The 56,233-nt window shown below is 57.9% G+C and carries 52 protein-coding genes and 4 tRNA genes (2 of these 56 only partly in view); 27 read left to right on the forward strand and 29 right to left on the reverse strand.

Features of this window, described 5'->3' with window-relative positions:
- The 3 genes from MO767_RS15980 to MO767_RS15990 form a co-directional block, all read left to right on the forward strand.
- On the forward strand, positions 1-940 hold the 3' portion of the coding sequence (locus MO767_RS15980; RefSeq protein ID WP_282481288.1) for an ABC transporter ATP-binding protein. It extends 878 nt beyond the left edge of the window; only the last 940 of its 1,818 coding nucleotides appear in the window; its start codon lies off the left edge, out of view; the stop codon is at positions 938-940.
- Between the two features lie 396 nt (positions 941-1,336).
- Positions 1,337-3,796, forward strand: coding sequence for an EAL domain-containing protein (locus MO767_RS15985; protein WP_282481289.1), 2,460 nt, complete (start codon positions 1,337-1,339; stop codon positions 3,794-3,796).
- A 45-nt stretch (positions 3,797-3,841) separates the two neighbouring features.
- Positions 3,842-4,636, forward strand: a complete 795-nt coding sequence (locus MO767_RS15990) for an iron-containing redox enzyme family protein (protein ID WP_282481290.1) — start codon at positions 3,842-3,844, stop codon at positions 4,634-4,636.
- Between the two features lie 85 nt (positions 4,637-4,721).
- Here MO767_RS15990 and sugE read toward each other — a convergent pair whose 3' ends face one another.
- The 3 genes from sugE to rdgC all read right to left on the reverse strand — a co-directional run bounded on the left by sugE (position 4,722) and on the right by rdgC (position 7,114).
- The gene (sugE, locus tag MO767_RS15995) at positions 4,722-5,036 is read right to left on the reverse strand and encodes a quaternary ammonium compound efflux SMR transporter SugE (protein WP_008151200.1); all 315 of its coding nucleotides are present in this window, start codon (positions 5,034-5,036) and stop codon (positions 4,722-4,724) included.
- 119 nt (positions 5,037-5,155) lie between these two features.
- Entirely contained in the window at positions 5,156-6,121 is a 966-nt protein-coding gene (locus tag MO767_RS16000) for a bile acid:sodium symporter family protein (protein WP_282481291.1), read from the reverse strand.
- A 72-nt stretch (positions 6,122-6,193) separates the two neighbouring features.
- Positions 6,194-7,114, reverse strand: coding sequence for a recombination-associated protein RdgC (gene rdgC, locus MO767_RS16005; protein ID WP_282481292.1), 921 nt, complete (start codon positions 7,112-7,114; stop codon positions 6,194-6,196).
- A gap of 160 nt (positions 7,115-7,274) precedes the next feature.
- On the opposite strand from rdgC, the gene MO767_RS16010 reads away from it, so the two are divergent.
- From MO767_RS16010 to MO767_RS16030, 5 genes are all read left to right on the forward strand, one after another.
- Positions 7,275-7,350 (forward strand) — tRNA-Val (locus tag MO767_RS16010).
- A gap of 18 nt (positions 7,351-7,368) precedes the next feature.
- Positions 7,369-7,445 (forward strand) — tRNA-Asp (locus tag MO767_RS16015).
- Positions 7,446-7,644: 199 nt separating this feature from the next.
- Positions 7,645-7,720: transfer RNA gene (locus MO767_RS16020), tRNA-Val, on the forward strand.
- An 18-nt stretch (positions 7,721-7,738) separates the two neighbouring features.
- Positions 7,739-7,815 (forward strand) — tRNA-Asp (locus MO767_RS16025).
- A gap of 141 nt (positions 7,816-7,956) precedes the next feature.
- Positions 7,957-9,399, forward strand: coding sequence for a DUF4329 domain-containing protein (locus MO767_RS16030; protein WP_282481293.1), 1,443 nt, complete (start codon positions 7,957-7,959; stop codon positions 9,397-9,399).
- On the opposite strand, the gene MO767_RS16035 is transcribed toward MO767_RS16030, so the two are convergent.
- Positions 9,400-10,530 (reverse strand): catalase family protein, encoded by a 1,131-nt coding sequence (locus MO767_RS16035; RefSeq protein WP_282481294.1) that lies wholly within the window; start codon positions 10,528-10,530, stop codon positions 9,400-9,402.
- A complete protein-coding gene (locus tag MO767_RS16040) occupies positions 10,527-12,335 on the reverse strand; it encodes a di-heme-cytochrome C peroxidase (RefSeq protein WP_282481295.1) in 1,809 nt (602 codons plus the stop codon). Before MO767_RS16040 ends, MO767_RS16035 begins: the two co-directional genes overlap by 4 nt.
- Positions 12,336-12,603: 268 nt before the next feature.
- On the opposite strand from MO767_RS16040, the gene MO767_RS16045 reads away from it, so the two are divergent.
- The 5 genes from MO767_RS16045 to MO767_RS16065 all read left to right on the forward strand — a co-directional run bounded on the left by MO767_RS16045 (position 12,604) and on the right by MO767_RS16065 (position 15,312).
- On the forward strand, positions 12,604-13,320 hold the full coding sequence (locus tag MO767_RS16045) for an FKBP-type peptidyl-prolyl cis-trans isomerase (protein ID WP_282481296.1): 717 nt from the start codon (positions 12,604-12,606) through the stop codon (positions 13,318-13,320).
- A 292-nt stretch (positions 13,321-13,612) separates the two neighbouring features.
- On the forward strand, positions 13,613-14,068 hold the full coding sequence (locus MO767_RS16050) for a YkvA family protein (protein ID WP_282481297.1): 456 nt from the start codon (positions 13,613-13,615) through the stop codon (positions 14,066-14,068).
- A 114-nt stretch (positions 14,069-14,182) separates the two neighbouring features.
- Positions 14,183-14,524 (forward strand): helix-turn-helix transcriptional regulator, encoded by a 342-nt coding sequence (locus MO767_RS16055; protein ID WP_024164567.1) that lies wholly within the window; start codon positions 14,183-14,185, stop codon positions 14,522-14,524.
- Entirely contained in the window at positions 14,521-14,892 is a 372-nt protein-coding gene (locus MO767_RS16060) for a hypothetical protein (protein WP_046049139.1), read from the forward strand. The genes MO767_RS16055 and MO767_RS16060 overlap by 4 nt, the downstream gene beginning before the upstream one ends.
- The gene (locus tag MO767_RS16065) at positions 14,893-15,312 is read left to right on the forward strand and encodes a sel1 repeat family protein (protein ID WP_282481298.1); all 420 of its coding nucleotides are present in this window, start codon (positions 14,893-14,895) and stop codon (positions 15,310-15,312) included.
- 48 nt (positions 15,313-15,360) lie between these two features.
- Here the strand turns inward: MO767_RS16065 and MO767_RS16070 are convergent, their stop codons facing one another.
- The gene (locus MO767_RS16070; protein ID WP_282481299.1) at positions 15,361-17,151 is read right to left on the reverse strand and encodes a bifunctional diguanylate cyclase/phosphodiesterase; all 1,791 of its coding nucleotides are present in this window, start codon (positions 17,149-17,151) and stop codon (positions 15,361-15,363) included.
- 149 nt (positions 17,152-17,300) lie between these two features.
- Positions 17,301-19,382 carry a carboxy terminal-processing peptidase gene (locus MO767_RS16075; RefSeq protein ID WP_282481300.1) on the reverse strand — a complete coding sequence of 694 codons (2,082 nt, stop codon included), beginning with the start codon at positions 19,380-19,382 and terminating at the stop codon, positions 17,301-17,303.
- 139 nt (positions 19,383-19,521) lie between these two features.
- On the opposite strand from MO767_RS16075, the gene MO767_RS16080 reads away from it, so the two are divergent.
- Positions 19,522-20,484, forward strand: a complete 963-nt coding sequence (locus MO767_RS16080) for a zinc-binding dehydrogenase (RefSeq protein WP_282481301.1) — start codon at positions 19,522-19,524, stop codon at positions 20,482-20,484.
- A 49-nt stretch (positions 20,485-20,533) separates the two neighbouring features.
- Here MO767_RS16080 and MO767_RS16085 read toward each other — a convergent pair whose 3' ends face one another.
- The 6 genes from MO767_RS16085 to MO767_RS16110 form a co-directional block, all read right to left on the reverse strand.
- Positions 20,534-21,187, reverse strand: a complete 654-nt coding sequence (locus MO767_RS16085; RefSeq protein WP_123368980.1) for an HAD family hydrolase — start codon at positions 21,185-21,187, stop codon at positions 20,534-20,536.
- A gap of 34 nt (positions 21,188-21,221) precedes the next feature.
- Positions 21,222-22,211: an ABC transporter ATP-binding protein gene (locus MO767_RS16090; protein ID WP_282481302.1), complete on the reverse strand. Its 990-nt coding sequence runs from the start codon at positions 22,209-22,211 to the stop codon at positions 21,222-21,224.
- On the reverse strand, positions 22,208-23,008 hold the full coding sequence (locus MO767_RS16095; protein ID WP_282481303.1) for an ABC transporter permease: 801 nt from the start codon (positions 23,006-23,008) through the stop codon (positions 22,208-22,210). The genes MO767_RS16090 and MO767_RS16095 overlap by 4 nt, the downstream gene beginning before the upstream one ends.
- On the reverse strand, positions 22,995-23,831 hold the full coding sequence (locus tag MO767_RS16100) for an ABC transporter permease subunit (protein ID WP_282481304.1): 837 nt from the start codon (positions 23,829-23,831) through the stop codon (positions 22,995-22,997). The genes MO767_RS16095 and MO767_RS16100 overlap by 14 nt, the downstream gene beginning before the upstream one ends.
- A 5-nt stretch (positions 23,832-23,836) precedes the next feature.
- The gene (locus MO767_RS16105) at positions 23,837-24,643 is read right to left on the reverse strand and encodes an alkaline phosphatase family protein (RefSeq protein ID WP_282481305.1); all 807 of its coding nucleotides are present in this window, start codon (positions 24,641-24,643) and stop codon (positions 23,837-23,839) included.
- 185 nt (positions 24,644-24,828) lie between these two features.
- On the reverse strand, positions 24,829-25,896 hold the full coding sequence (locus MO767_RS16110) for an ABC transporter substrate-binding protein (protein WP_282481306.1): 1,068 nt from the start codon (positions 25,894-25,896) through the stop codon (positions 24,829-24,831).
- Between the two features lie 348 nt (positions 25,897-26,244).
- Between MO767_RS16110 and MO767_RS16115 the strand changes: the two genes are divergently transcribed.
- Entirely contained in the window at positions 26,245-26,958 is a 714-nt protein-coding gene (locus MO767_RS16115; protein WP_008145862.1) for a UTRA domain-containing protein, read from the forward strand.
- A 32-nt stretch (positions 26,959-26,990) separates the two neighbouring features.
- Here the strand turns inward: MO767_RS16115 and MO767_RS16120 are convergent, their stop codons facing one another.
- Positions 26,991-27,758 (reverse strand): class III extradiol ring-cleavage dioxygenase, encoded by a 768-nt coding sequence (locus MO767_RS16120; protein WP_282481307.1) that lies wholly within the window; start codon positions 27,756-27,758, stop codon positions 26,991-26,993.
- 103 nt (positions 27,759-27,861) lie between these two features.
- Here MO767_RS16120 and MO767_RS16125 point away from each other — a divergent pair, with 103 nt between their 5' ends.
- Positions 27,862-28,515: a thiopurine S-methyltransferase gene (locus MO767_RS16125; RefSeq protein WP_282481308.1), complete on the forward strand. Its 654-nt coding sequence runs from the start codon at positions 27,862-27,864 to the stop codon at positions 28,513-28,515.
- A gap of 66 nt (positions 28,516-28,581) precedes the next feature.
- Here the strand turns inward: MO767_RS16125 and htpX are convergent, their stop codons facing one another.
- A complete protein-coding gene (htpX, locus tag MO767_RS16130; RefSeq protein WP_282481309.1) occupies positions 28,582-29,469 on the reverse strand; it encodes a protease HtpX in 888 nt (295 codons plus the stop codon).
- Between the two features lie 316 nt (positions 29,470-29,785).
- Positions 29,786-30,997 carry a pyridoxal phosphate-dependent aminotransferase gene (locus tag MO767_RS16135; protein WP_008145866.1) on the reverse strand — a complete coding sequence of 404 codons (1,212 nt, stop codon included), beginning with the start codon at positions 30,995-30,997 and terminating at the stop codon, positions 29,786-29,788.
- 226 nt (positions 30,998-31,223) lie between these two features.
- Here MO767_RS16135 and msrB point away from each other — a divergent pair, with 226 nt between their 5' ends.
- The 3 genes from msrB (at position 31,224) to MO767_RS16150 (ending at position 32,666) form a co-directional block, all read left to right on the forward strand.
- Entirely contained in the window at positions 31,224-31,619 is a 396-nt protein-coding gene (msrB, locus tag MO767_RS16140; protein WP_282481310.1) for a peptide-methionine (R)-S-oxide reductase MsrB, read from the forward strand.
- A gap of 103 nt (positions 31,620-31,722) precedes the next feature.
- Positions 31,723-32,208 carry a glutathione peroxidase gene (locus MO767_RS16145; RefSeq protein WP_008002671.1) on the forward strand — a complete coding sequence of 162 codons (486 nt, stop codon included), beginning with the start codon at positions 31,723-31,725 and terminating at the stop codon, positions 32,206-32,208.
- On the forward strand, positions 32,205-32,666 hold the full coding sequence (locus tag MO767_RS16150; protein WP_282481311.1) for a MarR family transcriptional regulator: 462 nt from the start codon (positions 32,205-32,207) through the stop codon (positions 32,664-32,666). The genes MO767_RS16145 and MO767_RS16150 overlap by 4 nt, the downstream gene beginning before the upstream one ends.
- Here the strand turns inward: MO767_RS16150 and MO767_RS16155 are convergent.
- A complete protein-coding gene (locus MO767_RS16155; protein WP_282481312.1) occupies positions 32,650-34,971 on the reverse strand; it encodes a response regulator in 2,322 nt (773 codons plus the stop codon). The two genes, MO767_RS16150 and MO767_RS16155, sit on opposite strands and share 17 nt — an antisense overlap.
- A gap of 166 nt (positions 34,972-35,137) precedes the next feature.
- Between MO767_RS16155 and MO767_RS16160 the strand changes: the two genes are divergently transcribed.
- Both MO767_RS16160 and MO767_RS16165 read left to right on the forward strand, forming a co-directional pair.
- Positions 35,138-36,028, forward strand: a complete 891-nt coding sequence (locus MO767_RS16160) for an ATP-binding protein (protein WP_282481313.1) — start codon at positions 35,138-35,140, stop codon at positions 36,026-36,028.
- Complete coding sequence (locus tag MO767_RS16165; protein WP_282481314.1) at positions 36,025-36,507, forward strand: GAF domain-containing protein; 483 nt, start codon at positions 36,025-36,027, stop codon at positions 36,505-36,507. Before MO767_RS16160 ends, MO767_RS16165 begins: the two co-directional genes overlap by 4 nt.
- Here MO767_RS16165 and MO767_RS16170 read toward each other — a convergent pair whose 3' ends face one another.
- The 9 genes from MO767_RS16170 to MO767_RS16210 all read right to left on the reverse strand — a co-directional run bounded on the left by MO767_RS16170 (position 36,508) and on the right by MO767_RS16210 (position 48,349).
- Positions 36,508-39,456, reverse strand: coding sequence for an HD domain-containing phosphohydrolase (locus MO767_RS16170; RefSeq protein WP_282481315.1), 2,949 nt, complete (start codon positions 39,454-39,456; stop codon positions 36,508-36,510).
- A gap of 49 nt (positions 39,457-39,505) precedes the next feature.
- Entirely contained in the window at positions 39,506-43,150 is a 3,645-nt protein-coding gene (locus MO767_RS16175; RefSeq protein WP_282481316.1) for a transporter substrate-binding domain-containing protein, read from the reverse strand.
- 8 nt (positions 43,151-43,158) lie between these two features.
- Positions 43,159-43,785, reverse strand: a complete 627-nt coding sequence (locus MO767_RS16180) for a response regulator transcription factor (protein ID WP_046049241.1) — start codon at positions 43,783-43,785, stop codon at positions 43,159-43,161.
- Between the two features lie 261 nt (positions 43,786-44,046).
- Positions 44,047-44,439: a response regulator gene (locus tag MO767_RS16185; protein ID WP_282481317.1), complete on the reverse strand. Its 393-nt coding sequence runs from the start codon at positions 44,437-44,439 to the stop codon at positions 44,047-44,049.
- A gap of 181 nt (positions 44,440-44,620) precedes the next feature.
- Positions 44,621-45,949 carry a deoxyguanosinetriphosphate triphosphohydrolase gene (locus MO767_RS16190; protein ID WP_282481318.1) on the reverse strand — a complete coding sequence of 443 codons (1,329 nt, stop codon included), beginning with the start codon at positions 45,947-45,949 and terminating at the stop codon, positions 44,621-44,623.
- Positions 45,950-46,018: 69 nt separating this feature from the next.
- Complete coding sequence (locus tag MO767_RS16195) at positions 46,019-47,182, reverse strand: EAL domain-containing protein (RefSeq protein WP_282481319.1); 1,164 nt, start codon at positions 47,180-47,182, stop codon at positions 46,019-46,021.
- Between the two features lie 123 nt (positions 47,183-47,305).
- Entirely contained in the window at positions 47,306-47,647 is a 342-nt protein-coding gene (locus MO767_RS16200) for a hypothetical protein (protein WP_282481320.1), read from the reverse strand.
- Positions 47,644-48,033 (reverse strand): phage holin family protein, encoded by a 390-nt coding sequence (locus MO767_RS16205; RefSeq protein WP_282481321.1) that lies wholly within the window; start codon positions 48,031-48,033, stop codon positions 47,644-47,646. Before MO767_RS16205 ends, MO767_RS16200 begins: the two co-directional genes overlap by 4 nt.
- Position 48,034: 1 nt before the next feature.
- Positions 48,035-48,349, reverse strand: coding sequence for a YqjD family protein (locus MO767_RS16210; RefSeq protein WP_017340000.1), 315 nt, complete (start codon positions 48,347-48,349; stop codon positions 48,035-48,037).
- 306 nt (positions 48,350-48,655) lie between these two features.
- Here MO767_RS16210 and MO767_RS16215 point away from each other — a divergent pair, with 306 nt between their 5' ends.
- Entirely contained in the window at positions 48,656-49,864 is a 1,209-nt protein-coding gene (locus MO767_RS16215; RefSeq protein WP_282481322.1) for an ammonium transporter, read from the forward strand.
- Here the strand turns inward: MO767_RS16215 and MO767_RS16220 are convergent.
- Entirely contained in the window at positions 49,861-51,573 is a 1,713-nt protein-coding gene (locus MO767_RS16220; RefSeq protein ID WP_282481323.1) for a monovalent cation:proton antiporter-2 (CPA2) family protein, read from the reverse strand. The genes MO767_RS16215 and MO767_RS16220 overlap by 4 nt on opposite strands.
- A gap of 204 nt (positions 51,574-51,777) precedes the next feature.
- On the opposite strand from MO767_RS16220, the gene MO767_RS16225 reads away from it, so the two are divergent.
- The 3 genes from MO767_RS16225 to MO767_RS16235 all read left to right on the forward strand — a co-directional run bounded on the left by MO767_RS16225 (position 51,778) and on the right by MO767_RS16235 (position 53,460).
- Complete coding sequence (locus tag MO767_RS16225) at positions 51,778-52,014, forward strand: glutaredoxin family protein (protein ID WP_282481324.1); 237 nt, start codon at positions 51,778-51,780, stop codon at positions 52,012-52,014.
- A 166-nt stretch (positions 52,015-52,180) separates the two neighbouring features.
- A complete protein-coding gene (locus MO767_RS16230; protein WP_282481325.1) occupies positions 52,181-52,498 on the forward strand; it encodes a transcriptional regulator in 318 nt (105 codons plus the stop codon).
- A gap of 71 nt (positions 52,499-52,569) precedes the next feature.
- On the forward strand, positions 52,570-53,460 hold the full coding sequence (locus tag MO767_RS16235) for a pseudouridine synthase (protein WP_282481326.1): 891 nt from the start codon (positions 52,570-52,572) through the stop codon (positions 53,458-53,460).
- 88 nt (positions 53,461-53,548) lie between these two features.
- Here MO767_RS16235 and MO767_RS16240 read toward each other — a convergent pair whose 3' ends face one another.
- Both MO767_RS16240 and mobA read right to left on the reverse strand, forming a co-directional pair.
- On the reverse strand, positions 53,549-53,770 hold the full coding sequence (locus MO767_RS16240) for a YgdI/YgdR family lipoprotein (RefSeq protein WP_033059146.1): 222 nt from the start codon (positions 53,768-53,770) through the stop codon (positions 53,549-53,551).
- Between the two features lie 76 nt (positions 53,771-53,846).
- A complete protein-coding gene (mobA, locus tag MO767_RS16245; protein ID WP_282481327.1) occupies positions 53,847-54,449 on the reverse strand; it encodes a molybdenum cofactor guanylyltransferase MobA in 603 nt (200 codons plus the stop codon).
- An 81-nt stretch (positions 54,450-54,530) separates the two neighbouring features.
- On the opposite strand from mobA, the gene moaB reads away from it, so the two are divergent.
- Both moaB and glp read left to right on the forward strand, forming a co-directional pair.
- Entirely contained in the window at positions 54,531-55,070 is a 540-nt protein-coding gene (moaB, locus tag MO767_RS16250; protein WP_282481328.1) for a molybdenum cofactor biosynthesis protein B, read from the forward strand.
- Positions 55,054-56,233, forward strand: partial view of a gephyrin-like molybdotransferase Glp gene (gene glp / locus MO767_RS16255; protein ID WP_282481329.1) — the 5' portion only. Its footprint extends 47 nt past the window's final position; the window shows 1,180 of its 1,227 coding nt (coding positions 1-1,180); its start codon is at positions 55,054-55,056; its stop codon lies beyond the right edge, outside the window. Before moaB ends, glp begins: the two co-directional genes overlap by 17 nt.

Raw genomic sequence — 56,233 nt, forward strand, 5'->3', positions numbered from 1 at the left:
GGCGATGCTCACCGTGCTGTTTTCCGACCTGTCCATTGGCCAGATGCTCGCGGTGTTCAGCTACCTGTGGTTCATGATCGGTCCGGTGGAACAGCTGCTGAATCTGCAGTACGCCTATTACGCTGCCGGTGGCGCGTTGTCGCGGATCAATGAGTTGTTGGCCCGGGCCGATGAGCCTGAATACCCGGGCGGTGTCGACCCGTTCAACGGTCGCGAAACCGTGGGCATCGAAGTCCAGGGATTGAGTTTCGGTTACGGCGACGAGCTGGTGTTGAACCAGATGAACCTGTCGATCGCCCCTGGCGAAAAGGTCGCGATTGTCGGCGCCAGCGGTGGCGGCAAAAGTACTCTGGTGCAGTTGCTGCTGGGCCTGTACACGCCGCTCGCCGGGACCATCCGCTTCGGCGGCTCGACCCAGCAAGAGATCGGCCTGGAAACCGTGCGGGAAAATGTCGCCGTGGTCCTGCAACATCCAGCGCTGTTCAACGACACCATTCGCGCCAACCTGACCATGGGCCGCGAACGCAGCGACGAAGCCTGCTGGCAGGCGTTGGAGATTGCTCAGTTGCACCACACGGTTCGTGAATTGCCCAACGGCCTGGACAGCATCGTCGGACGTTCCGGCGTGAGGTTATCCGGCGGGCAGCGTCAACGTCTGGCGATTGCGCGGATGGTCCTGGCCGAGCCCAAGGTGGTGATCCTCGACGAGGCCACCTCGGCACTGGATGCCGCCACCGAATACAACCTGCATCAGGCGCTGGCGCGGTTCTTGAGCAACCGCACCACGCTGATCATTGCGCACCGTTTGTCCGCGGTGAAGCAGGCCGACCGCGTGCTGGTGTTTGATGGCGGGCAGATTGCCGAGGATGGCGACCATCAGCAGTTGATTGCTGATGGTGGTTTGTACGCCAAGCTTTATGGGCATTTGCAGCAGCACTAGCCAATGCGCACAGCCGCTTTTTTCCGACGATGCCCGTTTTAAAGTGAATTGATGCGCCTCAAACTCGGCGCGAATAGCTTGATAACTCTTATCGCTTGCATGAGCGTTTCTTTTGATTGTCGGTTGATCTGCGCATCGCTCAGGGGCGATGGAGTGAGGGTCCGATTACAAGCGATAGAAAGAAGGGTAGGCGGTATGTAGGTAGGTGAGGGAAAGTCTTGCCGTGGAGCTGTTATTTCCTTTGTTTGTCTGCTGCGCTCAAAAAAAAACAGCGACTTATAGACAATTCCCCACAGCGGGAGCGGCTACTCGCTTGCCGGGATCAAGAACGCACCCTAGTCTAGCTGTAGCGATCACGTTGGATGATGATCTGGTAGTGCTAAAACAAGGGACCTCATGAATCAAACGCGGACTCTCGGAACGCCACGGTTGTTGGGCATCGTCTGGCCATTTATTGCCGTCGTGTTATTTCAAGCCTTGCTGGGTGGTGTCAGCCTGTATGTTCTGTCGGCGGTTCGCGGCTACGTTGCCGGTGAAAGCCTGTGGTCCAAAGGCCAAAAAGACGCCATCTATTACCTCAATCTCTACGCCGACAGCCGCGACGAGACAATTTTCCTCAAATACCAGAACGCCATTGCCGTACCTCAGGGAGGCCACGAGTTGCGTGTGGCGCTGGATCATCGGCCACCTAATATCGAAGCGGCGCGGGTGGCGATCCTCAAGGGAGGTAACCACCCGGATGACGTCTCCAGTTTGATCTGGCTTTACCTCAATTTCCGGCACTTCAGTTACCTCGAAAAAGCTATCGACCTTTGGACGGTGGGCGACGCGTACCTGGTGCAACTCGATGACGTTGCGAAGGAAATGCATCAGCACATTCCTGTCAATCAGGCCGCCGAGGCTGACATCAAGCGCTGGAAAGACCAGATATTCGCCATCAACGATGGTGTGACACCGGCGGCGAAAGCTTTCAGCGACGCCTTGGGCGAAGGTTCGCGGATGATCCTGCGGCTGCTGCTGGTGACTAACCTCGCCACCGCCCTGGGCTTGATTGCACTGGCCTTGATGCGCACCCACAAACTGCTCAAGCACCGCAATGCGTTCGCCGAGGCCCTGCAGTTGGAGAAGGATCGGGCGCAGATCACCCTGCAATCGATTGGCGATGGCGTGATCACCACGAATGTCGAAGGCGCGATCGCCTACATGAACCCGGCCGCCGAGGCGCTGACTCACTGGAAGGCTGAACAGGCGACGGGTTTGCCACTGGCGGCGCTGTTCAATCTACTGGACGAGAGCGCTCAGGCCGATGGCTTCACGCTGATCGAGCATATTTTGAGCGGACAGCTCAGTAGTGGCAGCGAACACTCCAAATTGATTCAGCGCCTGGATGGCAGCACGGTTTCGGTCACCCTGGTCGGTGCGCCTATCCGCAATGCCGGCAAGGTCAGCGGCACGGTGCTGGTGCTGCACGATATGACCCAGGAGCGACAGTACATTGCCAATTTATCCTGGCAGGCGACCCACGACGCCTTGACCGGGCTCGCCAACCGCCGCGAGTTCGAATATCGCCTGGAGCAGGCGCTGCACATCCTGGCGCGGCAGTCGGGGCGCCATGCCTTGATGTTCCTCGATCTGGATCAGTTCAAACTCGTCAACGATACCAGCGGCCATGCGGCCGGTGACGAGTTGCTGCGGCATATTTGCGCTCTGTTGCAATCCGGTTTGCGCGAAGGCGATACCCTGGCCCGCCTGGGTGGCGACGAGTTTGGCATCCTGCTGGAGAACTGCGCTCCGGAAGCAGCTGAGAAAATCGCAGAAGGCCTGCGGCAGACCGTGCAGAATCTGCACTTCGTCTGGAAAGGCCGACCGTTCGTGACCACTGTGAGCATCGGGCTGGTTCACGTCACTCAGAATCCGACCACTCTCGAAGCCTCGCTGCGTGCTGCTGATATGGCTTGCTACATGGCAAAGGAGAAAGGCCGAAATCGGGTTCAGGTCTATCACGCCGACGATTCGGAACTGTCCCTGCGCTTCGGTGAGATGGCTTGGGTGCAACGCTTGCACATGGCGCTGGAAGAAGACCGCTTCTGTCTGTACGCCCAGGAAATTGCACCCCTTGGACATATAGAAAAGGGCGGTGGACATATCGAAATTCTGTTGCGCCTGCATGACGAAGCCGGACGCATGATATTGCCCGACAGTTTTATTCCGGCTGCTGAGCGTTATGGTCTGATGACCGCCCTTGACCGCTGGGTCGTGCAGAACGTTTTCAAGATCATTGCCCAATGCATAGCCGAGAAGCACAAAGGACCATTGGCCATGTGTGCGATTAATCTGTCAGGCACAACTATCGGAGATGAGGCGTTTCTGCACTTCCTGCGTGAACAGTTTGTTACTTACTCCATACCGCCTGAAATGATTTGTTTTGAAATCACTGAAACCAGTGCCATTTCCAATCTTGGAAGTGCAATCAGATTTATTAATGAACTCAAAGGCTTAGGTTGCCATTTTTCACTGGATGACTTTTGCGCCGGAATGTCCTCATTCGCATACTTGAAACATTTACCTGTAGACTTCTTGAAGATCGACGGGAGTTTCGTAAAGGATATGCTGGACGACCCGATTAACCGCGCCATGGTCGAAGTGATCAATCACATCGGTCATGTTATGGGTAAGCGTACGATTGCCGAGTTTGTTGAAACACCCCAGATCGAGCAGGCATTGCTGGAGATCGGGGTGGATTACGCTCAAGGGTATGTTATTGAACGCCCGCATTTGTTTACCTGCGACAGTTTACAAAGTCGTCCAGCCAGGCCTCAGCCTTTGTTATTCAAGGCGCCTGGCACGTTCCGTTGAAATCTCTTGCTGATCCTTATAATCACAATCAAAAGGAGCTCGACAGTGATCGACACATTCAACCGAACCGGACCACTCATGGAAGCTGCAAGTTATCCCGCCTGGGCTCAACGCCTGATCCAGGATTGCAGCGAGAGTAAACGCCGGGTTGTCGAACACGAACTGTATCAGCGTCTGCGTGATAACAAACTCAGTGCAAACACCATGCGCCAGTACCTGATTGGTGGCTGGCCGGTAGTCGAACAGTTCGCGTTATATATGGCACAGAACCTGACTAAGACTCGCTTTGCCCGCCATCCAGGTGAAGACATGGCGCGTCGCTGGTTGATGCGTAACATTCGCGTCGAATTGAACCATGCCGATTACTGGGTGCACTGGAGCCGTGCTCACGGTGTCAGCCTGGAAGATCTGCAAGCGCAAAAGGTTGCCCCTGAACTTCACGCCTTGAGCCACTGGTGCTGGCACACCAGTTCTTCGGATTCGCTGATCGTTGCCATTGCCGCCACCAACTACGCCATTGAAGGTGCGACCGGGGAGTGGTCGGCGCTGGTCTGTTCCAGTGGCGTCTACGCGGCATCATTTCCCGAGGAAGATCGCAAGCGGGCCATGAAGTGGTTAAAAATGCATGCCCAGTACGACGATGCCCATCCGTGGGAAGCCCTGGAAATCATCTGCACGCTGGCGGGTATGAACCCAAGTAAATCCCTGCAAGTGGAATTGCGTCAGGCCGTCTGCAAGAGCTACGACTATATGTTCCTGTTCCTGGAGCGTTGCATGCAGCTTGAGCATGCGCAAAAGACTCCTGTGGCGCGTGAACGCATGGAGCTGGCCGAGAGCTGATCGGTTAATACACGCCATTGAAAAAGCCCGCTCCCCCTGTCCATATCAATAGGGGGGCGGGCTTTTTCGTAATGGCAGTAAACAGTCAGGCGCTGATCTTCAGCCCGACCAGCCCGGAAATGATCAACGCCACACTGGCGAGCCTGAACAACGCCATGGATTCACCGAACAGAATGATCCCGGCAATTACCGTCCCGACCGCACCGACACCCGTCCAGATCGCGTAGGCCGTGCCCAGCGGCAATTCCTTCATGGCAAGGCCCAGCAAGCCAAGGCTGATGGCCATGGCGGCAACGGTCAATGCGGTGGGGAGAGGGCGGCTGAAGCCATCGGTGTATTTCAGGCCGACGGCCCAGCCAACTTCGAACAGGCCGGCGAAAAACAGAATGATCCAGGACATGGGGGACCTCCATCGATTGACGGGGTCGTCCCCAGATTAATGACTCGATCGAGCCGCGAGGTCGTCCTCGCGTTTTGCAATAGAGTGCCCATCATTAACCCGGGGATCAAGTTTTCGGATCAGTCGATAGCCTGCAGCGCCGCAGTTTCTCGATCTTCTTTCTCGCTCATCCGGCGGAAATACGTCGAGAGCAGCGCCCCGGAGATGTTGTGCCAGACGCTGAACAACGCACTCGGCACCGCCGCCAGCGGTGAGAAGTGCGCACTGGCCAGGGCCGCACCCAACCCGGAGTTCTGCATGCCGACTTCCAGCGCCAGGGATTTACGCTGGGCCAGTGGCAACTTGAACAGCCTTGCGGTGAAGTAACCCAGCAGATAGCCAAAGCTGTTGTGCAGCATCACCACGGCCATGATCAGCAGGCCGGATTCGGCAATTTTCGCCTGGCTGGCGGCCACCACGGCTGTGACGATAATGACGATGCTCACCACCGAGATCAGCGGCAGCACCTCCACCGCGTGGCGAACCCTATCACCCAGCAGGCGCTGGGCAACCACGCCAAGCACGATCGGCAACAGCACCACTTGCAGGATCGACCAGAACAACTCCATGAACGAAACCGGCAACCAGGCTGAGGCCAGCAACCAGATCAGAGCCGGGGTCAGCAGTGGGGCAAGGAGGGTGGTGACAGCGGCGATGGCCACCGACAGCGCCAGATCGCCGCGGGCCAGCCAGGTCATCACGTTCGACGAGGTGCCGCTAGGGCAGCAGCCGACCAGGATGACGCCGACGGCGATCTCCGGCGGCAAGTGGAAAGCCTGGCAAAGCAACCACGCCACACCGGGCATGATCACGAAATGCGCAACCACGCCCAGGGCCACGCGCCATGGATGGCGAGCGACTTCGGCGAAGTCTTCGAGTTTGAGGGTCAGGCCCATGCCGAACATCACCAGTCCCAGCAGCGGCACGATCGCGCCTTTCAGGCCGGTGAACCAGGTCGGTTGCAGGAACGCCACGACGGCGAAAATCAGTACCCAGTAAGCGAAGGTGTTGCCGACAAAACGACTCAATGCAGCCAGTGCACGCATGGCCTGATCCTTATTGTGAAAACGCCACCGAAGCGGTGGCGTTTGAAGATAACCCGATACCTGTAGAGAGGTTTAGATCCCCTGCGGAGTCTCTTCACCGCCCAACGCTTCAACCAACGCCGGCAGGAAGTCGCCGAAGGTCAACATCATCAGGGTGAAGCTGGCGTCCAGTTGGCCGAGGGCTTCTTCGCCACCGTCCTGTTCCGCCTGGTCTTGCAGCAGGTCTTCGAACTTCAGGCGCTTGACCACCATCTTGTCGTCAAGAACGAAAGACAGCTTGTCTTGCCAGGCCAGCGACAGCTGAGTGACCACTTTGCCGGTGCTCAGGTGCAGCTGGATTTCTTCGCTGGTCAGGTCCTGACGCTTGCAACGCACGATGCCGCCGTCTTCGTGGGTATCACGCAGCTCGCACTCGTCCAGCACGAAGAAATCGTCCGCGGCTTTCTGGGTGGTGACCCATTCAGTCATGGTCGCGGTAGGGGACATCTTCACGGTCAGCGGACGTACCGGCAGCGAGCCGATGACTTCACGCAGGGTGGACAACAGGTCTTCGGCACGTTTCGGGCTGGCCGAGTTGACCAGGATCAGGCCCTGTTTCGGCGCGATAGCAGCGAAAGTCGACGAACGACGAATAAAGGCGCGCGGCAGGAAAGCCTGGATGATTTCATCCTTGATCTGGTCGCGTTCCTTTTTGTAGACCTTGCGCATTTGTTCAGCTTCGATCTCTTCAACCTTTTCCTTTACAGCGTCACGCACGACGCTGCCCGGCAGGATGCGTTCTTCTTTACGCGCGGCGATCAGCAGGAAGTCGCCGCTGATGTGCACCAGAGGAGCATCTTCGCCCTTGCCGAATGGCGCGACGAAACCGTAGGTGGTCAACTCCTGGCTTGCACATGGACGCGCCAGTTTGGTGGCCAGTGCAGTTTCCAGCGCCTCGGCATCAAAAGGCAGATCTTGGGTCAGGCGATAGATAAGCAGGTTTTTGAACCACATGGGGCGAGTCTCTCCTTTATACAAAGGGGGGCATTATTCTCTTCGCGACGCCATAGGCCAACCCTTCTCTAAGCCTTTGGAAGGCCTGCAAAAATTAATTTAAAAAGTGCTTGCCAGAGATGTGGTCGCTCCGTAGAATGCGCGCCACACCGAAAGTGAAGGGTGATTAGCTCAGCTGGGAGAGCGTCTGCCTTACAAGCAGAATGTCGGCGGTTCGATCCCGTCATCACCCACCATTGCTTACAGTGTTACGCGCAGCGGTAGTTCAGTCGGTTAGAATACCGGCCTGTCACGCCGGGGGTCGCGGGTTCGAGTCCCGTCCGCTGCGCCATATTCGGTTATCTGGAACGCTGAACGCCAGGTCACCACGGAAAAGCCCGCTTAACGCGGGTTTTTTTCTGTCCAAAGTTTGTACGTTGTTCCTGCAGGTCGCGTCGTTTATGGGTTTTCAGATTTTTTTGGAAAATTATTCAATTAAATCAACACTTTATGAAAATCTGTGGCACAATGCGCCCCGCAACGAAGGTAAAGGGTGATTAGCTCAGCTGGGAGAGCGTCTGCCTTACAAGCAGAATGTCGGCGGTTCGATCCCGTCATCACCCACCATTACTTTCAACGCTACGCGCAGCGGTAGTTCAGTCGGTTAGAATACCGGCCTGTCACGCCGGGGGTCGCGGGTTCGAGTCCCGTCCGCTGCGCCATATTCGGTAACCTGGAACGCTGAACGTCAGGTCACCACAGAAAGCCCGCTTAATGCGGGCTTTTTGCTGTCTGGGGTTTAGTGATTCTGCGTTGAGTGGATATAACTATGTAGTGCCTGACAGGCACGCAGCTTTCGGACAATGGGCAACGTTCTCCATGACAAACGCCCGTCATGGAGCAAGTTCATTGCCTACCGAGAGCCTGTAATCAAGAAATCCACCTCTCCCGACGTTGTTGTTCTGTCTTCCTCTACCGACTCGATCCTTACGCCGAATCCGGCTTTCGTAACCTGCGATGACGCCGCTGCCTTTTTGCACGAGTCGCTGCAAGGCCAACGAGGCGCCGAGTTCTCCGGGTTTATCCTCAAAAACGAGGAAGGTCACTTCTTTTGCGCCACCGAGGTGATGTACGACGATGAAAGTGCTGATGCACAAAAAGAACCGAACTTTGCGTTAGCCGTATCCGTGAATGTAAACGGTGAGCTGGAGGTTCCGGGCGGATACACCCTCGAAGCGCGCTTGCTTTCCCATGCCGACAATGTCAGAGGTCTGGAGGTAAGCATCGCAGAGTGGAGCCAGCGAAAGCTGTTCTTTTCGTTTTCCGACCTTTTCGAAGTGATGACCCAGCGTCGAAATTTTTCCAGATGTTACGTGTCTGGAAGTGATGGCGGCCTGATCTCTTACACCTCAAAAGACTCAGAGTTCGAGCAGGAGTTGTCACGCCAGCTTGGGAGAAAGCCCGATGGCGGACTTCAATCCTTCGAGAGCTTGTATGAAGGAGGTGCAGTGCCAGGCAGCATTCTGATTTTGTTGGCTGTGGCCGCCGGTGAGGTGGTCACGGTGGTGCCAGGTAATCTTTGGAGGATAAGGGGCAAGCTGAAAGCCAGCTGGAGGAAGGATATATTGCAGCAAAATCCACCGATCGGTCTGATGCCGGTCTGTGGGCCGATCCTCAAGGATGCCAGGGAGGTCGCTCGGTATCTTCATACGAAAATGCAAAAGTTATCGTCCACACAGCAGCAGGTCGGCATCGTTCTCAAGCATAAAACGCAGGAAGTTTTTGTCGTCAACCTCCCTGTTGCAAGCGATTACGCCACGTTCAATCGGGAGGCTCTCTTCCCAAAGGATCACCAAGGTAATCCAATGCTCCCGGAAACATTCCGTGTTCATGGTTTCTACCACTCGATGAATCCGGTCCCGGTAAACCGACTGCCCTCCACAGACGTCGAGCTTTATAAAAACTTTTTCTCTCCAGCGGACATGCGAGTCGGTCTTGGCCGGGTTGCCGTTGCACCTCATCATCGCCTGTTTCTGTGCACGCCCGATGGGGCGGTATTACGTTTTGCCAAGCCGGAGTCCGAGAAAGCAATGGTGTTGAGGGTGAAGCTGGAACTGTATACCGATGGTCAGCAGGACATTGAGCAGAAAATTATGAAGGGTGATATCAGTCCGAGGGCGTTCGTCGATTGGGTGGCGGCGGCCGGGGTCTTGGGGGGCCTTTATACGAGTAAGGTCTGGCCACGGGCTGGGAGGGTTAGCGTTTCCGATACCGTCGTGGCCGTCGATCCGGAGGCGATGCAGTGATTACTCACCATTACGGCTGTGCCGGTAATCGCTCACCGCTTCATACACGGCTTTGCGCAACCGGTTGATACCGCCAATGGGGCGATGAGCCTCGAGGCCAAACCACGGGTTGAACGACTGGTTATCGCATTGCACGTTCAGCGCAGGCGTATCGAAGTCCTGGGCGGGTACTTTGATCCGCGCCACGGTCTCGAACGGAGCTTCGCTTTGCTGCCACTCAATGCTCGTGTCTTCGATCGGCATGTACTTGGCCGGGTCCTGGCGCTGTATCTGCAGGACGAAACAGGCTGGCATCCGGTCGGTTGACAGTTGCTGGTTCAGCGCATTGCGCAGGAAGTTCGGCAACTTCTGGTTTTGCGCGGGCAAGCTGTAGGTCGGGCAGCTTGCCGGATCGGGCATGACACGGAACTTGGCATTGGCTTCGCCGAATTTGTAGGGCGAAACCGAAAAGTAAGTCGTCTGGGTCGGGCTTTCCGGCGCGGGTGAAAGAGTCTCCAGCGCGATAAACAGATGGCGAACCTGCCAGGTCCGCGGGTCCCAGCCCGGAAAGAACGCCATCAGCTTCTTGCCGTCAGCCTGTGCGGCTACATTCTGACGGTACTCGGAGACATCGCTGACGAAGAAATTCGGATGGCTAAACATCACGAAGTCTTGTTCACCACGACTCTGTTGGTCATGCAGCAGTTGTTTACCGGGCACATCGAGCAACTTGATTGCCATGCCCCGTGCATCGCGGATGCTGTCGAACTGTGGGTAGGCATTGCCGTTGGACAGACGCATCGTCGCGTGCCAGGTTTTTCCGGGTTCGCTGAACACTCCCTGACGCAGTTCGCCCGCCAGATCCGGCAGCACCTGAACCTCGGCCTTCACGCAGCCATGGGCCTTGGCATGGGCGTCGCGCAGGTAGCGGGTGCTTTCACGGTGCTGATCGACGATGCGCACGGCCGTCTGGATGATGTCTTGGGTCATCGCTGATTCGCCATCCGGAATCAGTTCTTCAGCCGAAACCGGGCCGCTGTGCTGCCAGGCGAACCACGCCGTAGCCAGCGCCCAGCCGAGCAATCCAAGGCCCAGCAACCACAGCAGGGTTTTGCCGAGAAAGGCGCCAAAACGCATCCAGAGTCTGCTCATGGCAATTGTGCCTCCAGTGGACCGCCCAACACTTTCAGATAATCCAGAAGCGCCCAGCGCTCTTCCGGTTGAAGCAGGCGACCGATGACGCCGTTGCCACGCTTGCCTGCCCGGAACTCATGGCCGCTGTTGTGATTGCCGGTGATGCGCGTGTCGAATAAAAATCCATTGGTGAAGGCTTCGGTGCGATAGCCGAGGTGACTCGGGTCGTACTCGAAAGTGCCTTTGTAGAAGGTGGTTGCGCGTTCATCCTGGGGCGAGAGCAACTGATAAATGCTCGGCACCGAACCGTTATGCAGAAACGGTGCGGTCGCCCAGACTCCCGCTAGTGGTCGCGCCTTGTAGGCGCGCAATTCGCGCACGCCAATCGGCAGGCCGAAGCCATCCATGTCCGGTCGTTCGGCCGTAGGAATGTTTGCTTCACGGTAGGCCCGGTTTCCGACGAAAGCGGTGATGTAGGCCAATCCTTTAGCCGATGAGAGCTTGCTCAAATCCAGCGATTCAGTGGGCGTCGGCTGCAATTGCACATCCAGTTGCGCCAGCTCTGCCGGGTCCCATCGCAAGGCTGTGAGGTCGAAGCGATGGTCGGCGATGTTATTGGCCGCGCCCGGGTCTGTGCCGATGAACTCCACGGGCAGCATTTTCAAATGTTGCACCCAGCGCCCGTCGCTTTGGACCGATCGAGGTACATGGCAGCCGGCGCAGTTCTCGGTGAATAATTCGCGACCTTTTGCGGCCTGGGTTTTATCGATGGCGCCCAGCAGTTCTTCCGGCCAGGCCGGTGGTTTGAGCCGTTGCAGGGTTTGTTCGATCAGGTGCAGGTCGCGCAAGCGGACACTGGACGGATAGCGGGCGTCACCTTTGAGCGGTTGGCCGTTAGCGTCGAAGAAATTCAGCGTGGCGCCCACACCCAGGGCCTCACCGATGTTGCGGGCCATCGGTTGCTGCGCCGAACCGTTCCACTGCACCCAGTCGAAGGTCCACATGTCCCACAGTTGCGGATAGTCGACCGGAGCGTTGGCCACACGGTAGTTGGCGGGGGAAATCGCATCGCCGAAACTGGCGTTGGCAATGCGCCCGAAAGCGTCGGTGCGGCCGGGGCCTTCTTCCGTGGGATAGAGCCCGCGATGGGTGTCGTTCCAGGCCATCTTCAAGAAGGTGTCGAGAGAGACTTTGAAGTCTTTGCGCAGTTGTTGGTGTCGGGCATCGTAGTCCTGGCCTAATACGTTGCGTGCGAAACGTTCGAATTTCCACGGGTTGTAGTAAGTCGACGTCAGACTCGTTACCAACGCTTGTCCGAAACTGCCGCCGCGCAACGTAGGGACGCTGGATGGCAGAACGTGTTGCGCCGAACCGCCATCGATGCGCACGGCCTGGCCGTTAAAGCGCAGTTCGCCGGTGTGGCAGGCGGCGCAGGTAATGTCCAGAAACTCGTCTTGGCTTCCAGCGTTCTGATGACGGGCAAAGCCCACTGGCAGATTGCCGGGGTTGTTCGGCGTCGGTCTCTGGCTGGGGTCGATCAGAAAACCGAAGCGGGCGAGGTATTCGGGAGCGGCGAATCGCTGTTGCGAGAACGGCAATTCGAGGGCCTTGAACCAGTCATAACGCAAGCCTTTGACCTGGGTACCCTGAGGTGTGAAGTAGTAAGTCTCGCGGTCGGCGGCGCTCCATTGCTCCAGGTAATGCACCTGCAGCACGGGTGACCAGGCCGGGAGTTTCGGGTTGGCCACGTAGTAGAGAACCACGGCGAGGCCCAGCCCGAGCAGCACTGCGAGCAGAACCAGCAAACGGAGGAAGAGGCGCAAGATAAACGTCCTTGTCGATTTTGCCCCCCTTATGCCTCAGTCCCTGCGGTGTGGCAAGTAGCCATTATGGTGAATACTGCGGGATTCGATACCCGTCTCTGTGAGCGCAAGATGACAGAAGCTTCATCCTCCCATTCCCGAAATGCGTTAAAACACCTGAACTTATCAGAAGATTCCTGCTCTCATGCCGGTAGCCATTGGTCGTGGCCGCCTGATAAGCTCGCGGCTTTATTCGATTGCCCTTTAGGCGCATGAACAAGGAAATAGCATGAAACAGCATCGGTTGGCGGCGGCGGTGGCCCTGGTTAGCCTGGTACTTGCGGGTTGTGATTCGCAGACCAGCGTAGAGCTGAAAACCCCGGCGCAAAAAGCTTCCTACGGGATTGGCCTGAACATGGGCAAGAGCCTGGCTCAGGAAGGCATGGATGACCTGGACTCCAAAGCCGTAGCACAAGGCATCGAAGATGCCGTCGGCAAGAAAGAACAGAAACTGAAGGACGACGAACTGGTCGAAGCCTTCGCAGCACTGCAAAAGCGTGCTGAAGAACGTATGGCCAAAATGAGCGAAGAGTCGGCATCCGCCGGCAAGAAATTCCTCGAAGACAACGCCAAGAAAGCCGGTGTAACCACCACTGCTTCGGGCCTGCAGTATGAAGTGGTCAAGAAAGCCGATGGCGCACAGCCTAAGCCGTCCGACGTAGTGACCGTTCACTACACCGGCACCCTGACCAACGGCACCGTTTTCGACAGCTCCGTCGAGCGTGGCAGCCCGATCGATCTGCCGGTCAGCGGTGTGATTCCGGGTTGGGTCGAAGGCCTGCAACTGATGCACGTTGGCGAGAAGTACAAACTGTACATCCCTAGCGAACTGGCTTACGGCGCCCAAAGCCCAAGCCCGGCGATTCCAGCCAACTCGGTGCTGGTATTCGACCTGGAACTGCTGGCGATCAAGGATCCAGCAAAACAAGACGCCACTGCCAAGTAACTGGCCTCTGCTCTAAAAACAACGCCTCGCTTATGCGGGGCGTTGTTGCATCTGGCGTTCAGCGAAGGTAAACAAAGCGAACGGATGCTGTAGGCTGGAGTCATAGCCATTGAGGCGCCTGTGCTAGCCGCGCCAGAGCGCCAAGTCAATGAAATCTTGGGTTTTTTTATGTGAGTAAAAAACGCCCGATCTGAGTTGAGCCCTTATGAAACGGGGCTTTCAGCCGTGAAAAGCAGCTCTGTTCACAAGGTTATCCACAATTTGTGTGGATAACATTTCAGTGGGAGGAAAGATGAAAACACCCTGGAGTTTCGCTCGTTTCCTGCCTCTGGCCGGACGCCTGCTCGCGCGTGGACGTTTGCCGACCTTACTCTTCGCGGTGGCCAGCAAAGGTGCCAGCCAAGGTAATCGGCTGGGCAAGCTGAAGGATGATCTACGCCTGTTGCAGGCACTCTGCCTGGCTTATTGGCGCGGTGAGTATCGGGCCATCAGCCCCAAAGCCCTGATATCGGTCGTGGCAGGCCTGATGTACTTCCTCAGTCCGGTGGATGCCATTCCGGATTTCATCCCAGTGTTTGGCATGCTCGACGACATCGCGGTGCTGGCCTGGCTGATGAAAGTCCTCGACGACGAACTCAACGCCTTCCGCGCCTGGCGTAAGCGTCAGTTGCCGGAGAAGCTTGCGGTGGTCGAGCGGCTGCCCGATACCCCTGAGCAACTTCAGCTTCAGGGACCGAAAAAAAACTGAGCTGATTCAGTCTCATCCGCAGATTGATACCCCCCGCGACCTTGGCCGCTGTTAGGATTACACTTCTAGGGAAAAGTGCCGACTCGCTAAGTGTTGTTGTCCTACGGGGTAGTCATGGATATTCAGATAATTACACGCGAAGGCGAGCCCGAATATGCGGTTCTGCCGTGGGCTCAGTATCAGGCTCTATTGAAAGCAGCAGGCATCAATGAACAACCGCCGCGGGTCGCCCCAGAGCGTCAGGCGGCAACACCAGACCAGATTCTTCCGGGTCTGGATCAACTACGCAGTTTGCGCGAAGGGAAGGGCATCGCTATCGAGGCGCTGGCCCGCACGGTAGGCATCAGCCCGTCTTATCTGGCCTTGATCGAAAGTGGCGAGCGTCTACCCGACGCTGCGATTCGCCGCAGCCTGGCCTGGGAATTGACGGTGCCAGGGTGGAGGGATGAATCGTGAGCGTACGCATCAGTCGTCAACATTGGGACGGGTTGCTGGGCGAACTGGATCAGGCGCGCCGCCAGCGACATCTTTTGACCTATCGGGCGCTGCTGGAGCGGTTGCAATTACCTACGCCGGCCATGCTAACCCTCACGGCGGCCCTGGAGCATCTGGCCGCGCTGGACGCCAAAGCCGAGCAGCCGCTGCGCAGCTCGCTGGTGATCAGCCAAGGTGCCAGTCGCCTGCCGCGCACCGGGTTCTTTGAGTGTGTCGAGCGCCTGGGGCGTTTCTCCGGGCCGTCCGATGGGGTGGCCGCAGCGTCCTGGCATGCCTCGGAAGTGGTGCGGGTGTTCGAATACGAGTACCCGGAATCGGCGGAGGCCTGAGTGTTTTTAAAACTCAAGGCGCGGGCCAGCTACTGGCTGGCTCGCCGCTTGTTTCACTGGTCATGGTTTGTGCGCCAACCGCGCGGCTGGAGCTGGCTCGAAGGCCAGTTCGCACGCATGGCGAACCTGGGTGATGTTGGCGCCCAGAGCTTCTATGGTCACATCCTGACCTTTCGCGGCGTGGGCCTTGGGGCTCGTGAGGAAGGTGTTCGATTGCTGCGCCTGGCGGCGTTGGCGGGGGATGGCAAAGCTGCCTATCAAATTGGTGTGATCAGTCTCGCCGGAACGCCGAGCAAGGCGCCGGATCCGGTCGAAGCTGCGCGGTTTTGGGAGATGGCCGCCAAAGCAGGACATCCGTTGGCCGAGCTTAAAGTGAAAGAGTTGGCGTCGCGCGGTTCCGAGGCACCCCCATCAATCTGAGTTGAATGATCGTTCTCACGCAGAGCGTGGGAACGATCAAGATCGTAATCACTGCTGCCCGACAAGCAATTCTTCTTCGGCTTCAGGCACCGCCAAACTATCAATCACATGCACGCTATACCCCGGCACATTCTTCGCGTGATGCTTGGCCTGCGATGCCATCTCCGCCAACTGGCTTGCATCGAGTTGTCCACAGGCCTGTGGATGTAAATGCACCACGCCGATCGACAGTGAAAGCAATGCAAACTCCTGGCGCACACCCTGACGGTTTGGGGCGATGAAGCAGCCGGCTTCCAGGTGTTCGCTGCGATAAAAGCGTCGGCATTGGCTTTGGAAGTCGTCCAGCAACTGGTTCAAGCGTTTGCGCCAGTCTTCCGGGCCGAGTACCAGCAGGAAGTCATCGCCGCCGATATGGCCGACAAAGTCGCGGGAAGGGTCGACGCGATCATTCAGGCATTGCGCCAGGCACAGCAGGACTTCGTCCCCACGGCCGTAGCCGTAGATGTCGTTGAAGGGTTTGAAGCTGTCGATGTCGACGTAGCAGATCACCGACTCCCGTTGCTGTTGCAGCAGCCGTGTCAGGCATTGCTGGATCGGTACGTTGCCCGGCAGCAGGGTCAGCGGGTTGGCGTAACGGGCTTGCTGGATCTTCAGTTCGGTAATCAGTTTGAGTACGTCGATCACTCGGCCCAGCCCCAGGTAACCGCCGTTGAGGGTGATGATGAAGTCTTCTTCGATGCGCTGTCGCGCGCGGCTGGTGATCAGGCGACTCACTTGTTGCAACGACTGGCTCATCTCAACGGCGAGGAAGTCATCGCTCATCAAGCGACTGATCGGCTTGCGGGCGAACAGGTCGGTGGCAAAAGGCTTGAGCAGTGCATCGGAGAGCGAATACCGGTGGACGATGCCGCAGGGCTGACCTTGCCCGTCGAGCACCGCCAGGGAGTTCAGGTTGGCCTGGCGACGAAAGGCTTCCAGGACTGTGGCGGTCGGGGTATCGCGACCCACTGCCGGTTGGTCGTTGAGCAAAGCGCTAAGGTCGCTGACTTCATCATTTAACGCCACCGCTGTGTTTTCCCGTTTGGGCATCAGGGCTCGGGCATCGCGAGGTGGATGTTCCTGGGGGCGGCAGAGCAGATAACCCTGAACCAGATCCACGCCCATCTCGGTCAACACTGCGAGTTCTTCCGATAACTCGATACCTTCTGCGATCACTTGTGCCCGTGAGGCTTTGGCAATTTGCAGGATCGAGCCGACGAATTCGCGCTTGAGGGCATCCTGATGAATGCCGTCGATGAAGTGTCGATCGATCTTCACGTAGTCCGGACGCAATTCGGACCACAGCCGCAAACTCGAGTAGCCTGCGCCCAGATCATCCAGAGCAATGGAAAATCCCATCGCTCGATAGTGATGCAGCGCGGCTTGCAGCAGCTCGAAATCGTCGGTCGGGGTCTGTTCAGTCAGCTCGATCACCACCTGACTCGGCGGTATGCCGAAATCCTGCAGCAGTTGCAAGGTGCGACCGGGTTGGTGGGCGGCTTCGAGCAGGGATTCAGGGGAAACGTTGAGGAACAGTTTGCCGGGCAGTTGCTGATCATTGAAGCGTCGGCAGGCGCTTTGACGGCAAGCGATTTCCAGCTCGCTCAGGCGGCCGGCCTGACGGGCGACGGCGAACAGTGCGAGAGGGGAGTGCAGTGGACTGTTGGAGGGCCCGCGACTGAGGGCTTCGTAACCGACAATACGTCGCTCGGAGAGGGAAATGATCGGCTGGAACAAGCTGTGCAAGCCGCTTTGAGCCAGTATGGAACTCAAGGCACTCAGCTGTTCTGTGGTGGTCATGGCTTTCTCTGGCGATAAAAAAAGGACTGGGAGCAGTCTCTTGGATAAAGAGGGGCTCCCAGTCCTTTATTTCACGACAGAATGATGACTGTATGATGACGCTCCGGAGAGCGTCAGCATTAAATTGCCATCATCTTGCTTGTAACAACTTAGTGCTTGGCTACCGCGGTATTGAGTTTCAGGTAGTCCAACAGAATCCGCCCGGTCTCACTCAGGTAGGCATCGTCTTCTGGTTTGGTCTTGTCTGGCTCGGCCGCGATCGCGTCTTCGTCTTCTTTTTTCAGCTCTTTGAGCGGCTCTTCGCCCTTGGCCTTGCGACGGATGTTTTCCATGGCAAGTTGCTTGGCTTCGATATCGGTGTGTTGTGCACGACGATCAGCTTCATTGAGGCTGACGGTTTTTTCCGCCATCAGTTTCTGCGCCAGGGCCAGTTTGTCGCGGATGAATACGAACTCCGCGTCTTTGGCCGAACGTACGTCATGCTCGGATTTGAGCTGCGAAATGTACGGCTTGAACGGGTCTACTGCAGGCTTGATGGCCGCGCGGATGGTGTCCCACGGCATGGCTTCAGGCAGTGCGCTTTCGCCTATTTCCTTGGTGTCGATGATCGACGGGTAATCGATGTCTGGCAGTACGCCCTGATGCTGGGTGCTCTGGCCGGAAACCCGATAGAACTTGGCCAGGGTCAGTTTCAGTTCGCCATGGTTCAGCGGCTGAATAGTCTGCACTGTGCCTTTACCGAATGTCTGGCCGCCAATGATCAACGCGCGGTGATAGTCCTGCATGGCGCCGGCAAAAATCTCCGAAGCCGAGGCAGACAAGCGGTTGACCAGCAACGCCATCGGCCCTTTGTAGAAGGCACCCGGGTTCTCGTCTTCCAGCACATCGACCCGGCCATCGGCATTACGCACGAGAACGGTCGGACCTTTGTCAATGAACAGACTGGTCAGCTCGGTGGCTTCCTGCAGGGAACCGCCGCCGTTGTTGCGCAGGTCGATGACCACGCCGTCGACCTTGTCTTTCTGCAACTCGGTCAGCAGCTTCTTGACGTCGCGAGTGGTGCTCTTGTAGTCCGGATCGCCAGCACGGAAGGCCTTGAAGTCCAGGTAGAAGGCCGGGATCTCGATGACGCCGAGCTTGTAGTCCTTGCCGTCCTGTTTCAGGTTGAGGACCGACTTCTTCACCGCCTGGTCTTCAAGCTTCACCGCTTCGCGGGTGATCGGGACGATCTTGCTGGTCTGGTCGTTCGGCGCATTGCTGGCCGGGATCACTTCCAGGCGCACCACGGTGCCTTTCGGCCCGCGGATCAGCTTGACCACTTCGTCCAGGCGCCAGCCGACCACGTCGACCATTTCTTTGTTGCCCTGGGCAACGCCGATGATCTTGTCGGCCGGTGCGACTTGTTTGGTCTTGTCGGCCGGGCCGGCAGGCACCAGACGCACGACTTTCACCTGGTCGTTGTCGCTCTGCAACACGGCGCCAATGCCCTCGAGGGACAGGCTCATGTTGATGTCGAAGTTCTCCGCGTTATCCGGTGACAGATAGTTGGTGTGCGGGTCGTAGGACATGGCGAAGGTGTTGATGTACGCCTGGAAGATGTCTTCCGGACGGGTCTGGTCCAGGCGCGCCAATTGGTTCTTGTAGCGCTTGGTCAGAGTTTCCTGAATCTGTTTGGAGTCCTTGCCCGCGATCTTCTGCCGCAGCACTTCGTCCTTGACGCGTTTGCGCCACAGGTCGTCAAGTTCTGCGGTGGACTTGAGCCAAGGGGCGTCCTTGCGATCGATCAGCAAGGTTTCCTTGGTGGTGAAGTCGATCTTGTCGACGCCTTTGTTCAACTCTGCAAGGGCGAAGTCCAGACGCGCTTTGACGCGGTCCAGGTAGCGCTTGTAGATGGTGAACCCGGCATTCAGGTCGCCGCTTTTGAGGAAGTCGTCAAACTGGGTTTTCCACTTGTCGAATTCGGCAATGTCGCTGGCCATGAAGTAGCTGCGCGACGGGTCCAACAGTTTGAGGTAGCTGTCATAAATGATCGCGGAGCGCGCGTCATCGAGCGGTGGCTTACTGTAGTGATGGCGCTTGAGCAACTCGACGACGTTCAGGCTGGCGATCACTTCGTCACGATCAGGCTGAAGCTTGTCCCAGCTATTGGCTGCAAACGAATTGGTCGATATCGGCAACAGGCCGATGCCGATGAATAGGGCTAGGGCGGTGCTGGGGAAAAAATGCTTCATGCTGATTCGACGCGGGGACAATTGATCACGCATATTAGGCCGTCTTTGAAGTCGCCGGTTCCACAAGGGCCGGTCGCATAATGCAAGAAAGCCCGGCGCTACAACTACGGGCTCAGTCCAGACTCACTATGGAGGCACTGTGAAAGCATTGCAAGGCGTTGAAGGTCAAGTGGAGTGGGTGGAAGAGCCCAGTCCTACATGTGATGTAGGACAAGTTCGGATTCGAGTGGCGGCTGCGGGTCTCAATCGCGCCGATTTGTTACAGAAGGCGGGTCTTTATCCGCCACCGCCGGGAGCCAGTCAGGTACTGGGTCTTGAGTGTTCGGGGGTGATCAGCGAGGTGGGGGCGGGCTCGTCCTGGCAAGTCGGGGATCGAGTCTGCGCCTTGCTGGCCGGGGGCGGGATGGCCGAGGAGGTAGTTGTCGACGGACGGCATGTGTTGCCGGTTCCCGAAGGTTTGTCCCTGGCGGAGGCGGCAGCGCTGCCAGAAGTGTATGCGACCGTTTGGCTGAATTTGTTTCAACTGGCTGCGCTCAAGCCGGGTGAGAAAGTTCTTCTGCACGCCGGAGCAAGTGGAATCGGTTCAGCTGCCATTCAGCTGTGCAAGGCGTTTGGTAACCCGTGTTGGGTCAGTGTCGGTTCCGCCGAACGTCTGGCTTACTGCGAGGCGCTGGGGGCCCAAGGTGGGGTCGTGCGCAACGGGGATCTGGACAGCTTGAGCGACCTGGGGCCGTTCGATGTGATTCTCGACCCGGTTGGCGGTAACTACGCCGCGTTGAATCTGAAACTGCTGGCGCGCGATGGTCGTTGGGTGCTGATCGGCCTGATGGGGGGGCGTGAGGCGCAGCTGGATCTGGCGCAGGTTCTGGCCAAGCGCGTGCAACTGCTGGGTTCGACTTTGCGCAGTCGCGACGAGCAGTTCAAGGCGGATCTGTTCAGTGATCTCAGCCAACATGTCTGGCCGCTGTTTTCCGAAGGGCGTTTGAGCCCGCAATTGGCCAAGACCTTTCCGATCAAGGATGCCGAAGCGGCGTTTGCGGAGTTGGCGACTAATAAGGTGTCGGGAAAGTTGGTGTTGGTGATCGACGAAAGCCTGGTTTGATCCCTGTGGGAGCGGGCTTGGTCCGGCCTGCTCCCACATTGATTTTCGGCTACTTCCAGATATGGATCGGCCAGCCGGCCTTTTCGGCGTGCTCAAGTAGCACCGGATCCGGATTCACTACATGCGGAAAATCAACCTTCAGCAACAGCGGCAAATCATTGCGCGAGTCTGAGTAGAAACTCGCGCCCTCCAGATTTTCCTCTTCCGCATCCAGCCACTCCAGCAAACGCGTGATCTTGCCTTCGCGGTAGGTCAGCGTGCCAACGGTGTGGCCGCTATAAACCCCATGTGCCACTTCCAGCTCGATGCCGAGAATCTCGTCAATGCCCAAACGATCGGCGATTGGCCTCACCAGATGCGTGCCGGACGCCGAGATCACCAAAATCCGGTCGCCGGCCTTGCGATGGGCCGCAATGGCTTTGGTGGCGTCACTGAAAATGATCGGCTCGATGAAGTCTTCCACCCAAGGCCCGACCAAATGGTCGACCTCTTCCGGCGTGCGCCCGATCATCGGCTCCAGGCTGAAGGTCATGTACTCCTCCATGCGCAGCTTGCCGTGGCTGTAGGCGTCCATCAGTTCGTTGTTCTGACGCATGAACGACTCGGGATCGACCCATCCCAGGCGGCCCATTTGCTCGCTCCAAAGGGTGGCGCAGTCGCCGTGGATCAGGGTTTCGTCCAGATCAAAAATTGCCAGGGCCATCAGTGCGATTCTCTCTTCAACATCAGCAAAGTCATCAGGCTACCTCACACAGGGCCGTCGGATCGATGGAAAGCGCCAGACGCTGACCATCGGGATGCAGATCGGCCGCCGAGCGGTTCAGCACATCCACCACCAATTCCACGCCCCGGGCTTCGACCCGGTAGCGAATCACGTTGCCCAACAGGCTGTGGCTGCGGATTTGTGCGTCGAGTTCGCCGTTCAGGCTCAGTTCGATGGCTTCCGGACGAATCGCGATGCGGTGGTTAATCGGTCGCTGCAGCAGTTTTGTGGCGCTGTCGGCGTCCAGCAGGTTGTAGTTGCCGATGAAACCTGCGGCAAAGAAGTCGATAGGGGCGGTGTAAAGGGTCTGGGCGTCACCGCTTTGTACGATCTTTCCCTGATTCATCAAGAAAATCCGGTCGGACATGGTCAGGGCTTCTTCCTGATCGTGAGTGACGAAGATCGTGGTCAAGCCGAGTTCGCGCTGGATCTGACGGATCTGCTCGCGCAAGTGCTTGCGAATCCGCGCGTCGAGGGCCGACAGCGGTTCATCCAGCAGCAACAGACGAGGCCGGGTCACCAACGAGCGGGCGAGGGCGACTCGCTGGCATTGGCCGCCGGACAGTTGATGCGGATAACGCGCGGCAAAGTCGTTGAGTTCCACCAGTTTCAGTATTTCGGCAACGCGCTTGCGGCTGTCGTCGGCGTTGACTTTCTGCATGCGCAATCCAAAGGCGACGTTCTGCTCAACGGTCATGTTCGGAAACAGCGCGTAGCTCTGGAACACCATGCCAATCCCGCGTTTCTGCGGGCTCAACGGAACGAGGTCCTGGCCGTCGAGCAGGATTTTGCCGCCATCCACCGAGGTCAGCCCGGCGATGCAGCGAAGCAGTGTGGACTTGCCGCAACCGGACGGGCCGAGAAGGGTGACGAACTCACCCTTCTGGATTTCACAGTTGATGTCGCTGAACACTGCGGTGCCCGCGTAGCTTTTCTGTAGATGTTGGACGCTGACGAAGCTCATTGGCTTTTGTCCTTGTTCAAAATATTGGCCGCCCAGGTCAGAACCAGCACAAAGAAGAAATAGGAAATCACCAGCGCGCTGGTGAAGTGGCCGCTGCTGTTGCGCATGTTGTTGAGGTAGACCTGCAAGGTTTCGTAGCGGGTCCCGACGAGGATGTTGGCGAACACGAACTCACCGAACAGGAACGAGAACGACAGCAGCAACGCCACCATCAAACCTTTGCGCAAGTTGGGCAGCACCACCAGGAACGCCGCTTGCCAGGTGCTGGCGCCGAGCAGTTGGGCAGCGTCCATCAGGTCGCGCAGGTTGATCGCTTGCAGGTTGTTGGTGATTGCCCGGTACATGAACGGCAGCGCCACGGTGAAGTAGCAACCGATCAGAATCCACGGCGTCCCGACCATCGCGAACGGCCCGGAGCCGTAAAGCTGCAACAGCCCCACCGACGACACCACCGGCGGCACCGCGAAGGGCAGCAGGATCAGGATGTTCATCAACGCATCGAGTTTCGGGAAGTGGTAATGCACCACAAACAGCAATGGCAGAATCAAAACCACCGACAAAATCAGTGCGCCGACGCAGACCAGAAGCGATTGACCGAACGCATGGAGAAATCGTGGATCACTCCACAGCTGCGCATACCATTTGATAGTGAAGCCGCTGGGCAAAATAGTTGCCGACCAACTGCTGGAGATCGAGTAAATCAACGTTCCAATCAGCGGTAACAGCAGAATGGCAAACAGCAGGTAGACCGCGACCCGGTGGTAGACACCGGCGGGGCCCAGTTCAGCGCGAGACATGGTAGCTCCTCTTCAACAGCAGCTGATGCACGATGGTCACCAGGGTCATCAACGCCACCAGCACCACGGCCAAGGCGCTGGCCATGTTCGGGTCCAGGGAAATGTCGCCGGAAACCATCGCTGCGATACGGATTGGCAGCACGTTGAAGTTGCCGGTAGTCAGGGCGTACACCGTGGCGTACGCGCCGAGGGCGTTGGCCAGCAGGATCACGAAGGTGCCAAGCAGCGCGGGTGTCAGCACTGGCAATCCGATGTGCAGCCAGAACTGCCAGCCGTTGGCGCCGAGCAACTCAGCGGACTCACGCCAGTCTTCGCGCAGGGCATCAAAGGCCGGGTAGAGCAGCAATACGCCCAACGGAATCTGGAAGTAGGTATAGAGAATGATCAGCCCGGTTTTCGAATACAGGTTGAAGTCCTGAATGATCCCGGCCTGCTTGAGCATGAGGGTGAAGCTGCCGTTGAAGCCCAGCAGGATGATGAACGCGAAAGCCAAAGGCACACCGGCAAAGTTGCTGGTCATGTTGGCGAAGGCGTTGACGAAGTTGCGCAGTTTCGAGTCGACACGGCGCAGGGAGTAGGCGCCGAGCACCGCGATGATGATCCCGAACACACTGGACCAGAAACTGATCTCGAGACTGAGCTGGATCGCCTGCAGATAGAACTTCGAGTTGAAGATTTTGGTGAAGTTGGCGATGCCCCAGCCGAACTCTTCCGACTGCAGACTGTTGATCATTACCCAGCTCAACGGGGCGATCTCGAACACGATAAAGAACAGCGCGAAGGGCACCAGGCACAGCACCGCCAGCCGTTTTTCGCGAGTCATGGCATTCACTTGAGGAGCTCCCGGCAGACTGGTTTGTCGTGGGCCACACCCAGCAGTTCGCAGACGGTGCCGCAGATTTCAGTCTGTTTCGGTGCGGCGCTGGCGTTGAAGCTGAAGGCATCGCCGAAGACGAACAACGGCACTTCGCGTTCTTCCGGCAGCAGGCCGTTGTGGGAGCGGTCGTTGTTCATGCCATGGTCGGCGGTCACCAGCACCTGATACCCGGCGTCGAGCCAGGTTTGCAGATAATCGGCCAGAATAATGTCGGCCGAGCGGGCGCTGTTGCGGTATTGCGGGGTGTCGAGGCCGTGCTTGTGCCCGGCGTCGTCGATGTTCATGGGGTGGACCAGTAAAAAGTTTGGCGCATGACGCAGGCGCAGGTTTTCGGCGTCGGCGAACAGGTGCGAGTCCGGGTAGTGATCGTTCCAGTAGAAATGACCGTGCTGGATTGGCAGGTCCGGGTCGTCGGTGTGACGATCCCGTGCGGCAACGAAGGGCGAGTTGTTATACAGCTCGCTGACCCAGTGATAGGCCGCGGCGGCGGTTGTGAGGCCTGCATCGCTGGCGTAGTGATAAATGCTGCGCTGGTTGGACAGGCGCGAAACATTGTTGTGGACGATGCCACTGTCGATCGGCGGGACGCCGGTCAGGATGCATTCGTAAAGTGGTCGGGACAGCGCCGGCAGTTCGCACTCCAGTTTGTAGAGCGCCGCGCGTCCTGCGCCAACGTAAGCCTGCAGGTGCCCCATGGCGTGTCGGGCAACCTCGTAATTGAGGCCGTCGAGTACGACAAGGATGACGTTGTGCTTCATAGGGGCTGGAACTCCGCAAAACAGAAATCAGAGGTCTCGAAATCAACTCAATCCACTGTGGGAGCGAGCTTGCTCGCGATAGCGCACTGGCCTTCAACATAGAAGTTGACTGACCTGCCGCCATCGCGAGCAAGCTCGCTGCCACAGGGATCTCCACCAAATCCCGAAAGTGGGGATTTACCGCGTCACTGCATCTCGATGATGACGACTTCCTGCCACTTCTGAGGAACGGACTTGGAGGTCTTCTCCCAGGCGTCGGCGTCCTTGATCGGCGTTACGTGCTTGTACTGCTCGTTAGGCAACAGGTTGGCCTGTACATCTGCCGGCAGGGTCAGGTGATCGGCACGGATCGGACGAGCGTTGCCGCGCGCCAGATTGGTCTGGCCTGCATCGCTGAAGATGTACTCGCGCGCCAGTTTGGCGGCGTTCGGGTGCTTGGCGTATTTGTTGATGATGGTGGTGTAACCGGAGATCACCGAGCCATCGGATGGAATCACGACAGTGTAGTCATCCGGATTCACCATTTTGGCCTTGTAGCTCAGGCCGTTGAAGTCCCAGACCACGCCGACTTCGACTTCACCCTTTTCCATGCTGGCAATCGTTGGATCCGTCATTGATAGGCGTTTTTGTTTGGCGAGTTCGGCGAAGAACAGCAGACCCGGTTCAATGTTCTTTTCGTCGCCCCCCTTGGAGAGCGCCGCTGCCAGCACGCCGTTGATGGCCTGGGCGGAAGTGCTCACGTCACCGATGGTGACCTTGTACTTGCCCTTCTCAAGATCAGCCCAGCTTTTGGGGGCGTCAGAACCGTGCAGCAGTTTGTTGTTGATGATGAACGCAATGGAACCGGTATAGGCCAGAGCCCAATGGCCATCTTTGTCTTTGGCCCAGTCTGGAACCTGATCCCAGGTGCTCGGCTTGTAAGGCTGCGAAACCTCTTGCTTGATAGCAATCGGGCCAAAGGCTGCACCGACGTCGCCGATGTCGGCGCTGGCGTTGTCTTTTTCAGCTTTGAACTTGGCGATTTCCTGGGCCGAGCTCATGTCGGTGTCGATGTGTTTCAGGCCGTAGTTCTTGGCCAGGTCATCCCAGGTGCCTTTCCAGTTGGCCCAGTTGTCGGGCATGCCGACGCTGTTGACCTCACCTTCCGCTTTCGCTGCGGCTTCCAGGGTTTTCAAATCGCTATCAGCCGCCATTGCGGCGGTACACATGGCAATGGTCGAGCCTAACAGTGAGGCCAGGAAAAGCTGTTTCATCCGAAGCTCCTTGGGCGTTTTCAACGCTGCGATTGCGGTTGTGTTGGTCTAGGTCAGCAATACCTGAGCCAATTTAGGCGCCGCTGATGACATTTTGATGTCGACGATCGGTCGGCCTATATTTTTTGAGCGGCAATACTCAGGCTTCGGAGTAAGCGTAGACCATGGCTAATAGGCTGATATAAAAGGACTTGGCCGTGAAATTGCAGGCGTCTGGATCAACCGTTCGGCGGCTTTGTCATCTGTCAGTCATGTGCAGTGCCTAGGCTTGTCGGGAGTTGAGGGAACCGGTTTGAATCTCGGTTCCGCCCCGAAACAGTGCTGGTCTAGTCCAGATAGGTAACGTTGATGCGCATCGAGACAACCAAAGCGGTGACAGCCATCGGGCAGGTTCTGCAGGAACAGCTCGACCATGGCCTGTTGGCGCCCGGGAGCAAACTGCCGGCCGAGCGCAAGCTCAGTGAGTTGTTCGGGACCACGCGGATCACCGTGCGAGAAGCGTTGTTGCAACTGGAAGCCCAGGGGCAGATTTATCGGGAGGAGCGCCGTGGCTGGTTCGTGTCGCCACCGCGCCTGGCCTATAACCTGATGCAGCGCAGTCACTTTCACGCGATGGTCAGTGCGCAGGGGCGGGTGCCGTCCACCGAGGTGATTTCAGCGAGGCTGCAACCGGCGTCGGCGGCGGTCTGTGCCTGGTTGCAGTTGCCGGCGTTGTCGAGCGTGATTCAGATTTGCCGGGCACGGCGGATTGATGAGCGGCTGGTGTTGTATGTGGAGCACTATTTGAATCCGCAGTTTTTCCCGGGGATTCTGGATTTCGATTTGAATCAGTCGATTACCGAGTTGTACGCGCGGCATTACGATTTGCACTACGGGCGGGTGCGTTTCGAGATTGTGCCGACGGCGTTGTCGGTCGATGCGGCGGCAGCTTTACGGGTGTCGGTGGGGAGTCCGGGGTTGCGCATCGCTCGGGTCAATTACGATCAGCATGAGCGGTTGATCGATTGTGATCTGGAGTTTTGGCGGCACGATGCGATTCATGTCGGGGTTGATGTGGTCTGAGCCTGGCCGCCACAAACTGTGAGTTCTTTACGTTATCCGAAGCGATAAATGTCCATGCCCAAGGCCCCCATGGTGAAGCCCTTGTGGGTCACGCTGAAATGTCCTCCGGCGCCGCGGGCAAAATACAAAGGCAACAAATGTTCATCACTGGGATGGTTGCGCACGGCATTCGGTGCTTGCTGACGGTAATCGTGCAACGCGGTTTCGTCGTTGGCAGCGAGTTTTTCGATCATCCAGTCACGAAATGTCTGGGCCCAGGGTTCGACGCGTTCTGTGCCGGCGTGCCAGTCCAGTTCACGCAGGTTGTGGGTGATGCTCCCGGAACCAATCAGCAGCACGCCGTGTTCGCGCAGACTGGTCAGGGCATGACCGACGCGGGTCTGCAGGGCCGGGCCACCGCGGGTGGGTAGCGAGACTTGCACCACGGGAATGTCGGCATGTGGATACATCAATGACAGCGGCACCCAAACTCCGTGGTCGAACGGCCGCTTGGCATCGATGCGTGCGGGCAGGCCATCGCTCTTCAGCAGTTCGACAACCTCTGCGGCCAATTGTGGATTGCCGGGCGCCGGGTATTGCACGTCGAACAGCGCCTGCGGAAAGCCGCCGAAGTCATGCCAGGTTTCAGGCTGGGGATTGCCGCTGACGAGCAACTCATTGCTTTCCCAATGCGCAGAAACAATTACGATGGCTTTGGGTTTCGGCAATTCTGCGGCCAGGCGAGCGAGGGCCGGTCCGCTGGCGCCCGGTTCCAGTGCCAACATGGGCGAACCATGGGATATGTACAGGCTGGGGAACATGAATGAGCTCCTGAGGGGTAAGATGGCATCATCTTCAGTCAGATCATTGATCTAAATCTAATATAAGTTTTAGGGTCTTTTGATCGAATTTTCGGGATTAATTATGCAGCCGGAGTTTTGGCACAAGCGGTGGACGTCGAATCAGATCGGCTTCCACCTGCCGGAAGTGAATCCATATCTGCAACGGTACTGGCCGCAGCTGGGCCTGGAAGAGGGCGCGCGCGTACTGGTGCCGTTATGCGGGAAAAGCCTGGATCTGCTGTGGCTGGCGAAATGCGGTCACGAGGTGCTGGGTGTCGAATTGTCGGAAAAAGCGGTGGAAGACTTTTTTCACGAGCATCAGTTTGATCCCGACGTCAGCGATCAAGGCCCCTTCACTGTCTATCGGGCGGGTTCGATCGAGATTTGGTGTGGTGATTTCTTCGCGCTGACGGCCGGCGATGTCGCCGATTGCAGTGCGCTATACGACCGCGCTGCGTTGATCGCCTTGCCACCGAAGATGCGCGAGCAATACGCCGAGCATCTGAAGCGTATTTTGCCGAAGGATTCGCTGGGGCTGCTGATTACCCTGGATTACGACCAGGCGCAAATGGAGGGGCCGCCCTTTGCAGTGCTGGATGACGAAGTGCAACGGTTGTTCGGTGCTTCGTGGGAGTTGAAGATTCTGGAGGACCAGGACGTTCTGGGCGAAAGCTGGAAGTTCCTGGAAAGCGGTGTTACACGACTTGAAGAGCGGATTTATCGCTTGATGAGTTGATGGAACAGCAAGGCACAAAAAAGGGGCGATCAGATGATCGCCCCTTTTTGTATCACCGCAGAGCTATCAGCCCCGACGACGCAGAGCGTCGATACGCTCTTCCAGCGGCGGGTGGCTCATGAACATGCGGGCGAACCCCTGTTTGATGCCACCATTGATGCCGAAAGCAGTCAGGGTGTCCGGCATGTGCACCGGCAGCCCCTGTTCCGAACGCAAGCGTTGCAGGGCGCCGATCATTGCGGCGGTGCCGGCCAGACGTGCACCGGCTTCGTCTGCACGGAATTCGCGTTTACGCGAGAACCACATGACGATGGCGCTGGCCAGAATGCCCAGGACCAGTTCGGCAAAGATGGTTGCCACGTAGTAGGCGATGCCCTGGCCTTCTTCGTTCTTGAAGATCACCTTGTCGACAAAGTTGCCGATGATCCGTGCGAAGAACATCACAAAGGTGTTCACCACGCCCTGAACCAACGCCAGGGTGACCATGTCGCCATTGGCTACGTGGCCGATTTCGTGGGCCAGAACGGCCTTCACTTCATCAGGCGAGAAACGCTCGAGCAATCCCTGGCTGACCGCGACCAACGCGTCGTTCTTGTTCCAGCCGGTGGCAAAGGCGTTCGCCTCGTAGGCCGGGAAAATACCGACTTCGGGCATCTTGATCCCGGCTTCCCGGGACAATTGCTCGACGGTTTGCAGCAGCCATTGCTCGTGACGTGTGCGCGGCTGGCTGATGATTTGGGTGCTGGTGCTCATCTTCGCCATCCACTTGGAGATGAACAGCGAGAACAGCGAACCGGCGAAACCAAAGACCGCACAGAAAATCAGCAGCTGATTGAGGTTGAGATCAACCCCGTTGGCCGCCATGAACCCGTTGAAGCCGAAAAGGCTCAGGGTGATGCTGGCAATCAGCACGACCGCCAGGTTAGTGGCCAAAAACAGCAGGATGCGCATCATGGTTGTAGAAATCTCCTCATGCTAAAGATGTAGCGTACTGCGGGGTATATAAGGTGCTGACCCGGGCTATTCAACCAGGTGACTATTTCAAACTGTGTCCTACGGCAACAGTCTAGCTGCTTGAAGGGCATTTCCGACGTCGATGCGGGAAGCGTTTGTCAGCCAATTAACGTCGTAAGCCCCGCCGTTGTTAGACGCGAGCACGCAACGAGTCATCAGTCAGCGATTGAAGAAGCGATGTTCGGCAGGGCGCAAAGAAATGTTGCTGAATCAATCACCGTGCGACTTGCGCAAGCGTCGCACGGTGACAGGCAGGTTACTGGCGATAGGACTTGAGGAAGTTGCCGATACGTCCGATGGCCATGTCCAGCTCGTCCACGCGCGGCAGGGTCACCACACGGAAATGGTCCGGCCATGGCCAGTTGAAGGCCGTGCCTTGAACTACCAGCAGCTTCTCCGACAGCAGCAGGTCGAGCACGAATTTCTCGTCGTTGTGGATCGGGCAGACTTTCGGGTCGATCCGTGGGAACGCATACAGCGCGCCCATTGGCTTGACGCAGCTCACGCCGGGAATGTCGTTGAGCAGTTCCCAGGTGCGATTGCGCTGTTCCAACAGTCGTCCGTTGGGCAATACCAGATCATTGATGCTTTGGTAGCCGCCGAGGGCGGTCTGGATCGCATGCTGGCTCGGCACGTTGGCACACAGGCGCATGTTCGCCAGCATGTCGATGCCTTCGATGTAGCTCTGTGCGTGGTGTTTAGGGCCTGAAATGGCGATCCAGCCGGAACGGAAACCCGCGACGCGATAAGACTTGGACAGACCGTTGAACGTCAGGCACAGCAGGTCTGGCGCCAGGGAAGCCGTGCAGATGTGCACGGCATCGTCGTACAGAATCTTGTCGTAGATTTCGTCGGAAAAAACCACCAGGTTGTGCTGACGAGCCAACTCCAGCATGCCCAGCAGGACTTCTTTCGAATACACCGCGCCGGTGGGGTTGTTCGGGTTGATGATCACCAGTGCTTTGGTGTTCGGGGTGATCTTGGCCTTGATGTCGGCCAGATCCGGCCACCAGTTGGCCTGCTCGTCGCACAGGTAATGCACCGGGTTGCCGCCCGACAGGCTCACCGCGGCGGTCCACAGCGGGTAGTCCGGGGCCGGCACCAGCACTTCGTCGCCGTTGTTGAGCAGGGCCTGCAGCGACATCACGATCAGCTCGGAAACGCCGTTGCCCAAATAGATGTCTTCAATGCCGACGCCTTCTACCTGCTTTTGCTGGTAGTACTGCATCACGGCTTTGCGGGCGCTGAACAGACCTTTGGAATCGCTGTAGCCTTGAGCAGTCGGCAGGTTACGGATGACGTCCTGAAGGATTTCATCCGGCGCTTCGAAACCAAAAGGCGCCGGGTTGCCGATGTTCAGCTTGAGGATGCGATGACCTTCCTCTTCCAGGCGTTTGGCGTGCTTGAGCACTGGGCCGCGAATGTCGTAGCAGACGTTGGCGAGCTTGTTCGATTTGCTGACCTGCATGGCGATGTGTTCCTGAAAATGAACGATCCAGGCGGCGTATGAACGACCGTACTGGGAATCCTGCGTATTCACACAGGCCTGACGCCTTGAGAGGCAGCATCCATAAATCCGTTTGAATGCGCGTGGTCTGGCTGCCAGACTGGCGTTTGACGAGGCGCAATCATACGTGCCGCCCGATCCGTGGAAAAGGTACAGATCGGGCTTTTTCAGCTGCTGAGGTGTGATGATGGAAAAGTTGGAAAAAACCCTGGAAGAATGGCGGGCGATGCTCGATCCGGAGCAGTACAACGTTTGCCGCCTTAAAGGCACCGAACGGCCGTTCTCCGGCAAATATAACGACAGCAAGATCGATGGTGTTTACCACTGTATCTGCTGCAACGAGCCACTGTTCGACTCCAAAACCAAATTCGACTCCGGCTGCGGCTGGCCGAGCTTTTATGCACCGATCGGCGACAGCGCCATGGTCGAAATCCGTGACGTCAGCCACGGAATGATCCGCACTGAAGTGGTGTGCGCCAAATGCGATGCGCACTTGGGGCACGTGTTCCCGGACGGCCCGCCGCCGACCGGCCTGCGTTACTGCATCAACTCGGTGTGCCTGGACCTGATGCCGCGCGGGTAAGAAGCCGGGAGCGATCCATTGATCGCTCATCGGATTATTAAATTGCACACAATTCAATTGCTCGCTATGTTTGTCTCATCTTCCCTCATTTAGAGTCCGAACCATGAGCGACAACCTGCTGAGCATCCCTTGTACCACCATCAAGGGTGAGCAAAAGACCCTGGCGGATTTCGCCGGCAAGGCCGTGTTGGTGGTCAATACCGCGAGCAAATGCGGCTTCACCCCGCAGTACAAAGGCCTTGAAGAGTTGTGGCAGACCTACAAGGATCAAGGTCTGGTGGTGCTGGGCTTTCCGTGTAACCAGTTCGGCAAGCAAGAGCCAGGCAACGAAGGGGCGATTTCCGAGTTCTGCGAGTTGAACTTCGGCGTCAGTTTTCCGCTGTTCAAAAAGATTGAAGTCAATGGCGCCGGCGCCCATCCGTTGTTCGTTCAACTGAAAAAACGCGCACCGGGTGTGCTGGGTTCCCAGGGCATCAAGTGGAACTTCACCAAGTTTCTGATCGGCAAGGATGGCCAGCTGGTCAAGCGCTTCGCCCCCGCGACCAAGCCGCAGGACCTGACCCGCGAGATCGAAGCCCTGCTCAAATGAACACCTTGTCAGTCGATTCCCTGAAGCTCGACAGTCAACTGTGCTTCAAGCTGTACGCCGCTTCCCGGGCGGTGATCCGCGCCTACAAGCCGATGCTCGATCAGCTTGGCCTGACCTACCCGCAATATCTGGCGATGCTGGTGCTGTGGGAATGGCAGGAGGCGGCCCCTGAGCAACCGACGGTCAAGGCGTTGGGCGAACGCCTGGCGCTGGATTCCGGCACGCTGACGCCGTTGCTCAAGCGTCTTGAGCAACTGCAACTGGTTCAGCGTCAGCGCTCGGCGCGGGACGAGCGTGAAGTGCACTTGAGCCTGTCGCCAACCGGCAAGGCTTTGCGCGATCAGGTCGGGCCGCTCAAGGCCCGTCTGTTATGCGACAGCGGTGTGGATCTGGATCGCCTGAATGATCTGCGCGATGGCCTTGATCATCTTTTGTGGCAAATCAAAGCACTGTCGTAGTAGGGACCCACAAGTCCAGCAGGGCCGCCAACTCTTCCCGGCGGAAGGGTTTTGCCAGGTAATCGCTCATGCCTGCCGCACGACAGCGTTCGCGCTCTTCGGACATGGCGTTGGCGGTCAGGGCGACGATGGGCAGCTGTGGCCAGCGTCCGCTGCGACGGATTTGCCGACTGGCCTCGTAGCCGTCCATCACCGGCATGTTGCAGTCCATCAGCACCAGATCGAATTCGCTGTGCTCCAGCTGATCCAGCGCCTCACCACCGTGACCGGCGACAATCACCTCGCAACCGAGTTTTCCGAGCATCCCTTTGGCCACCAATTGGTTGACCGGATTGTCCTCCACCAACAGCACGCGTCCGCGTCGTAGTGGGGAGAGGGCGTCGAGCCGGGCACCGTTGATCGTGTTGAGTTCCGGCTGCAGGGTTCGCCGCAGTGTCTGGTACAGCGCGTTGCGCGCCAGAGGCCGCGCCTGTTGTTGCAAAGGGGCGAGGGCGAGGGCTTCTTCGCTGGGCATGAAACTGCCGTAAGCGGTGACCAGCAGAATGGGGGCTGTACACGAGGGGCGCAGGCCAAACAGGCATTCGGGGCAATCGGTAATCAGTACATCCGGGTTCAGGCCCAGCAACGAGTCATCGATGGAACGCTGCTCATAGTCGAGCCCCCAGCCGGGCAACACAGTGTTCAACAGTTCTGCCAGACCACTGCTGGCGGCGGTGATTGCGATGACCTTGCCCTGTAAAGAGGCCGGGGGAAGGGCGCGGGTGTGGCTGGGCAGCGGCAGATCCGCACAGAACTGGCTGCCGAAGCCTGCTTCCGAGCTGATGGTGAGGCGCCCTTGCATGGCTTCGCAGAGGTTGTAGGTCAGTGCCAGGCCCAACCCGGTCCCGCCGAATTGCCGGGTAATGCCGGCACCCGCTTGCGTGAAGGGCTGGAAGATCTTGACCTGGGCGTCCTGGGCGATACCGATTCCGGTGTCGCAGACTTCGATTCTGACGCCGTCCTCGAATGTTGACAGGCGCACATCGACGCGACCGAAGCGGGTGAACTTGAGGGCGTTGGACAAGAGGTTGCTGACGATCTGTCGGACCCGGGTCGGATCCCCGAGCACCAGGGCTGGAAAGTGCGGGTCGATCAGGCAGCTCAGCTCGACACTCGGCGCGGCGTTTTGCGATAGCAGGTTGGCGGTGTCTTCGATCAGCGAGCCGAGGTCGAACGGAATATGTTCGAGCTCCAGTTGGCCGGCATCGAACTTTGACAGATCGAGAATATCGTTGAGCAGTTCCACCAGTACTTTGCCCGAGTCATGGGCGATGGACAGCTGTTGCTGTTGTTCGGCATTGAGCGGGCCGTCCAGGGAAAGCGCGATCATCCCCAGCAGGCCGTTGAGCGGCGTGCGGATCTCGTGGCTCATGTTGGCCAGGAACACCGAGCGCGCTTCGGCCATGTCCAGGGCGGTGCTGCGGGCGACTTCCAGTTCCTCATTCGATTGGCTGAGCCGGGAGTTGATCGCCTTGAGTTCCGCGGTGCGGGCCGAGACGATGTTCTCGAGTTGCCCGAGGTAGTCGGTCAGGCGGTTTTCCGCGTTGCGTCGCTGCTGGATTTCGGTGGCGATGTTTTCGAATTGTTGATTGGCAACCTTGACCAGTACACCGATTTCATCGTTTTCATGGTCCGTCGGACACTCCAGCGACGTCGACTCCGTGCTGCGCGGGTCGCGACTGCTGAGTTCACGGATGACCCGAACCAACGGCTTGGTCAGCATCACGTAGAACAGCGCCAGCAGGATGCCAGTCAGCAGCAGGCTGCGCGCGAAGCCATTGATCAGGGTCACCTCGGCCCGACGCAGGAACCGGTTGCCGAATGAATAGGTGTCGACGTCCAGGTTGAGGGTGCCGAGGGATTCGGTCGGCAAGTGATCCAGGTAGAGACGGTCTTCGAACTGTCGGTTGGCGCCGAACAGGAAGTCACTGATCACCCGATAACCGCTTTGCACGCCTGGGCGTTTGACGCTGGCGAGCACGGTATTGTTGTTGTCGGTCAATTGCGCACTGATGATCGCCGGCGAGCGCAACAGGCCCAGGGTCAGTTCCTGAGCAAGTTCGGCGTCGATGTTGTAGGCGATACGGGACGCGGGGTTATGGCTGATTTCCAGCAAAGACAGGATTTCGCGGTTGATGGAGGCGTCTTCACTGGCATAATCGATGCCAATTTGCAGCAGACTGAGCAGCGTGCCCAGAATGAAACCGACCAGCACAGTAAGCCGGGCTTGCTTGTAGGACAGCCGGTTGGTGAACTTGATATCCATGGGGTGTTGAACCACTTCCGTTTCCCTTCGCTGCTCAAGCATAGTCGATCATGCATGGATACCGATGTTCTCGCGTGCCCTTGTACAAAGGGATGAACCGGACACCGAACGCTGTGTTTCGTCGCTGTATCGCCATCATTACTGTGAACGTGCCCGAGGAGAAGACGTGGATTCCCGATTAAATGCTTTTCTTGAACGCGCCGATGCCGTTTTGGCCCGTATCGAACCATTGCTGCCCGCCCCTCGGCAAGCTATCGACTGGAATCATTGCCTTGCCGCGCGCTGGCAGCGCGAGGGGCGCAGCGGATTTCTGTTGCCGCTGGAAGTCAGCCTCGACATGCGTTTGTCCGACCTGATCGGTGTCGACCGGCAACTGGAGCAACTGGGGCGAAACACTCAGCAGTTCCTCGATGGCATGCCGGCCAACCACGCGTTGCTCTGGGGCTCACGCGGCACCGGTAAATCGTCGCTGGTTCGCGCCTTGCTGGCGGAGCACGCGAAGGCCGGTCTGCGGCTGATCGAGATCGAACGCGATCACCTGGCGGACTTGCCGCGAGTGGTTGAACAGATCGCCAAGCTGCCCCAGCGTTTCGTACTGTTCTGCGATGACCTGTCGTTCGAGTCGGGCGAGGGCGATTATCGCGTGCTCAAAAGCGTGCTCGACGGCTCTCTCGAACAGGCGCCGGATAACGTTTTGCTGTACGCCACGTCCAACCGTCGCCACCTGGTGCCGGAAAAGGAAAGCGATAACGAAAACTGGAAGCGCGTTGACGGCGAACTCCATCCCAGCGAGGCGGTGGAAGACAAGATTGCGCTGTCGGATCGTTTTGGATTGTGGCTGTCGTTCTATCCGTTTACCCAGGAGCACTTCCTCAACGTCGTCGAACACTGGATCGGTCAACTCGCCGACAAGGCGGGCCTCAAGTGGCAGCGAGACGAAGCACTGGACATCCTCGCGGTGCGCTGGGCCACGGGCCGGGGTAATCGCAACGGACGTTGCGCGTATCAATTTGCCCGCTATTGGGTCGGGCTGAAGCTGTTGGAGCACAAGGCATGATCGATTTACAAAAGAGCGGCCAGGGCCTCGAAGGCTACGGCATGTTGTGGGCGCAATTGGAGTCATTGCTGGCGGACGAGCGGGATTTCATTGCCAACGCCGCGCAGTTCTCGGCGTTCCTCTATAACCAGCTCGATGACCTGAACTGGGCCGGGTTCTACCTCAATCGCAACGAAGAGCTGGTGCTGGGCCCGTTTCAAGGGCAGATCGCCTGCGTGCGAATTCCATTTGGCCGGGGCGTGTGCGGCTCGGCGGCGGCCACCTTGCAGACCCAGTTGGTCGAGGACGTGCACGCGTTCCCCGGGCACATCGCTTGCGACAGTGCGTCGAACAGCGAGCTGGTCGTGCCACTGGTCAAGGACGGTCGCCTGATCGGCGTGCTGGACCTCGACAGCCCGAAACTGGCGCGTTTTACCGCTGAAGATCAGGCCGGTATCGAGCAATTGGCGGCGATTTTCCTGCGCCTGACCGACTGCTGATCATGCCCTCAAGCCTGCCTTGACCAGCAGGCTTGTCGGATCAACCGCATCGATCTGTTGGGGATCGAGGAATCGATCGGCGTACTGCAAGTAGATTTGCGCGTTGATGAACAGCCCGAACAACTCAGAATCGATGTGGGCGTCCCGGCACATGGTGGCCATGATGCCCAGCGCTTCGCTCAACGACTTGGCTTTCTTGTAGGGGCGATCGGCGGCGGTCAGTGCTTCGAAAATATCGGCAATCGCCATCATCCGCGCCGGCAGGCTCATTTCTTCGCGCTTCAACTGTTTGGGATACCCGGTGCCGTCCATTTTCTCATGGTGGCCGCCGGCGATCTCCGCGACGTTGGTGAGGTGGCCGGGGAAGGGCAGGTGGCTGAGCATCAGAATCGTCTGCACCATGTGGTGATTGATGATGTAACGCTCCTCGCGGGTCAGGGTGCCTCGGGCAACACTCAGGTTGTAGAGCTCGCCCCGGTTGTACTTGTAGGGCGGCACATCGAGCTTGAACCCCCAGGGATTATCCTCCGGAATCAGTTCGGCTTCGGGCCGTTCGAACAGGTGCTCGGGTTTGTCCATCAGCAACGGCTCGCTGACCGGCAGTGTCGGTGCCGGGGTCCGAGCCTGACGCCGGTTCTCTTCCCAGGAAACACCCAGCCGGTCATCCAGGGTTCGGGTCCAGGTGCGTTGAGCGATGCTGCGCAGGCGTTGCAGATCGGACTCGGCCATCGCCTCGCCGCCGAGGTTGCAGCGGGCAACGAACCCGAAATCATCATCCAGCCCCGCCAGCGTGGCGTTGCGCAGTTCGGCCAGGTGCTGCTCGTCACCGCCCAGGGCCATGGCTTGCCAATAGCTGATCCAGGCATCGCGCTTGAGCACTTCGAAGCGGGTGCGGATTTCGTGAATACGGTCGTTAAGGGTTTCCAGTTTCGTGGCTTTATCGACCACGTATTCCGGCGTGGTGACCTTGCCGCAATCGTGCAGCCAGGCGGCGATGTGCAGCGCTTCCCATTCATCTTCGGTGGGTTGATAGCCGCTGAAGGCCGGGTCCTGGCTGGCAGCGGCGGCTTGGGCGAGCATCAGGGTCAGCGCCGGTACTCGCTGACAGTGACCGCCGGTGTAGGGGCTTTTGGCGTCAATCGCCCCCGCCAGCAGTTGAATGAAGGAATCGAGCAGTTGTTTTTGTTTGGCTTGCAGACGCTGGCTTTCAATACTCACGGCGGCCGCGCCGGACACGGCTTGGAGGAACGCGATGCGGTCCGGACGAAGTTTCTCCAGATCGCTCTGGTTGCCGGTGTCGGCCAACAGCAGGATCAGCAGGCCCACGGTTTCGTTATGACGATTGTGCAGCCGAATACCGATCAGGTGAACGCGGGGACACTCCAGCGCATGCAACACCTTCTGCAAATCCCCGGCCTCTTCAAAACCAAGCGTGGTGACGACGTTGTCGGCATTCGACAGCTGTTGTAGCCATGCAGGGCTTTGCGGAGCCTGGAGTTCGTGTCCTCGAAGATCAAATGACGGCAATGCCCGTAAGGTGCCGTTGACGACCAGACCATGGGGCTCCATGCGATCGCCATCACTTTCGCGCAGGTAGATCAGACCGGCCTGGGCCTGGCCGATTTTCACGGTTTCAAACAACACCCGTTCGAGCAAGGGGGCGAAGCGGGTCTCGGCGCTCAGGCTGTCAGTGATCTGGAAAAAACTCGCCAGGGTGTCTTTCATGCGCGTCATCGACACGCTCAGTTGGTCGACTTCGAGCACGGGAGAACGACGTGAGGCCGGAAAGTTGAAGTCGAAACTGCGAACCGCATCGGCCTCCCTTACCAGCGCGCGCAGGGGTTTGACCAGAATCCGCGAGGTCAGCCAGCCCAGCGGCAGGCACAGCAACAGCGTGGCCAAGGTAATCAGCGCGCCTTGCCAGCGCATGCGGTAGGCATCGACGAGTAACTCATCTTCCGGCACCAGCAGCGCCAGTTGCAGTCCCTGGGGGCCACCTTCCTGCATGCTGCTGCGGGCAACGATCCATTGACGACCGGCGACATCCAGGCGATTACCTGCGGGGGGATTGTTGATAAATGCGCCGAGGCTGGGGCTCAGGTCGGCGGCTTTGATCAGGCGAGCAGTCTGATCGTCGATGATCAGTTTGCTGCTGTCGGGATACGCGATGGCATTCCCTTCAGCATCGAACAGCACGATTTCGGTACTCGGGGTCACGACATGTTTGGCCAGGGTGGCGGAGAGTTCCGCCAGGGTCAGGTCGGCACCCATGACGGCCTGTTCGCCACTGCGCCGGGCCAGGGTGGTGCCGACATTGTGGGTGGAGAAAAAGATGTAGGGTTCGGTAGTGATCAGATCGCTGTCGCTACTGGCGTTGGCATACCAGGCGCGGGTTCGCGGATCGTAGGTTTCGTCGGGGTTGTCCTGGCGGCTGATGAGGGCCAGATATTGATCGAAAAACAATGATTGGGAGCGGACCTGACCGCTGTTGCCTGTTCGCTCAATGCTCCACACCTGATAAGCCGCAGTATCCGGTGCCTTGAGGAGCGTTTTCAGGTCGGGGGTTCGCAAGGGCCGAACCATGAAGAAATCGCCGTTGCCATAGCCCAGATACAACGAGGCCAGGTCGGGGTTGTCCTTGAGCGACTGGCTGAAGGGTTTGAGTAGTGCCAGGCGTTGCTCCAGGTCAGGTGCCTGGGTCGCCGGGTATTCAGCCAGCAGGGTCAGCAGATGGCGAATCGGCTCATAGGTAGCGTGCAGGTCGAGACGGACGTCCTGCTCGATACGGTTGAAGAGCTTTTCACTGCTGGAAAGAATGATCTGCGTGGTTTGCCGGTAGTTGAAAACGCCCAGCACTACGCCAGTCAGCAACAGCAGGAGAGTGAACATCACGCTGATATGGACGTCCAGGGGAAACCGCCGTTGATCCGGGCGCAGTGGGCTGGGCATTGCAGGTCTCTCCATGATGGTTAACACACTGCTCAGCGTCCAAGCATAGTTAAGGCTCTGTCATTCTGCTTTTGTCGTTTTGGCCGATCTGTTGCTGCAATGCTTGCTCCAATTCGAGCATGGCGCGCTCTATAGCCTTGCTGCAATCGGCCACTTCGTCGCGATGGAATGCCTCATTGCAGGCCTTTTCCAGCGCCTCGCAGCTGTCGATTACCCGGGACGCCTGGACGATTCGGGCGGCGCCCTTGATTTTGTGGGCGACGTCGAGAAATGGCTGAGGTTCTTTGGAGGGGGACAGCGCCAGCAGTTCTTGTCGGTCCAGACGGTTGCTGTTCAACAGTTCGGTCAACAGTCGCTGGTCCAATACCGGATCGCCACCGGTCAAAAGACGCAGTCCTTGCAGGCTGAACGCGGGATCGCGGACGGTTGGTCTGATACCTTCAAACCACTGACTCAAGGCTGTCAGGGTAAGCGGCTTGAACAGGCAGTCGTCCATCCCGGCTTGTTTGCAGCGTTGTATTTCTTCCGGTTGTGCGTTGGCGGTAAAACCCAGCACGGTACAGGGCGGGCGATGCGTTTTTTGTTCTTGTCGGCGAATGGCGCGGGCCAGTTCGTATCCGTTCATGATCGGCATGTTGCAATCGACAATCACCAGATCGAACGGCTCGGATTCCCATGCCTGAAGTCCCGCCTGGCCATCCGGCGCGACGCTGAATCGGTGGCCCAGAAACTCCAGTTGCTGGCACATGAGCAAGCGATTGGCGGGGTGATCGTCGACCACCAGAATGTTCAAGGAGATAGTCGTGGTGGAGATGTTGGCTTCAGCGCTCTCTGCCACCCGTTCGAGTGGCAGTGTTGCCAGGTGCAACGACACCTCGACTTGAGTGCCGAAACCCGGCTGGCTGCTCAATTGCAGGCTGCCACCCATCATTTCGCACAGGTTGCGGGTGATCACCAGTCCAAGTCCCGCACCGCCTCTGGCTGACTGCCCTGAGTGATCGGCCTGAGCAAAAGGTTCGAACAACCGCCGCTGATCCTGTTCACTGATCCCTATGCCGCTGTCGTGAACCTGCAACAGCATCCGGACCCGCTCAGGCTCGGCGGTTGGGTGCAGGTCGACGATGATCCTGATTTGGCCGTGCTCCGTAAACTTGATGGCGTTGCTCACCAGGTTGGACAACACCTGTTTGAAGCGCATCGGGTCCAACAGGACATCAAAACCCTGATTGGCAGGGCGAAATTCCAGCAGTAGCCGGAGACTTTTCTGGCGCGCCAGTCCATCGAAGACCCGCACCACTGAGGCCACGATTTCACTTGGGTTGACCCGTTCAGGGCTCAGGCTCAAGCGCCCGGATTCAATCCGGGCAATGTCGAGAATGTCCCCTATCAGCTCCAGCAGGTCCTTCGCCGAGTTGTACGCCACATCGATCGCCGGGCGATCCGGGTGCTTATGATCGATGCGCTTCAGCGTCAGTTCGAGCATGCCGATGACCGCATTCATCGGGGTGCGGATCTCATGGCTCATGGTCGCCAGAAAAGTGGTTTTGGCTCGGTTGGCTTCATCGGCACGCTCTTTGGCATAGCGCAGATCATCGAACAGTTGCCGCCGTTCGCTGATGTCGATCCAGCCGCCAATGATGCCTTGTACTTCACCGCTCGAATCACGATAGGGAAGAATCCAGTGGTAAATCGTCAGCCTGCGGTCGCCGATGTGCAGCGCGCGATCGAGAATCAGCGGTATCCCCTCGGCTACGACGCGCTGGTAATCGGCCTGATATTCCCGGGCTTCGAACGCATTGCTCATGTTGCCTTGCATGACGCCTTTGCCGATGACGTCTTCACGTCGCGCGCAGAAGGCTTCCAAGTAACTGTCGTTGCAGCTTTGCAGCAGCCCCTGGCGATCGCGCACGTAGATGGGATGAGGTGTCCCGTTGACCAGTGATCGCATGAATTCGAGTTGATCGTTCAATGCACGCTCGGCTGCCTGACGCTGCTTTATCTGACGACGCATGTAAGCGTTCCAGGCGACGGAAATCAGCAGCAGCACCCCGGCACCGATGACGATTTGGTAGAACAGTCGGTGATAGTTGCGCCAGGTACTTTGCGAGGACGCTGAATAGCCGCGCCAGCGGCTGTTGATGATGCCCAGTTCTTCCGGAGCAATGCTCAGCAGTGCCTTGTTGAGGATGGCGTTCAGTTCTTTGGCATCCCGGCCTGTGGCCAGGGAGAACGCGGCCTGTTGGGTTCCGATGGTGGTGCTGATTTGAAGGGTGTGCTCGAAGAGCTGCGATGAGATGAAGTAGTTGGCAATCACCAGTGAATTCACCGCACCTTCTGCCTTGCCCTCGGCCAGCAACTCCACGGCGCTGAACGTATCCGGGGTTTCAATCAGCCTGATCCGCGGGAACTCGCTGCGCAGGTATTCCACCAGGGGATTGCCTTGGGCAATTGCCAGGCGTTTGTCCTGCATCTGCGTAAGGCTTGTCGGGCTGTCGGCGGCTTTGCGGGTCAACAGGACAAAGGAGTTTTGCAGATAGGGGCGGGTGAAGTTCAGCGTCTTTTCACGTTGGGCGCTGGGGAGCAGGGCGGCGATCAAGTCGGCCTTATTGTCCCTGATCTGCTCGATCATCTCGTCATCACTGCGGCTGCGACGGACGTCGAAGCGCAAACCGGTGCGCAATCTGATCAGCTCGAGCAAGTCCGCGGTAACCCCACGAAAGCTTCCATCACTGTCGAAAAACGTCAGTGGCGCAAAAGCCTCATTGACCACCACACGCACTACCGGGTGTTGCGCCAGCCAGCGCTCCTCGTTGTCGGTGAGTTGCAGTTTTTGATCGGTGAGAAGCACGTCACTGCCGGCACTCCAACGCTTGGCAATGTTGTCTCGTTCGCTGGTGGGGATGGCCAGGAGCATTGCGTTGATGATCCCGAGCAGGTGCGGGTTGTCCTTGTGCACGGCAACGCTGAAACCGTGTGCTTCGTGTTTGCCGAAGTTGGCCATGCGGATGTTGTTCAGATACCCCTTGTTGATCATGTAATGGGTAGAAATGGTGTCACCCAGAAAAACGTCAGCCTGGTCGAAGGCAACGGCATTGATCGCATTCTGGTAGGACGGAAAGGACGTGATGATCGCCCCCGGATACATTGCCTTGACCTCCGCCAGCGGCAAATAGTGATACACCATGCTCAACCGCAGACCGGCCAGGCCATTGGTCAAGGATCTGGTTTCACCTTCGCGTGTCACCAGAACCGGCTGATCTACGGCGTAGGGAGTGGAAAGTACGATGTCAGCGTTGTGGGCTTCGAATCCATTGGCGGTCCCCAGCAAATCGATCTCGCCGCTTTCGAGTGCCTCGATCGCGGCCTCCCGGGACGCAAAGCGCAGAACCTTGATTGGCAAACCGGTTGTTTTGCCAAGGATACCTGCGTAATCGGCGGTAAAACCTTCGTAGTCGTGACCACTGATGGTCAGGTCGAACGGGGGGTAGTCCGGGGCGGACGTGCCAAGGATGAGTTCCCGTTTATTCTCAATCCATTGTCGTTGCGATTTATCCAGTTGGACTTCCTGGTGTCCGGCCATTGAGCGACTCATCAGGGTGTAGTTCTCACTGACGGTCTGCGCAGCGGCCACTGAGGCGGTCAGGCATAAACCTGCGGCCATGAGTGTCAGATAATCCTTTATACGACTGGGCATCCTGTTTCTCACACTAACGCGTTACGTTTTGCCATATCGATGAGTTCAACCAGGGATTTGGCTTTGAGTTTCTGCATGAGGCGTTTTTTATAAGTGCTGACAGTCTTGTTGCTCAGAAACATACCTTTGGCAATTTCCTTGTTGGTGCGGCCTTGGGCAAATAGTTGCAGTACCATCAGTTCCCGGTCATTGACTGACTTGAACAGTTCCAAGTCGGCGAAACGTGCGTCATCACAGCGAACAGGATTCAAGGCCTGACTTGGGAAATAGTTGTAACCTGACAATACGGCCTTTATAGCACTGACCAGTTCACTCAGGTCTTCCTGTTTACACACATATCCCGATGCGCCGGATTGCATGCAGCGAATACCGAAAAGTGTCGGGCACTGTGCTGTTAATACCAATGTTTTCAGGCGGGTACTCATTGCGTTGAAACGGGCAAGAACTTCCAGCCCATCCAGTTTGGGAATGCTGATGTCGAGAATGACCAGATCAGGCATGCATTCGCGAACCATCTGCATGGCGTCGACCCCATTATCAGTTTCGCCGACGACTTTGTAACCTTCATGTTCAAGCAGCATTCTGACGGCAAGGCGGATGACCGGGTGATCGTCGACAATAAAAACGGAGTTCATAATCAAATCCCATACGAGCTCAAATAAAGCGCGCACCTTAGCTCAGATAGTTGAGGCGACGCATGAACTCACGGACCTGCAGCGGCAATATAGGAATAATCCTACAGCTGAATAAGAACGGGACTACGTATCAACTAGGTTTTTTATGAAGAAGGGTGAAGATTGTTGATGGTTAGTCGAGAGGTCGAAAGTATTTAATTGTAAGTTGTAAGTTGTGAGTTGTGTTCAGGCTGTTTTTTTTAGTGTGTTTGGTGTGGGTTTTTACAATGAGGCCAAGGTCAATAGGTTTCTAAATTCGGATTGTTTCAGCGGTTTGATCAAGTACCCTAATAATGGCAGTCCGTGTTCGTTGGCCTTTTTTTCAAGTTCATCCAGTTCGGCGGATGTCAGACTACTTAACAGTATTGCCTGTCTAATCATCCCCCGGTGGCTGGCGAATTCGACCAGATCAAGCCCGCAGAGATCGGGCAGACATTGATCGCACAAAAGAATATCAAACGGTTGCGCAGCCTTGAGCATTTGTTTCAAGGCGCCATCGGCACTGTCGGTGGTGGTCAGTTGGGTGAAACCGTAACTCTCAAGCAGGTATTGAGTCGCCCGGAGTTGGAAGGGATGATCTTCCACCAGCAAGATGCGCAGATCGTCTTTGAACATAGGAGTATTCACGCTTCTTCTGTCGAACTGAAGGAAGCGAGATTATTTCGCGAGGTTACCGAATAATCGATCAGTTAGCTCAGCGCATGTTGTAGGGGGATTCGGCGAACGTTGAGTGCACTTGGGTTTTGAGAGGCAAATCAACCATTGCAGGCGGCAATGGCTGATCACCCAGGTTTCATCAGTAGCTCGAACGACCGGTCATCTCCAGCGCCATTTCGCTGGCATAGCTGTCGGTCATGCCGGCGATGAAATCAATCATCCGTAGAAACGAGGCGTGCAATGAACCGTGAGGATCGGGCGCATTGTTGCCCAACAGGTCGAGGACTCGGCGACTCTTGAAAGACGGTGTTCGACCGTTGTGCTGTTCCAGTGCCGCGCCGCAGAAGGCGTTGAGCAGGATTTCCAGCGTGGTGTAGGCGCCAATTTCATGCAGGGTCTTGCGCTTGTCCTGGAAGATTTTTTTCCGCGCCATGTCCTTGGCATTCAGGACGCAACGCTTGGCAGGGCCGTGCATGTGCTCCACCAGATCACCGGGCAGCGTGCCGGCCAGCAACGCGTCCTGTTGCTCGACAAAGGCCCGTGCTGCAGCGTTGGTCAGGTGTTCAATGGCTTTGCCTCGCAGGATCGCCAGTTTGCGCCGCCGCGAGTCCTGCGGGCCGAGCTGGCGATAGGTTTCCGGCAGATCGTCACCCACAAGGTCCAGCAACAGGGACTCGACTTCGGCGTACTCCAGCAACTCCATTTCCAGACCGTCTTCCAGATCGATCAGCGCGTAACAGATGTCATCCGCAGCTTCCATCAGATACACCAGCGGATGGCGCGCCCAACGCTGTTCCTCGAGTTGCGGCAGGCCGAGTTTATGGGCGATTTGTTCCAGCAGCGGCAATTCGCTCTGATAGCAGCCGAACTTGTGTTTCTTGTAGCCCAGAGAATCCGCGTGTTTTGCTGTCCATGGATACTTCAGATAAGTACCCAGCGTGGCGTAGGTCAGCCGGGTGCCGCCGTCGAACTGGTGATATTCCAGCTGGGTGAGTACCCGGAAGCCTTGGGCATTGCCTTCGAAATTGAGGAAGTCATTGCGTTCGACTTCGCTCATTGCATCCAGCCAGCCACGGCCGGCGGCTTGCTGGAACCAGTGGCGAATTGCGTCTTCGCCGGAATGGCCGAAGGGCGGATTGCCGATGTCATGGGCCAGGCAAGCCGATTGCACAACCATCCCCAGATCGCTGGGCTCGCACCAGTCGGGCAGGGCGCTGCGGATGGTTTCGCCCACGCGCATGCCCAGCGAACGGCCGACGCAGCTGACTTCCAGCGAGTGGGTCAGGCGCGTGTGGATATGATCGTTGCTGGTGACCGGATGGACCTGGGTCTTACGCCCGAGGCGGCGAAACGCGCCCGAGAAAATGATCCGGTCGTGGTCTTTGTGGAAAGGACTGCGGCCGAGTTCTTCCGGGCTGTGCAGAGGCTTTCCGAGGCGTTCGCGAGTAAGCAGGGTTTGCCAATCCAAGGCGGGTTCTCTCCGTCAGGTGTTTGATTGCTTAAGCTTCCGGGTTCGCGTCCGGACCTGCAAGCGGAACTACAGCCCGGCGGCGTCGATATCGATGAGCAGCAGTCGCTCGCCGTGGTCGAAAAATTGCCCGGCAGTGAGGCAATACTGGTTGCTGGTGGCATCGCGGTAAGTATTGGAGAGCGTCAGTCTTCGCTCATCCCAGCCTTCGGCAAGCAGATGATAGAAGTAGGGACGCCATGACCAGTTGTGGCCCAGGTAGTGACTGTCGGCCTCCCAGCCGTTGTTGCGCCATTCAAGGTTGGGCGTCAGCTGCGTGCCGTGGCGGTCGCATTGGTAGAAGCGCAGCAGCCAGGGAAATGCATGCAGTTGTGGCAAGGCGCTGAGCGGCGCGCGGGCCTGAGCCCATGCTTGCAGGATGGTCATCAGCTCGCTGAGTTGCTGGCGCATGATCATCAGGCGACCGCGCTCATCCAGCTTCTGCTGAACATAGCGCTGACGCAGTTGCGCGAAGCGCTCGACAAAGGCGTCCGTGGCAAAGAAACCGGCTTGCGCCCGGGCGAACAGAAAACCCTGAACGTAGCGCGAACCGCACTCCAGGGCAAAACTCAGTTGAGCCTCGGTTTCCACCCTTTCGGCGATGATCCAACAACCGGTTTTCTCAGCCATTTGCGCCAGAGCCTTGACCACGTCGCTGCTCGGTCCACCTAGCGCAGCGGCCTGGAACAAGCGCATGTCGAGTTTGAGAATGTCCGGTTGCAGCGCGAGTACGCGATCAAGCTGAGAGTAACCGGCACCGAAGTCATCGATGGCGATCCGCGCGCCGGCCTTTCGGTAGCGCGCCACGACGTCGGCCAGGCGCTGAATGTCGCCCCCCAGTTCAGTGATCTCGAAGACAATGCGTTGCGGGTCGACGTTGTGCCTGCTCAATTGCTTGAGGCTCGGTAGGGCCTGGTCCTGTCGCAAGCGGTTGATCCAGCGTGGCGATATGTTCAGGCTCAGAAACCAATCCGAGGGCGCTTCATGCAAGCGGCTCAGCGCGTTATCGCGAATCTGGCGATCCAGGCGGCGCAGGGCGATGGCGGGCGTTCGCGGGTCGGCGAACAGCGGCCCCACCGAGGCCAGTTGAGCGTCGGCCTGGCGCAATCTTCCCAGTGCCTCGACACCAGCGATACGGCCGGTGGCGGTATCGATGAATGGCTGAAAACAGGCGAGTGGTTGCCCGTCGATCACGAGGCCTCCTTGGTCAGGTCGTGTTATTGGATAAAACCTGTTCACCGGGTAGGCGCGCAGGATTGAACCCCTCGATAAAGAGGTTCAATCCCGATGTAGCAAGAATGCAGCCAGATAACGGCCTTAGTGGGTACGCGAAGAGCCTTGCATGACCAGCTTGATCAATGGCCCCAGCGTGGCGCCCAGACGAACCAGTCGAGTGAGGCTGCTGACGCCACCGCTCTTGGCGCCCTTGCCCGTCAGAAAACCCAACAAGGTGACGGCTGCCACGCCCCAGAGTGGAGCGTGCTTGATGCCGAAGCCATCCTGCAGGTTTTGCGTCATCCCGCGCATGCGCTGCAAAGGTTGCAGCAGCTGTGCGGATTCGTGGCGGATTTCCTGACGATGCATTTCCATGCGCAGGCGGATCAGCGCCTTGCGCATTTCGGTGCGCGAGCTGTTGTGAGGCAGTTCAGGCAGGCTCATGGCAGCAGACGCTCCCGATCGTTGGCCAACTCTTCCAGGGTGCCGTGGAAGGGCGAGGATTCATCGAAAATCGCCGCTCTCAAGCGCATCGCACAGAAAATGGCCGCGAGTGTGTAGAAAACACAGAGCCCGATGATGGCCGCCAGGCGATAGGTGTCCCAAAACAGGATCATCACCAGCGTCGACAACCCCACCAGCAACAGCAAGGCAAAAACCAGCGCCAAGCCTGCGAACAGCAACAGGCTTACCGTGCGGGCTTTTTGTTCCTGCAATTCGATGCCGAACAGTTCGACATGGCTGTGCAGCAGTCCAAGAAAAGCAGCACCCAGGCGCCGCGGTGAGGAGCTTGGGCCCGTCGCGGACGAGCCGGATTCGCCGATCGCCATATCAGCGCCGAGTGGCCAGCAAGCCAATCAGGAAACCCACGCCGGCCGCGATCCCGACCGATTGCCATGGGTTGGCCTGGACATAGTCTTCGGTGGCGGTAACGGCAGCCTTGCTGCGTTCGCGCAGAGAGTCTTCGGTCAATTTCAAGGTTTCGCGTGCACGCAGCAGACTGTCGTGGATTTGCTCGCGCAGCTCATCAGCCTGATCGCCGGCCAACGTTGCAGTGTGTTCCAGCAACCGTTCAGTGTCGCTGACCAGCGTCTGAAAATCGTTCATCAGGATTTCTTGAGCAGTCTTTGCCTTGATGCTGGCCATGGGTGGATCTCCGTAAGTGGCTTCTGAAACGTTCGAGTATGAGCCCTGCGCGAAGGTTCAGTACAAATGACTGGTACAACTTTTGCTACGTCGTGGTGCATCTGCCTGCGCTGTTGCGCTGTTGCTGGGCAGGATTCGAGCAAAACCTTATCTCAAATAATGAAAACTCGCGCAAAGGTTCCAACCTTGTGCGCCAAAGCGGCTCTTCGGGATCAATCTGCTGATCCCGGCAAGTCGCAAATTGGTGCATGAATTGCCTGCGCGAACTGCTTTGGTGCTTTTTTAGCCTTCAGGTCTGCCAACCCCATGGAAAATCTGCAAAGCGCTGTGGACAGTCTGGTCCATAGCTCCAATACGTTGTTCATTCTGATCGGCGCGGTCATGGTGCTGGCGATGCACGCCGGTTTTGCCTTTCTTGAAGTCGGCACGGTTCGACAAAAGAACCAGGTCAATGCCTTGTCGAAGATCCTCAGCGACTTCGCCATTTCGACCCTGGCCTACTTCTTTATAGGCTATTGGATTTCCTATGGGGTGACCTTCATGCAGCCGGCGGCTGTGATCAATGCTGATCATGGCTATGGGCTGGTGAAGTTTTTCTTTCTGCTGACCTTTGCCGCGGCGATACCCGCGATCATTTCCGGCGGCATCGCCGAGCGTGCCCGGTTTGTCCCGCAGTTGTGCGCGACAGCACTGATCGTGGCGTTCATCTACCCGTTCTTCGAGGGCATGATCTGGAACGGCAACTTTGGCCTGCAAGCCTGGTTGCTGGAGCACTTTGGCGCCAGCTTCCATGATTTCGCCGGCTCGGTGGTGGTTCACGCCATGGGCGGCTGGCTGGCTCTGGCGGCGGTGTTGTTGCTCGGGCCGCGCAATGGTCGCTATCGCGAAGGGCGGCTGGTGGCGTTCGCGCCTTCGAGCATTCCATTTTTGGCGCTGGGGTCGTGGATCCTGATCGTTGGCTGGTTCGGTTTCAACGTGATGAGCGCGCAAACCCTGCAAGGTGTCAGCGGACTGGTGGCGGTGAACTCGCTGATGGCCATGGTCGGCGGTACCGTGGCGGCGCTGATCGTCGGGCGCAATGACCCGGGCTTTCTGCATAACGGCCCGCTGGCCGGGCTGGTGGCGATCTGCGCCGGTTCCGATCTGATGCATCCGGTGGGCGCGCTGATCACTGGCGTCATCGCCGGCGCATTGTTTGTCTGGTGCTTCACCGCGGCTCAAGTCAAATGGCGCATCGACGATGTGCTGGGTGTTTGGCCGTTGCATGGTTTGTGTGGCGTCTGGGGCGGAATCGCCTGCGGCATTTTCGGCCAGAGCGCGTTGGGTGGGCTGGGCGGCGTGAGCCTGATCAGCCAGTTGATCGGCACTGCGTTGGGGGTGGTCGTGGCGCTGGCCGGCGGCTTTACCGTGTATGGCGTGATCAAGGCATTCCATGGTCTGCGTCTGAGTCAGGAAGAAGAGTATTACGGCGCTGACTTGTCGGTGCACAAGATTGGCGCTGTGAGCCAGGACTAAGTCTCTTCGTCGTCAGCGCCAGGATAGAAACCGTGCAGCAGACGATAGCGGTCGTGCCGTATCTGGTCGGCCCGCTCCTGCACTTGATGCGCAGGCAATCCCAGCATGATCAGCGCGTGGGAGGCGAGCATCAGGCTCGACTCCAGCAGTTCGGGCACGACTTCGCTGGCGCCGGCTGCCTTCAACTCGGCCAGTTGGCTGTCGTCGCGCGTGCGCACCAGAATCGGCACGGTCGCGTTGAGTCGCCGCGCTTCCTTGAGGATCAGCAACGCGATGTCGGTCTGATCCACGGCAATCACTAACAGCCTGGCGCGCTCCAGCCCTATCGCGACCAGCAGTTCACCGCGACGTGAGTCGCCATAATGCACACAGGTTTCACCCACGGCGGCTTCGTGGACACGCACCGGATCAGTATCCAGCGCGATGTAGGGTTGATGCGCGTTGCGTAGTGCGCGTCCGATTGACTGACCTACACGACCGTAGCCACATATAACGACATGGTGGTGTAACCCGGCATTGAGCGCGCTGATTTCTTCAAGTTTTGCTTCTTCGTTGGGTTTTCGATGCAGGCGTGTGGCGATGTGGGGTGCGGCGCGCAGCAACAATGGCGTGACGAGCATTGAACAAAAGGTCGCCGCCAGCAACAGGCCGCCTAAATCCGCGGGCATCAGCTTGTCCTGCTGCATCTGTGCCATCAGCGCAAAGCAGAACTCGCCGCCCTGGGCCAATGCCAGGCCGCTGCGCCAGGCGGTTTCGCCATCGCTGCCACGCCATTTGACCAGCAGCGCAACGACACTGCCCTTGAGCAGCAACAACCCCAGGGTCAGGCCGAGAATCAGCAGGCCGTGGCTGGCGAACAACTGCAAGTCGATCAGCATGCCGATACTGACGAAGAACAGCCCGAGCAGGATGTCGCGGAACGGGCGGATGTCGGCCTCGATCTGATGCCGGTAGTGGCTTTCCCCCAGCAGCATGCCGGCGAGAAACGCACCCAGGGCAGGGGAGAGACCGAGCAGGTGCGTCAGCCACGCCGTCAGCAGAACAATGACCAAAGCCAGTAACACGAACAGTTCCGGGGAACGGGCAGCTGCCACTTCATGGAACAGCCGCGGCAGCAACCAGCGGCTGGCCAGCAGCAGACCGACGAACAGCACCACGGTTTTACCCAGCGTCAGTGGTAGCGCCCAATACCAGGCCTGGTCGCTACTGCCAGCGAACACCGGCACCAGGGTCAGTAGCAATACCGCCACGACGTCCTGGAACAGCAACACGGCAATGGCATTCCGGCCGTGACTGCTGAAAAGCTCGCCGAGACTGCTCAGCTCTTTACTGACAATGGCCGTGGAAGACAGCGACAGGCCGGCGCCGAGTAACAGCGCAGGCGTTATCGGCATGCCGAGCAGCATCAGCAACCCACCTAGCAGCATCCCGGAACACAGCACCTGCAGACTGCCAAGACCGAACACCACTCGGCGCAACACGAGCATTTTCGACAGGGAAAACTCCAGCCCAAGGGAGAACAGCAGAAACACCACGCCCAACTCGGCGAGGTCCGGCAGCTCTTCGCTTTCATTCACCCAGTTGAATGCGGTTGGCCCAATCATCAGCCCCACGCACAGGTAGCCCAGCACCGGCGGCAATCGCAGGCGCTGGAACAGCGCAATCACCACCAGGGAGGAGGCGAGGATGATCAACAAGTTGGCGAACACGAAAAACTCCGGTGATGGGCGCTGGCCATTCAAGCGTAGAGGCAAAAAAGCGGCGAGCATGGCGCAAGTGATGTTCAGGTCGAATGATTTGCGTCAGAGAGTTGCCGAAATTTCCTGAGATCAATTTTGGTCAAGACGTTCCTGGCTCGACGGCTTTTCGTGGCGGGCCTAGAATGAACGCCTACTTTGCCGGGTCTTGTAGTCATGCCTCCTGAATGTCAGCTGTTCGGCACCGTTGGTTGCCATCTTTGTGAAGTCGCCGAAGCCATGCTGATGGAATTTGTCGAGCGCGGTTTAATGGTCGAGCTAGTCGATATCGCAGTCAACGAAGACTGGGTCGAAGACTATGGTTTGCGTATTCCGGTGTTGCGACGTCTTGATAACGGCGCTGAACTCGATTGGCCTTTCGATGGCGAGCAGGTCGTGGCCTTTTTGCGCTGACCCGTCGTTGTCGGTGGTGCCCCCATCCGTCGCGGTCCTCGTTTCCCCCATTGGCGAAAAGCGGGTTATTCGGTTACTGTATGTTCATACAGTTATTCCGATCGCTTGCCGTGCTCCTTCGTATTGCGGATTGGGCAGGCGATCCAGGCAGTTAGAGGGATGAATCGTGGTCAATGTCGAACAATTGAAGAACAGCGTGAACCGGATGTCAGCGGACGTGGTGCGCGAGGCTGTCCTCGAATTGCGTCTGGATGGCCTGGTGACAGAAGGAAAAACTCCCTTCAATAAACTGCATTTCAATACCTGTTTCGCCGAAATCGAAGCCTTGTTCCAGCGCGCGGGCTATCACCGGCAGCTGGATGTCGTGGGCTATCAGGGTTTGTTGTATGCGCTTTATGATCCTGGTCGCTGGGAGGCAGTCGATGTGCTGCGCTGGCTCAAGGAGTTCACCGAAGCGGCAGCGCGCGCACAGATATCGGCTTGAGGATTCTCTTCTAGGTTCGCTCCGGCCGCTGTTGGATAATGCCGCCCTGTATTGAGGGTCAGAACTTTCGTATGTCCACTTCATCTTTTTCTGCTGCACACAACCAGGCCAGCACGCTCTACTTGCCGCCTGGTCCGTGGGAGACTGTACTCGATTGTCTGTGCGAACACTTCAGCGCCATCGGTCGTGAACAATGGCTGGACAGAATCGCTCGCGGTCGTGTCCTCGACGGTCACGGCATGCCGATCGCCCTTGATTTGCCTTACAAGGAAGGCTTGCGGATTCATTATTTTCGTGAGGTGCCGGACGAAAAGCCGATCCCGGTGTTTGAGTCGATTCTGTACGCGGATGAGCATCTGGTCGTGGCGGACAAGCCACATTTTCTGCCAGTGACTCCGGCGGGTGAATATGTGGAGCAGACCCTATTGCGACGGCTGATCCGTCGACTCGATAACCCGCATCTGGTGCCTTTGCATCGCATTGACCGGCACACAGCGGGGCTGGTGCTGTTTTCCGCCAACCCTCAGAGCCGTTCTGCCTATCAGTCGTTGTTTCCTACGCGGCAGATCGAAAAGCGCTACGAGGCAATTGCCCGAGCGTTGCCTGAACTCTCTTTTCCATTGGTCCATAAGAGCCGCCTCATCGATGGCGAGCCTTTCTTCCGCATGCAGGAAGGTCCGGGCGTCAGCAATACCGAAACGGCTGTCGAAGTCAGGGAGAGGAACGGTGATCTCTGGCGTTATGCGCTTTACCCGGTGACGGGCAAGAAGCATCAGTTGCGGGTGCACATGACAGCCTTGGGCGCCAGCATCTGCAACGACCCGTTTTATCCTCAGGTACTCAAGGATGTTGAGGATGACTATGCCAATCCTTTGAAACTGCTCGCTCAGGGGCTGCGGTTTGTGGACCCGGTAACCGGCCAGGAGAGAACATTCGAAAGCAACATCACCCTGCAGTGGTAATCACGAGGTTCAGCGAATTTGCTGATCTTCAGCCACGAAAAAGCCCGCATAAAGCGGGCTTTTCCATATCCGGTTATCACCGCAAAAATTACAGCTCTTTAACGGTACGAACCTGATCCTTGTTGATGCGGGTCTGCTTGCCATCCAGTTGTTCGAATTCGTAGAAACCGGAATCCTTATCGAACTTTGGCGCGTCGACAGCCTGGATTTCTCGACCGTCATTCAAGGTGATCACTGTAGGCGATGCGCAACCGGCGAGGGTAGCGAGGCCCAGTGCGAGCATGAAAGTGGCGAGGGTCCGTTGAGTCATGAGTGTGTCTCCGAATATGAATTCTTTTGGTTACTGAGCTTGAGACGTGTACAGCGCGTGCAAGTTCCTTCTCCTGTCAGTCTGACACAGTGTAGTGGGCGCTCAACAGTTCTGGTGTGTTGAGGTTGGCCAGGCGTGGGTCATTGTCGGGGCATTGTAGGGCAGTAGCGCCCAGTTTGCGCATGAGACGACCCGGGCTGCGTTCGCCGTCGTTCCAGGCACTGTCGAATTCCGCCAAGAGTGCTACGGGGATTATGCACAGCAGAGGTTCCCAGTGTTCGCCATGGCGCAGCATCAGCGGTTGGTCCGGGTGCTGGTTGGCGGCGTCGCGCATGCTATTGAGCAGCGCGGCATCGATGCGAGGTACGTCACACGGCAGCACCAGCAGATGCGCATGGCGGGCGGCTTTCAGGCCTGCGCGAATACCGGCCAGGGGGCCAGGAAAGTCGCCTTCATCGTCATGAACCAGCTGGTCGGCGTAGGGCGCGTACTTTTCCAGGTTTCTGTTGCAGGAGATGATCAGGTCATCGCTCAGTGAGCGGGTCTTGCGGTGCAAGTGGGCAATCAGTGGCTCACCTTGCCATTCCAGCAGCCCTTTGTCCTGACCGCCCATGCGTTCGCCACGACCACCTGCCAGGAGCAGAATGGAGCAGGGCGGCAAATGTGTATTCGAGGTCATGGCAGGTCTCCATGGGGGCGGCGAAAAAATGAGGCGCTGTGATATAACACCGGGCTGTTTCTCCTACAACTGGATGAGCCTATGAAAGCCAAGGCTGATGTACCTTTCGCACCGCTCAACATCGCGGTGCTGACGGTCAGCGATACCCGTACCCTGGAAACCGATACCTCAGGCCAGGTCTTCGTCGACCGTTTGAGCGCTGCCGGCCATAACCTGGCGGCCCGGGTTCTGCTCAAAGATGATCTCTACAAAATTCGCGCGCAAGTCGCCAACTGGATTGCCGACGATGTCGTGCAGGTGGTGCTGATTACTGGCGGTACCGGTTTCACGGGACGCGACAGCACTCCGGAAGCGGTGAGTTGCCTGCTGGACAAACAGGTCGACGGTTTTGGTGAACTGTTCAGGCAGATATCGTTGGCGGATATTGGCACCTCTACTGTTCAGTCCCGTGCTCTGGCCGGCCTGGCCAATAGCACGCTGGTCTGCTGTTTACCGGGTTCGACCAATGCCGTGCGCACCGGTTGGGATGGCATTCTTGCCGAGCAGTTGGATTCGCGACACCGCCCGTGCAACTTCGTTACTCATCTCAAACAGGCGGCACCCTGTGAATCCCGCGGGTAAGCCCGGCAAGACTGGCAGTCTGATGGCTGTCGAGGTGGCGCTGGCACGCTTGCTGGCAATGGCCGAAGCCTCACCGATTCGTGAGCGTGAACGCTTGCCATTGGCGCAGGTTCAGGGCCGGGTGCTGGCCGATGACCTGATTTCGACACTTGATCTGCCGCCTTGGCCCAACAGTGCCATGGACGGTTATGCCTTGCGCGTGGCCGACTGGACTGGAGAGCCTCTGGTGGTCAGCCAGAAGATTTTTGCCGGTCAGGCTCCAAAGCCCTTGAAGCCTGGCACCTGTGCACGGATCTTCACCGGTGCGCCAGTTCCCGCAGGTGCAGATTGCGTCGAGATGCAGGAAAACACCGAGGTTCAGGCGGACGAGCGAGTACGTTTCACCGAAACCATGGCCCCAGGACAAAACATTCGTCCTCAAGGCCAGGAAGCCACTGTTGGTGAATTGATTCTGCCTGCCGGCACGCGCCTCGGGCCGATCGAACAGGGATTAGCTGCATCACTGGGATGCGCAGAGCTGGACGTGGTTCGCAAGGTTCGCGTTGCTGTTCTGTCCACCGGGGATGAACTGATTGAACCGGGTCAGGCTCTGGGGCCGGGACAGATCTACAACAGCAATCGAGTGTTGCTGTGCAGTTGGTTGCAGCGCCTGGGCTGTGAGGTGATCGATGCCGGAATTCTTCCGGATGATTTAGCGACCACCCGCACTCGCCTTGGCGAATTGAAAGATGTCGATCTGATCCTTTCCACCGGTGGTGTCTCGGTGGGAGAGGCTGACTTTCTGGGCATTGCCTTGCGTGAAGAGGGCGAGTTGACGTTGTGGAAACTCGCCATCAAACCCGGCAAACCGCTGACATTCGGGCATTTTCGCGGCGTACCTGTGATTGGTTTGCCTGGCAATCCGGCTTCAACGCTGGTGACCTTTGCTTTGTTGGCAAGGCCCTATCTCTTGCGCCGACAGGGTGTAAAAGAGGTTGAGCCCCTGAAGTTTCAGGTGCCTGCAGGGTTTGCATGGCAAAAAGCAGGCAATCGACGCGAGTACTTGCGCGGACGTCTGGAGAATGGCCGGGCAATTATCTACAGGAATCAGAGTTCTGGTGTACTGCGTAGCGCTGCCTGGGCTGATGGTTTGGTTGAGGTGCTGGAGGATCGCACGCTGATCG

The organism is Pseudomonas sp. UYIF39 (assembly GCF_029963765.1).
Classification (GTDB): domain Bacteria; phylum Pseudomonadota; class Gammaproteobacteria; order Pseudomonadales; family Pseudomonadaceae; genus Aquipseudomonas.

Excerpts from the sequence above, each read along its gene's own strand:
- MO767_RS16030 (WP_282481293.1), top strand. The coding sequence starts at position 7,957 with ATGGGCAACGTTCTCCATGACAAACGCCCGTCATGGAGCAAGTTCATT.
- MO767_RS16070 (WP_282481299.1), bottom strand. The coding sequence starts at position 17,151 with ATGACCACCACAGAACAGCTGAGTGCCTTGAGTTCCATACTGGCTCAA.
- MO767_RS16145 (WP_008002671.1), top strand. The coding sequence starts at position 31,723 with ATGAGCGACAACCTGCTGAGCATCCCTTGTACCACCATCAAGGGTGAG.
- msrB (WP_282481310.1), top strand. The coding sequence starts at position 31,224 with ATGGAAAAGTTGGAAAAAACCCTGGAAGAATGGCGGGCGATGCTCGAT.
- MO767_RS16185 (WP_282481317.1), bottom strand. The coding sequence starts at position 44,439 with ATGTTCAAAGACGATCTGCGCATCTTGCTGGTGGAAGATCATCCCTTC.
- MO767_RS16205 (WP_282481321.1), bottom strand. The coding sequence starts at position 48,033 with ATGGCGATCGGCGAATCCGGCTCGTCCGCGACGGGCCCAAGCTCCTCA.
- moaB (WP_282481328.1), top strand. The coding sequence starts at position 54,531 with ATGAAAGCCAAGGCTGATGTACCTTTCGCACCGCTCAACATCGCGGTG.
- MO767_RS16085 (WP_123368980.1), bottom strand. The coding sequence starts at position 21,187 with ATGGCCCTGGCAATTTTTGATCTGGACGAAACCCTGATCCACGGCGAC.
- MO767_RS16215 (WP_282481322.1), top strand. The coding sequence starts at position 48,656 with ATGGAAAATCTGCAAAGCGCTGTGGACAGTCTGGTCCATAGCTCCAAT.
- MO767_RS16200 (WP_282481320.1), bottom strand. The coding sequence starts at position 47,647 with ATGAGCCTGCCTGAACTGCCTCACAACAGCTCGCGCACCGAAATGCGC.
- sugE (WP_008151200.1), bottom strand. The coding sequence starts at position 5,036 with ATGTCCTGGATCATTCTGTTTTTCGCCGGCCTGTTCGAAGTTGGCTGG.
- MO767_RS16240 (WP_033059146.1), bottom strand. The coding sequence starts at position 53,770 with ATGACTCAACGGACCCTCGCCACTTTCATGCTCGCACTGGGCCTCGCT.
- MO767_RS16035 (WP_282481294.1), bottom strand. The coding sequence starts at position 10,530 with ATGAGCAGACTCTGGATGCGTTTTGGCGCCTTTCTCGGCAAAACCCTG.
- MO767_RS16225 (WP_282481324.1), top strand. The coding sequence starts at position 51,778 with ATGCCTCCTGAATGTCAGCTGTTCGGCACCGTTGGTTGCCATCTTTGT.
- MO767_RS16135 (WP_008145866.1), bottom strand. The coding sequence starts at position 30,997 with ATGCAGGTCAGCAAATCGAACAAGCTCGCCAACGTCTGCTACGACATT.
- MO767_RS15985 (WP_282481289.1), top strand. The coding sequence starts at position 1,337 with ATGAATCAAACGCGGACTCTCGGAACGCCACGGTTGTTGGGCATCGTC.
- MO767_RS16150 (WP_282481311.1), top strand. The coding sequence starts at position 32,205 with ATGAACACCTTGTCAGTCGATTCCCTGAAGCTCGACAGTCAACTGTGC.
- MO767_RS16110 (WP_282481306.1), bottom strand. The coding sequence starts at position 25,896 with ATGAAACAGCTTTTCCTGGCCTCACTGTTAGGCTCGACCATTGCCATG.
- MO767_RS16170 (WP_282481315.1), bottom strand. The coding sequence starts at position 39,456 with ATGCCCAGCCCACTGCGCCCGGATCAACGGCGGTTTCCCCTGGACGTC.
- MO767_RS16095 (WP_282481303.1), bottom strand. The coding sequence starts at position 23,008 with ATGTCTCGCGCTGAACTGGGCCCCGCCGGTGTCTACCACCGGGTCGCG.
- MO767_RS16105 (WP_282481305.1), bottom strand. The coding sequence starts at position 24,643 with ATGAAGCACAACGTCATCCTTGTCGTACTCGACGGCCTCAATTACGAG.
- MO767_RS16090 (WP_282481302.1), bottom strand. The coding sequence starts at position 22,211 with ATGAGCTTCGTCAGCGTCCAACATCTACAGAAAAGCTACGCGGGCACC.
- MO767_RS16045 (WP_282481296.1), top strand. The coding sequence starts at position 12,604 with ATGAAACAGCATCGGTTGGCGGCGGCGGTGGCCCTGGTTAGCCTGGTA.
- MO767_RS16055 (WP_024164567.1), top strand. The coding sequence starts at position 14,183 with ATGGATATTCAGATAATTACACGCGAAGGCGAGCCCGAATATGCGGTT.
- MO767_RS16075 (WP_282481300.1), bottom strand. The coding sequence starts at position 19,382 with ATGAAGCATTTTTTCCCCAGCACCGCCCTAGCCCTATTCATCGGCATC.
- MO767_RS16050 (WP_282481297.1), top strand. The coding sequence starts at position 13,613 with ATGAAAACACCCTGGAGTTTCGCTCGTTTCCTGCCTCTGGCCGGACGC.
- MO767_RS16000 (WP_282481291.1), bottom strand. The coding sequence starts at position 6,121 with ATGCGTGCACTGGCTGCATTGAGTCGTTTTGTCGGCAACACCTTCGCT.
- MO767_RS16180 (WP_046049241.1), bottom strand. The coding sequence starts at position 43,785 with ATGAACTCCGTTTTTATTGTCGACGATCACCCGGTCATCCGCCTTGCC.
- MO767_RS16210 (WP_017340000.1), bottom strand. The coding sequence starts at position 48,349 with ATGGCCAGCATCAAGGCAAAGACTGCTCAAGAAATCCTGATGAACGAT.
- MO767_RS16125 (WP_282481308.1), top strand. The coding sequence starts at position 27,862 with ATGCAGCCGGAGTTTTGGCACAAGCGGTGGACGTCGAATCAGATCGGC.
- MO767_RS16165 (WP_282481314.1), top strand. The coding sequence starts at position 36,025 with ATGATCGATTTACAAAAGAGCGGCCAGGGCCTCGAAGGCTACGGCATG.
- MO767_RS16120 (WP_282481307.1), bottom strand. The coding sequence starts at position 27,758 with ATGTTCCCCAGCCTGTACATATCCCATGGTTCGCCCATGTTGGCACTG.
- MO767_RS16235 (WP_282481326.1), top strand. The coding sequence starts at position 52,570 with ATGTCCACTTCATCTTTTTCTGCTGCACACAACCAGGCCAGCACGCTC.
- MO767_RS16175 (WP_282481316.1), bottom strand. The coding sequence starts at position 43,150 with ATGCCCAGTCGTATAAAGGATTATCTGACACTCATGGCCGCAGGTTTA.
- MO767_RS16100 (WP_282481304.1), bottom strand. The coding sequence starts at position 23,831 with ATGACTCGCGAAAAACGGCTGGCGGTGCTGTGCCTGGTGCCCTTCGCG.
- mobA (WP_282481327.1), bottom strand. The coding sequence starts at position 54,449 with ATGACCTCGAATACACATTTGCCGCCCTGCTCCATTCTGCTCCTGGCA.
- MO767_RS16155 (WP_282481312.1), bottom strand. The coding sequence starts at position 34,971 with ATGGATATCAAGTTCACCAACCGGCTGTCCTACAAGCAAGCCCGGCTT.
- htpX (WP_282481309.1), bottom strand. The coding sequence starts at position 29,469 with ATGATGCGCATCCTGCTGTTTTTGGCCACTAACCTGGCGGTCGTGCTG.
- rdgC (WP_282481292.1), bottom strand. The coding sequence starts at position 7,114 with ATGTGGTTCAAAAACCTGCTTATCTATCGCCTGACCCAAGATCTGCCT.
- MO767_RS16115 (WP_008145862.1), top strand. The coding sequence starts at position 26,245 with ATGCGCATCGAGACAACCAAAGCGGTGACAGCCATCGGGCAGGTTCTG.